The organism is Polaribacter sp. HA6-7 (assembly GCF_055693625.1).
The window spans coordinates 700,172-757,842 of record NZ_CM146338.1; the positions used below are offsets into that span (position 1 = coordinate 700,172).

General features: G+C 30.1%; 35 protein-coding genes, 2 tRNA genes and 24 pseudogenes (2 of these 61 running past the window's edge). 15 read left to right on the plus strand and 46 right to left on the minus strand.

The window, feature by feature from the left end; translation table 11 throughout:
* Positions 1–345, minus strand: a pseudogene (gldJ, locus tag ACZ1HD_RS03925) (gliding motility lipoprotein GldJ) (it extends 1,334 nt beyond the left edge of the window).
* A gap of 232 nt (positions 346–577) precedes the next feature.
* On the opposite strand from gldJ, the gene porU reads away from it, so the two are divergent.
* The 7 genes and pseudogenes from porU (at position 578) to ACZ1HD_RS03960 (ending at position 10,538) form a co-directional block, all read left to right on the plus strand.
* Positions 578–3,955: a type IX secretion system sortase PorU gene (gene porU / locus ACZ1HD_RS03930; protein WP_472688694.1), complete on the plus strand. Its 3,378-nt coding sequence runs from the start codon at positions 578–580 to the stop codon at positions 3,953–3,955.
* Positions 3,956–4,001: 46 nt separating this feature from the next.
* Positions 4,002–5,122: pseudogene (gene porV / locus ACZ1HD_RS03935) on the plus strand (type IX secretion system outer membrane channel protein PorV).
* A gap of 76 nt (positions 5,123–5,198) precedes the next feature.
* Positions 5,199–5,680 (plus strand): annotated as a pseudogene (gene cdd / locus ACZ1HD_RS03940) (cytidine deaminase).
* Between the two features lie 209 nt (positions 5,681–5,889).
* Positions 5,890–6,075, plus strand: coding sequence for a globin family protein (locus tag ACZ1HD_RS03945; protein WP_472688695.1), 186 nt, complete (start codon positions 5,890–5,892; stop codon positions 6,073–6,075).
* 122 nt (positions 6,076–6,197) lie between these two features.
* Positions 6,198–7,262, plus strand: coding sequence for a 3-oxoacyl-ACP synthase III family protein (locus ACZ1HD_RS03950; RefSeq protein ID WP_472688696.1), 1,065 nt, complete (start codon positions 6,198–6,200; stop codon positions 7,260–7,262).
* Positions 7,263–7,363: 101 nt separating this feature from the next.
* Positions 7,364–8,898: pseudogene (gene guaA, locus ACZ1HD_RS03955) on the plus strand (glutamine-hydrolyzing GMP synthase).
* Positions 8,899–8,903: 5 nt separating this feature from the next.
* Positions 8,904–10,538 (plus strand): LysM peptidoglycan-binding domain-containing protein, encoded by a 1,635-nt coding sequence (locus tag ACZ1HD_RS03960; protein ID WP_472688697.1) that lies wholly within the window; start codon positions 8,904–8,906, stop codon positions 10,536–10,538.
* Positions 10,539–10,618: 80 nt separating this feature from the next.
* On the opposite strand, the gene ACZ1HD_RS03965 is transcribed toward ACZ1HD_RS03960, so the two are convergent.
* Together ACZ1HD_RS03965 and ACZ1HD_RS03970 are read right to left on the minus strand one after the other, a co-directional pair.
* Positions 10,619–11,134, minus strand: coding sequence for a hypothetical protein (locus ACZ1HD_RS03965; protein ID WP_077811263.1), 516 nt, complete (start codon positions 11,132–11,134; stop codon positions 10,619–10,621).
* Positions 11,135–11,242: 108 nt separating this feature from the next.
* Positions 11,243–14,385: pseudogene (locus tag ACZ1HD_RS03970) on the minus strand (cytochrome c biogenesis protein).
* Positions 14,386–14,495: 110 nt separating this feature from the next.
* Here ACZ1HD_RS03970 and ACZ1HD_RS03975 point away from each other — a divergent pair.
* Entirely contained in the window at positions 14,496–15,056 is a 561-nt protein-coding gene (locus tag ACZ1HD_RS03975) for a hypothetical protein (protein ID WP_472688698.1), read from the plus strand.
* Here the strand turns inward: ACZ1HD_RS03975 and ACZ1HD_RS03980 are convergent, their stop codons facing one another.
* The 4 genes and pseudogenes from ACZ1HD_RS03980 to ACZ1HD_RS03995 form a co-directional block, all read right to left on the minus strand.
* Positions 15,057–15,827 (minus strand): TIGR03915 family putative DNA repair protein, encoded by a 771-nt coding sequence (locus ACZ1HD_RS03980; protein WP_472688699.1) that lies wholly within the window; start codon positions 15,825–15,827, stop codon positions 15,057–15,059. It lies immediately after the preceding gene.
* Positions 15,828–17,089 (minus strand): annotated as a pseudogene (locus tag ACZ1HD_RS03985) (putative DNA modification/repair radical SAM protein). It lies immediately after the preceding gene.
* Positions 17,090–17,269: 180 nt separating this feature from the next.
* Positions 17,270–18,636 (minus strand): annotated as a pseudogene (locus ACZ1HD_RS03990) (NAD-dependent succinate-semialdehyde dehydrogenase).
* A 6-nt stretch (positions 18,637–18,642) separates the two neighbouring features.
* Positions 18,643–20,174: pseudogene (locus tag ACZ1HD_RS03995) on the minus strand (GH3 family acyl-acid amido synthetase).
* A 176-nt stretch (positions 20,175–20,350) separates the two neighbouring features.
* Between ACZ1HD_RS03995 and ACZ1HD_RS04000 the strand changes: the two are divergent.
* Complete coding sequence (locus ACZ1HD_RS04000; RefSeq protein ID WP_077811270.1) at positions 20,351–20,689, plus strand: hypothetical protein; 339 nt, start codon at positions 20,351–20,353, stop codon at positions 20,687–20,689.
* A 43-nt stretch (positions 20,690–20,732) separates the two neighbouring features.
* Here ACZ1HD_RS04000 and scpA read toward each other — a convergent pair.
* The 27 genes and pseudogenes from scpA to ACZ1HD_RS04135 all read right to left on the minus strand — a co-directional run bounded on the left by scpA (position 20,733) and on the right by ACZ1HD_RS04135 (position 40,330).
* Positions 20,733–22,794 (minus strand): annotated as a pseudogene (gene scpA, locus ACZ1HD_RS04005) (methylmalonyl-CoA mutase).
* Positions 22,795–23,098: 304 nt separating this feature from the next.
* Positions 23,099–24,181 carry a methylmalonyl-CoA mutase family protein gene (locus ACZ1HD_RS04010; RefSeq protein WP_472689276.1) on the minus strand — a complete coding sequence of 361 codons (1,083 nt, stop codon included), beginning with the start codon at positions 24,179–24,181 and terminating at the stop codon, positions 23,099–23,101.
* The gene (locus ACZ1HD_RS04015; RefSeq protein WP_472688700.1) at positions 24,136–24,462 is read right to left on the minus strand and encodes a hypothetical protein; all 327 of its coding nucleotides are present in this window, start codon (positions 24,460–24,462) and stop codon (positions 24,136–24,138) included. The genes ACZ1HD_RS04010 and ACZ1HD_RS04015 overlap by 46 nt, the downstream gene beginning before the upstream one ends.
* 1 nt (position 24,463) lies before the next feature.
* On the minus strand, positions 24,464–24,778 hold the full coding sequence (locus ACZ1HD_RS04020; protein ID WP_375240884.1) for an FtsB family cell division protein: 315 nt from the start codon (positions 24,776–24,778) through the stop codon (positions 24,464–24,466).
* Positions 24,779–24,780: 2 nt separating this feature from the next.
* A complete protein-coding gene (udk, locus tag ACZ1HD_RS04025) occupies positions 24,781–25,386 on the minus strand; it encodes a uridine kinase (RefSeq protein WP_472688701.1) in 606 nt (201 codons plus the stop codon).
* 241 nt (positions 25,387–25,627) lie between these two features.
* A tRNA-Thr gene (locus tag ACZ1HD_RS04030) sits at positions 25,628–25,701 on the minus strand.
* Between the two features lie 117 nt (positions 25,702–25,818).
* Complete coding sequence (locus ACZ1HD_RS04035) at positions 25,819–26,028, minus strand: SnoaL-like domain-containing protein (RefSeq protein WP_472688702.1); 210 nt, start codon at positions 26,026–26,028, stop codon at positions 25,819–25,821.
* Positions 26,028–26,180, minus strand: coding sequence for a hypothetical protein (locus tag ACZ1HD_RS04040; protein ID WP_472688703.1), 153 nt, complete (start codon positions 26,178–26,180; stop codon positions 26,028–26,030). The genes ACZ1HD_RS04035 and ACZ1HD_RS04040 overlap by 1 nt, the downstream gene beginning before the upstream one ends.
* A gap of 63 nt (positions 26,181–26,243) precedes the next feature.
* A pseudogene (locus tag ACZ1HD_RS04045) lies at positions 26,244–27,546 on the minus strand (cryptochrome/photolyase family protein).
* Positions 27,546–28,014 (minus strand): annotated as a pseudogene (locus ACZ1HD_RS04050) (SRPBCC family protein). The pseudogenes ACZ1HD_RS04045 and ACZ1HD_RS04050 overlap by 1 nt, the downstream one beginning before the upstream one ends.
* Position 28,015: 1 nt before the next feature.
* Positions 28,016–28,475 (minus strand): annotated as a pseudogene (locus ACZ1HD_RS04055) (TspO/MBR family protein).
* Positions 28,475–28,651 carry a Lacal_2735 family protein gene (locus tag ACZ1HD_RS04060; RefSeq protein WP_472688704.1) on the minus strand — a complete coding sequence of 59 codons (177 nt, stop codon included), beginning with the start codon at positions 28,649–28,651 and terminating at the stop codon, positions 28,475–28,477. Before ACZ1HD_RS04060 ends, ACZ1HD_RS04055 begins: the two are co-directional and overlap by 1 nt.
* A gap of 4 nt (positions 28,652–28,655) precedes the next feature.
* Entirely contained in the window at positions 28,656–29,129 is a 474-nt protein-coding gene (locus ACZ1HD_RS04065) for a glutathione peroxidase (RefSeq protein ID WP_079739012.1), read from the minus strand.
* A 4-nt stretch (positions 29,130–29,133) separates the two neighbouring features.
* Positions 29,134–29,817, minus strand: coding sequence for an SDR family NAD(P)-dependent oxidoreductase (locus ACZ1HD_RS04070; protein ID WP_340934828.1), 684 nt, complete (start codon positions 29,815–29,817; stop codon positions 29,134–29,136).
* A 7-nt stretch (positions 29,818–29,824) separates the two neighbouring features.
* The gene (locus ACZ1HD_RS04075; RefSeq protein ID WP_077811281.1) at positions 29,825–30,040 is read right to left on the minus strand and encodes a hypothetical protein; all 216 of its coding nucleotides are present in this window, start codon (positions 30,038–30,040) and stop codon (positions 29,825–29,827) included.
* 79 nt (positions 30,041–30,119) lie between these two features.
* Complete coding sequence (locus tag ACZ1HD_RS04080) at positions 30,120–30,344, minus strand: hypothetical protein (RefSeq protein ID WP_077811282.1); 225 nt, start codon at positions 30,342–30,344, stop codon at positions 30,120–30,122.
* Between the two features lie 2 nt (positions 30,345–30,346).
* Positions 30,347–31,027 carry a GTP cyclohydrolase I FolE gene (folE, locus tag ACZ1HD_RS04085; RefSeq protein ID WP_472689277.1) on the minus strand — a complete coding sequence of 227 codons (681 nt, stop codon included), beginning with the start codon at positions 31,025–31,027 and terminating at the stop codon, positions 30,347–30,349.
* Positions 31,028–31,092: 65 nt separating this feature from the next.
* Positions 31,093–31,368 carry a TIGR03643 family protein gene (locus ACZ1HD_RS04090; RefSeq protein WP_077811284.1) on the minus strand — a complete coding sequence of 92 codons (276 nt, stop codon included), beginning with the start codon at positions 31,366–31,368 and terminating at the stop codon, positions 31,093–31,095.
* Positions 31,369–31,791, minus strand: a complete 423-nt coding sequence (locus tag ACZ1HD_RS04095; protein WP_340934823.1) for a hypothetical protein — start codon at positions 31,789–31,791, stop codon at positions 31,369–31,371.
* Positions 31,792–31,888: 97 nt separating this feature from the next.
* A pseudogene (locus ACZ1HD_RS04100) lies at positions 31,889–33,377 on the minus strand (cryptochrome/deoxyribodipyrimidine photo-lyase family protein).
* A pseudogene (locus ACZ1HD_RS04105) lies at positions 33,367–34,899 on the minus strand (cryptochrome/photolyase family protein). Before ACZ1HD_RS04105 ends, ACZ1HD_RS04100 begins: the two co-directional pseudogenes overlap by 11 nt.
* A gap of 1 nt (position 34,900) precedes the next feature.
* Entirely contained in the window at positions 34,901–36,211 is a 1,311-nt protein-coding gene (locus ACZ1HD_RS04110) for a DASH family cryptochrome (RefSeq protein ID WP_472688705.1), read from the minus strand.
* Positions 36,181–36,321, minus strand: a complete 141-nt coding sequence (locus tag ACZ1HD_RS04115; RefSeq protein ID WP_472688706.1) for a DUF2256 domain-containing protein — start codon at positions 36,319–36,321, stop codon at positions 36,181–36,183. The genes ACZ1HD_RS04110 and ACZ1HD_RS04115 overlap by 31 nt, the downstream gene beginning before the upstream one ends.
* 2 nt (positions 36,322–36,323) lie before the next feature.
* Positions 36,324–37,744, minus strand: a pseudogene (locus ACZ1HD_RS04120) (SDR family oxidoreductase).
* Between the two features lie 6 nt (positions 37,745–37,750).
* Positions 37,751–38,368 (minus strand): annotated as a pseudogene (locus tag ACZ1HD_RS04125) (flavin reductase family protein).
* Positions 38,368–39,672, minus strand: coding sequence for an ABC1 kinase family protein (locus ACZ1HD_RS04130; RefSeq protein WP_340934811.1), 1,305 nt, complete (start codon positions 39,670–39,672; stop codon positions 38,368–38,370). The pseudogene ACZ1HD_RS04125 and the gene ACZ1HD_RS04130 overlap by 1 nt, the downstream one beginning before the upstream one ends.
* Positions 39,673–39,751: 79 nt before the next feature.
* Entirely contained in the window at positions 39,752–40,330 is a 579-nt protein-coding gene (locus ACZ1HD_RS04135; protein WP_472688707.1) for a TetR family transcriptional regulator C-terminal domain-containing protein, read from the minus strand.
* Positions 40,331–40,701: 371 nt separating this feature from the next.
* Here ACZ1HD_RS04135 and ACZ1HD_RS04140 point away from each other — a divergent pair, with 371 nt between their 5' ends.
* The gene (locus ACZ1HD_RS04140) at positions 40,702–41,661 is read left to right on the plus strand and encodes a formylglycine-generating enzyme family protein (RefSeq protein ID WP_472688708.1); all 960 of its coding nucleotides are present in this window, start codon (positions 40,702–40,704) and stop codon (positions 41,659–41,661) included.
* A gap of 36 nt (positions 41,662–41,697) precedes the next feature.
* On the opposite strand, the gene ACZ1HD_RS04145 is transcribed toward ACZ1HD_RS04140, so the two are convergent.
* A tRNA-Pro gene (locus tag ACZ1HD_RS04145) sits at positions 41,698–41,772 on the minus strand.
* Positions 41,773–41,964: 192 nt separating this feature from the next.
* Here ACZ1HD_RS04145 and trxB point away from each other — a divergent pair.
* A complete protein-coding gene (gene trxB / locus ACZ1HD_RS04150) occupies positions 41,965–42,912 on the plus strand; it encodes a thioredoxin-disulfide reductase (protein WP_079738302.1) in 948 nt (315 codons plus the stop codon).
* A 78-nt stretch (positions 42,913–42,990) separates the two neighbouring features.
* Here the strand turns inward: trxB and ACZ1HD_RS04155 are convergent.
* From ACZ1HD_RS04155 to ACZ1HD_RS04195, 9 genes and pseudogenes are all read right to left on the minus strand, one after another.
* Positions 42,991–43,438: pseudogene (locus ACZ1HD_RS04155) on the minus strand (KTSC domain-containing protein).
* A 249-nt stretch (positions 43,439–43,687) separates the two neighbouring features.
* Positions 43,688–43,891: a hypothetical protein gene (locus tag ACZ1HD_RS04160; protein ID WP_472688709.1), complete on the minus strand. Its 204-nt coding sequence runs from the start codon at positions 43,889–43,891 to the stop codon at positions 43,688–43,690.
* Positions 43,884–44,851, minus strand: a pseudogene (locus ACZ1HD_RS04165) (M20/M25/M40 family metallo-hydrolase). The gene ACZ1HD_RS04160 and the pseudogene ACZ1HD_RS04165 overlap by 8 nt, the downstream one beginning before the upstream one ends.
* Positions 44,852–44,876: 25 nt before the next feature.
* Positions 44,877–45,428 carry a hypothetical protein gene (locus ACZ1HD_RS04170; protein WP_472688710.1) on the minus strand — a complete coding sequence of 184 codons (552 nt, stop codon included), beginning with the start codon at positions 45,426–45,428 and terminating at the stop codon, positions 44,877–44,879.
* A 76-nt stretch (positions 45,429–45,504) separates the two neighbouring features.
* Entirely contained in the window at positions 45,505–45,813 is a 309-nt protein-coding gene (locus ACZ1HD_RS04175) for a hypothetical protein (RefSeq protein WP_472688711.1), read from the minus strand.
* 77 nt (positions 45,814–45,890) lie between these two features.
* Positions 45,891–47,687: pseudogene (locus tag ACZ1HD_RS04180) on the minus strand (acyl-CoA dehydrogenase family protein).
* A 23-nt stretch (positions 47,688–47,710) separates the two neighbouring features.
* Positions 47,711–48,901: an acetyl-CoA C-acyltransferase gene (locus ACZ1HD_RS04185; RefSeq protein WP_472688712.1), complete on the minus strand. Its 1,191-nt coding sequence runs from the start codon at positions 48,899–48,901 to the stop codon at positions 47,711–47,713.
* 6 nt (positions 48,902–48,907) lie between these two features.
* Positions 48,908–51,308: pseudogene (locus tag ACZ1HD_RS04190) on the minus strand (3-hydroxyacyl-CoA dehydrogenase/enoyl-CoA hydratase family protein).
* A 12-nt stretch (positions 51,309–51,320) separates the two neighbouring features.
* A pseudogene (locus ACZ1HD_RS04195) lies at positions 51,321–51,778 on the minus strand (MarR family winged helix-turn-helix transcriptional regulator).
* A 178-nt stretch (positions 51,779–51,956) separates the two neighbouring features.
* Between ACZ1HD_RS04195 and ACZ1HD_RS04200 the strand changes: the two are divergent.
* The 4 genes and pseudogenes from ACZ1HD_RS04200 (at position 51,957) to ACZ1HD_RS04215 (ending at position 56,322) form a co-directional block, all read left to right on the plus strand.
* Positions 51,957–52,886 carry an ABC transporter ATP-binding protein gene (locus ACZ1HD_RS04200; protein WP_340934686.1) on the plus strand — a complete coding sequence of 310 codons (930 nt, stop codon included), beginning with the start codon at positions 51,957–51,959 and terminating at the stop codon, positions 52,884–52,886.
* A 4-nt stretch (positions 52,887–52,890) separates the two neighbouring features.
* The gene (locus ACZ1HD_RS04205) at positions 52,891–54,216 is read left to right on the plus strand and encodes an ABC transporter permease (RefSeq protein WP_472688713.1); all 1,326 of its coding nucleotides are present in this window, start codon (positions 52,891–52,893) and stop codon (positions 54,214–54,216) included.
* A pseudogene (locus tag ACZ1HD_RS04210) lies at positions 54,217–55,079 on the plus strand (mechanosensitive ion channel family protein).
* A gap of 82 nt (positions 55,080–55,161) precedes the next feature.
* Positions 55,162–56,322: pseudogene (locus ACZ1HD_RS04215) on the plus strand (sigma-54-dependent transcriptional regulator).
* On the opposite strand, the gene ACZ1HD_RS04220 reads toward ACZ1HD_RS04215, so the two are convergent.
* Positions 56,300–56,800 carry an ankyrin repeat domain-containing protein gene (locus tag ACZ1HD_RS04220; protein WP_472688714.1) on the minus strand — a complete coding sequence of 167 codons (501 nt, stop codon included), beginning with the start codon at positions 56,798–56,800 and terminating at the stop codon, positions 56,300–56,302. The pseudogene ACZ1HD_RS04215 and the gene ACZ1HD_RS04220 sit on opposite strands and share 23 nt — an antisense overlap.
* A gap of 62 nt (positions 56,801–56,862) precedes the next feature.
* Positions 56,863–57,671, minus strand: a pseudogene (gene katG, locus ACZ1HD_RS04225) (catalase/peroxidase HPI) (it continues 1,425 nt past the right edge of the window).

Below are 57,671 nucleotides of genomic sequence, written 5' to 3' on the forward strand. Positions count from 1 at the left end.
AGAGAAAACATCTTTCATATATTGCACATATAAAAAGTATTCAGAATTTGTTACTTCTGCCTCGTCCATAAAAAATGAACGAACATGAATTTTCTTCGGAGTTGTATTCCAATCGAACATTACGTCGTCTTGAACTTGCCCCATTGTAAAAGAACCGCCTTCAATATCTACCATTCCTAACGGAGTTTCTTGGCCTTCGAAAGAACTGTTTCTTATATAATTTCCGTTTTTAGGATCGTTAAAAGATAAACCAGTCAATCTAGATTTACCAGTTGTAGATCTATTACAATTTGCTAAAAGCAATGTTGTGAAAACAACTAAAGATATTTTAAAAATTTTTTCCATTTCCTAATCGAAAATTATTTAGGGTTTTTATTAAGGATGCAATTTACAATAAATAAAATTTAGTGCAAGAAAAATATAAATTTTAACGCATCAATTTTTTATACACATTCTATTAAACGTAAGCTTTATATATTTAGTATAACTTATATTTGTAGTTGTTAAAATATAAACACTTATTTTACGTTATTTGATTACTATTTTATGAAAAAAATCTTCTACTAATACTAACAGTATGTTGTGCGTTGCAATTAAACGCACAAGTAAATTCATCTGTTTTGGCTTCGGAGACTGGTTTAAATTTTCTGTAGACACAACGGGTATTTTTAAGATCGATAGAAATTTATTACAAAGAATTGGAGTTTCTACAAATAATATAAACCCACAAAATATAAGGATTTATGGTAACGGTGGTGCTTTATTGCCGTTTGTAAATAATGATTTTAGGTACCAAGATTTACAGGAAAATGCTATTTACGTAGAAGGTGAATCTGATGGTAGTTTCGATGCCAACGATTTTATTTTATTCTATGCGAAAGGCCCTCACGATTGGGTTTTAGATACTGCAAACAAAGGTGCTAAACATAGACAAAATATATATTCTGATAAGGCTTATTATTTTATAACAGTAGGAAATACTGCCGGAAAAAGAATTCAAAATAAAGCTTTAAACGCAAATAGTGCAGCTACACAAATTTCTAGTTTTGATGATTTTATTTTTTATGAAAAAGAAGAGGTAAACTTGTTAGGTGCAGGTACACAATGGTTTTTTGATGACAATTTTAATATCGAAAATACACAGAGTTTTACAATACCTTTTGATAAAGTATTGGTAAATGAAGATATATTTATTAGAACAAGAGCTGTAAGTAATTCCATTTCATCATCTACATTATCGGTAAAAGCAAACAATACAGATTTATATACGCTTAGTTTTAGTGGTTTAAATCCGAGTTCGTTAACAAAAGCAGTAACATCAGAAAGAACTGCAGCATTTAGCAACCCAACAAACGCAATTACTTTAGAATTAAATTACAACAATAACGGAAATCCGTCTGCAAATGCTTTTTTAGATTTTATTGAGATTTATGGTAAAAAAAATCTTTTAGCAAACGGTAAACAGTTTGGTTTTAGAAGTTTTAATCAATTTGATGCGAGTGGCACAGTTGAGTTTCAAATAAAAAATGCATCAGAAATTTACCAAGTTTGGGATGTAACGAATGCCATTAATCCTGAATTAATAACTAACGAAAGTTCTACTTCAGATTTTACATTTAAAGCCAACGGAGGAGTTTTAAATGAATATGTTGTACTAAATTCTTCGGATTTTTATATACCGGAAACTATTGAAAATTCGAGAGTAGAAAATCAAAATTTACATGCTTTAAAAGACATAAATTATCTTGTAATTACTAGCAAAGATTTGGTTTCACAAGCACAAAGATTGGCAGACTATCATCAAACAAATTCAGGATTATCGACAAAGGTTGTTGTTTTAGATGAAATTTATAATGAGTTTGCATCCGGCTCTAAAGATATTACAGGTATTCGAGATTTTATAAGACATTTATATACAACCAATTCATCTGAAGATAAAAAGTTAAAATTTGTATGTTTCTTTGGCGATTCTTCTTACGATTACAAAGATAGAATTGCAAATAACAATAATGTGGTTCCGGTTAAATTACCTTCTCAAACGGATGATATTTATCACTTTAACTTGGCTTTTTCTTATGTGACAGATGATTTTTTTGTGATGTTAGATACTAATGAGGGTAGCATGAGTTCTTCTCATACCATAGATGTTGTTTCTAGCAGAATACCGGTTACAGGAATATCGCAAGCAGAAGATGTTGTAACTAAAATTTTAAGTTATTATGATGAAAGCTCTAAAGGAGATTGGCGAAATACAGTAACCCTTTTAGCAGATGATATTGATGATGATTTTGATATACCAATTCAGAAAGGTGTAGAGTCGATTGCTGATGAAATTAAAAATAGAAAACCAATTTTTAATGTTAGTAAAATTTATGCTGATGCTTTTGTACAACAAAATTCTTCCGGTGGAGAACGTTATCCGGAAGTAAAAACAGCAATTACGAATGCAATAGAAAAAGGTACTTTAGTTTTTGATTATTTTGGACATGGTGGTGAAGATGGTTTTGCAGCAGAAAGGATATTAGAGAAACCTCAAATTCAAGAGTTTAATAATATTAATACGTTACCTCTTTTAATTACAGTTACTTGCGATTTCTCTAGATTCGATAATCCGAGTAGAATTACTGCTGGTGAGTTAACATTATGGAATAAAAACGGTGGCGCATCTAGTATGATTACTACTACAAGAGAGGTTTTTATAAATGTAGGGCAACAGTTTAATGAAAGTTTAATTAGAATTTTACTAGAATTTAATGATGAAAAATTTACAATTGCAGAATCTTTAACGCAAGCAAAAAATAATTTTTCGAGTATACAGAAGTTTTTTATCTATTCATTCGGAGATCCGGCAATGAAACTTGCAGTGCCGGAACCAAATATTAAAATCACAAAATTAAACGGTAAAGATATTTCGCAACCATTAGATACTTTAAAAGCTTTGTCTAAAGTAAGTTTCGAGGGGGTAATTGTTAATAATTCAGATGCTGTTTTAAATAATTTTAACGGTGTTTTATCTACAACAGTTTTCGATAAAATTATTGATAAAACAACTCTAGGAAATAATAGTTTTGGAGAAACTCTAGATTTCGATACACAAGATAGTAAATTGTTTAGAGGAAAATCTAGTATAGAAAATGGTGCGTTTAAGTTTGATTTTATTGTACCAAAAGATATTAAAATTGCACTAGGAAATGGTAAAGTAAGTTTTTATGCAGAAAACGGTGTATCAGAAAAAGCAGGTTATAATCTAGATTTAGTAATTGGTGGTATTAATGAAAATGCACCAGAAGATACTGTTGGGCCAGAAATTAAATTATTTATGAATGATGAATCGTTTATAGATGGTGGTAACACAAATGCTTCGCCGAATTTAATTGCTGTCTTATCAGACGTTAGTGGTATTAATACTTCTATTACGGCTGTAGATCATGATATTATTGGTATTTTAGACGGTGATACAACCAACCCTATTGTGTTAAATGATTTTTATCAAACAGAATTAAACGATTTTACAAAAGGGAAAGTAACTTATAGATTAAGAGATTTAGAAGTTGGCCCACATACTTTAAAAATAAAAGTTTGGGATACATACAATAACTCATCAGAATTAACGTTGAACTTCGTAGTTGTTAGTGATGCCATTTTAAATTTAGAAAATGTGTTAAACTATCCAAACCCATTTGTAAATTATACAGAGTTTTGGTTTAATCATAACAAACCAAATGAAAATTTAGAAGTACAAGTGCAAATTTTTACAATTTACGGTAAATTGGTAAAAACAATTAATAGAAATATTATTACGGTTGGTAATTTGTCTAGAAGTATAACTTGGAATGGTTTAGACGATTTTGGTAATAAAATTGGGAAAGGAGTTTATGTTTATAAATTAAAAGTTAAATCTACAACAAGTAATTTAGTGTCAGAGAAGTACGAAAAATTAGTAATACTTCAATAAAATATAGATATTTGTAATTAGAATAAAATTCAACAGAGAATATACAATGAAGAAATTAGGATTATGTTTATTATTAAGTGCTTTTGCAACATTTAAAATTGCGGCACAGACAGATACACAACAAACAGGAGGAATAACCACTGCTACACCTTTCTTATTAATTGTACCAGATGCAAGAGCAGGTGGTATGGGAGATATTGGTGTTGCTACAAGTGCAGATGCTTTTTCTTTGTATCATAATCCAGCAAAAATAGCATTTAGCAATAGACAAATTTACACTGGTATTACCTATTCGCCTTGGTTACGTAATTTAACAGATGATATTTTTATAGGAAGTGGCTCATATATAAATAGGTTTAGCGAAAATGCTGCTTGGGGTGCAGATTTTAAATATTTTTCTTTGGGTCAAATAGATTTAACTGATAGCAACGGTGCAGAAAACGGATCTATAAATCCAAACGAATTTGTTGCAACGGGTTCTTATTCATTAAAGTTAAGTGAAACTTTTGCAATGGGGGTTTCTTTAAAATACATAAGATCTAACTTAGCTTTTAACGGTACTTCGGTAATTCTTTACAACCAATCAATTCTTTTGCAGTAGATGTTTCTGGTTATTACCAATCGTTAGAAGAAAATTATGGTAATTTTAATGGTAAATATAGAATTGGTTTTAATATCGCAAACATTGGTCCGAAGGTTTCTTACACACCTAGTGAAGAAGATTTTATACCAACAAACTTAAAATTAGGAGGTGGTTTCGATTTTATTTTAGATGATTATAATACAATTACAACAACCGTAGAGTTTACAAAATTACTAGTGCCAACAGTTAATGATCCTAATGACGAAAAAGGTTGGATTGACGGAATTTTTAGTTCTTTTGGTGATGCTCCTGGAGGTTTTAGTGAAGAATTAAAAGAAGTTACTTATGCTTTTGGTGCAGAATATTTATACAACAATGCTTTTGCTTTAAGAACAGGATATTTTCATGAAAGTGAAGATAAAGGAAATAGACAATACTTTACATTAGGTGGAGGTTTTAAAACCAATGCTTTAAATATCGATTTATCATATTTAATTAATTCTTCAGATGTAAATAATCCTTTAGAAAATTCATTACGTTTTTCTTTATCTTTTGATTTAGGTGAAATATACGATGAGTATTAAAAAATCATAATTTTTTAGTAATTTTATCACAATATATAAAGCAGTCGTTTTTGGGCTGCTTTTTTGACTTCAAAATATGAAAGAAATTAAAATATCTTCTTCTGCCATTGTTTTTAACAACCTAGAAGAGTTATCTAAAGAGGATAAATTTTTAATGAATAAGGCAATCGATGCTCGTAAAAAAGCATACGCTCCTTACTCTAAGTTTAATGTTGGTGCAGCTTTATTATTAGAAAACGGAGAAATTGTTTTAGGAAATAATCAAGAAAATGCAGCATACCCTTCGGTATGTGTGCAGAAAGAGTCGCAATTTGGGCTGCAGGAGCAACGTATCCTGGAGTTAAAATCATAAAACTTGCAATTTCGGCAAGTTCTACAATTACAAAAGTAGATAAACCTGTAGGTCCTTGTGGTGCATGCAGACAATCTCTATCAGAATACGAAATAAAACAAAAGCAAGCTTTTCCGCTTTTATTTATGGGAGAAGTTGGAGAAATTGTAAAAACAGAATCACTTTTATCTCTGTTGCCATTTTCTTTTGATAGTTCTTACTTATAATCATTGCTAATGATTGAAAGAGACATTTCTTCTAGAAAAGATATAAAATTAATTATTACAAAATTTTACGATTTACTTTTAAATGATGTAATAATGATTCCTTTTTTGAAGATATTGTAATTAAGAATCATTTAAATGAACATTTAGAAATTATTTCAGATTTACGGAATGATATTTTGTTTCAAACAACTTCTTATAAAAACAATACAATGCAAAAACATATAGATAAAAATGCATTTATTAAGTTTAAAAAAGAACATTTTGTCATTTGGACATCGTATTTATTTACAACTATTGATGCAAATTTTTCCGGTGAAATAGCACAGCAAATGAAAAATAGAGCTACCTCTATTGCTACGGTTATGCAACTAAAAATGAATTTATACAAGCCTTAAACAGCCTTTGTATAGCTTTTAATTCTTAGTAAAATTCTCATTTGAACTTACCAATACTATGCATGCATAGTAAATTTAAATAAAATAGCTTTCTTAATTTTGAGAGATAAACCTCTTAAGATATGATTTCATCTAAAATTACTGGTACAGGAAGCTATATTCCTTCTTTAAAAGTAAAAAATAATACGTTTTTAAACTCAGAATTTTTAAATAATGATGGTTCAAATTTTTCTGCAGACAATAATGTTATTATAGAAAAGTTTAAAGATATAACAGGTATCGAAGAAAGACGTTATGCAAAGCCGGAAATAAATACTTCTGATATGGCTTTTTTTGCTGCAGAAAAAGCAATTACAGACGCCAATATAAATCCAGAAGAATTAGACTATATAATTTTAGCTCATAATTTTGGGGATTTAAAAAAAGACCAAATTCAGGGTGATGCACTACCAAGTTTAGCGAGTAGGGTAAAACATAAGTTAGATATTAAAAAACCTAATTGTGTTGCGTATGACATACTTTTTGGATGCCCAGGTTGGGTAGAAGGTGTTATACAAGCTCAAGCATTTATTAAAGCCGGAATAGCAAAAAAATGTTTGGTAGTTGGTGCAGAAACATTGTCTAGAATTGTAGATAAACATGATAGAGATTCAATGATCTACAGTGATGGCGCAGGTGCTTGTATTGTAGAGCAAACTTTAGAAGGTGATTCTGGTATTATTAGTCATGCAACACAAACTTTCGCAAATGACGAAGCATATTTTTTACATTTTGGTAAATCTTATAATTTAAATGTAACCGACAATACACAATACATAAAAATGTATGGAAGAAAAATTTATGAGTTTGCAATAACGAATGTGCCTGCAGCCATGAAAACTGCTTTAGATAAAAGTGGTTACGGAATTAATGATGTTAAAAAGATTTTTATTCATCAAGCTAACGAAAAAATGGACGAGGCAATTGTAAAACGTTTTTATAGATTGTTTAAAGAAAAAGTGCCGGAAGCAATTATGCCAATGAGTATACATAAGTTAGGTAATAGTTCTGTGGCTACAGTGCCAACATTATTAGATTTAGTTTTAAAAGGAAATGTAGAAAATCAATCTGTTACAAAAGGAGATGTTGTTATTTTAGCTTCTGTTGGGGCTGGTATGAATATCAATGCAATTGTGTATAAAATTTAAACTTTTAAATCGAATTCTACTTAAAATGAACGAATTCTAATTTCTCGTAAAAAATATCGATTTCAGTATTTGAAATTTAAACTGAAATAGTATTTTTGCGCATGCAACAACACAACGTACTTATTTTAGATTTCGGATCGCAATACACACAACTTATTGCAAGAAGAGTTAGAGAATTAAACATTTATTGTGAAATTCATCCTTACAATCATCCACCAAAAAATCAATCAGAATTTAAAGCAATTATCTTATCGGGTAGTCCAAATTCTGTTAGAGGAGAAAATGTTTTACATCCAGATTTAACAGATCTTAGAGGAAAAAAACCAATGTTAGCCGTATGTTATGGCGCTCAATATTTGGCTCATTTTTCCGGCGGAAAAGTAGCACCTTCAAACACAAGAGAATATGGTAGAGCAAATTTATCTTACATAAAAGGTAATGAAACTTTCTTTGAAAATATTTCTGAAGGTAGCCAAGTTTGGATGAGTCACTCAGACACAATTAAAGAATTACCTACAAATGGCGAGTTATTAGCTAGTACTAAAGATGTAGAAAATGCCGCTTATAAAATAAAAGGTGAAGATACTTATGCGATTCAATTTCACCTGAAGTATATCACTCTACAGACGGTAAACAATTATTAGAAAATTTTCTTGTAAAAATTGCTGGTGTAGCACAAACCTGGACACCAGATTCTTTTGTTGAAAGCACAGTAAACGCTATCAAAGAAAAAGTTGGTAAAGATAAAGTTGTTTTAGGACTTTCCGGTGGTGTAGATTCTACAGTAGCAGCCGTTCTTTTAAACAAAGCTATCGGAGAAAATCTATACTGTATTTTTGTAAACAACGGTCTTTTACGTAAAAACGAATTCGAAAGTGTATTGGCACAATACGAAGGAATGGGATTAAACGTAAAAGGTGTAGATGCATCGGCACGTTTTTTGAAAGCTCCGGAAGGTATTTCTGATCCGAGAGAAAAAAGAAAAGCCATTGGAAACGCATTTATAGAAGTTTTTGATGACGAGGCCAACCAAATAAAAGACGTAACTTGGTTAGCGCAAGGAACAATTTATCCTGATGTTATTGAGTCGGTTTCTGTAAACGGAGGACCATCAGCAACTATTAAAAGTCATCATAATGTTGGTGGATTGCCAGATTATATGAAATTAAAAATTGTAGAGCCTTTGCGTATGATTTTTAAAGATGAAGTAAGAAGAGTTGGAGCTTCTATGGGAATTGATTCAGAATTATTAGGTCGTCATCCTTTTCCAGGACCAGGTTTAGGAATTAGAATATTAGGAGACATTACAGCAGAAAAAGTAAGAATTTTACAAGAAGTTGATGCTGTTTTTATAAACGGATTAAAGGAAGACGGTTTGTACGATAAAGTTTGGCAAGCAGGTGCAATGTTGTTGCCTGTAAACTCTGTTGGTGTAATGGGCGATGAAAGAACATACGAAAAAGTTGTTGCTTTAAGAGCTGTAGAAAGTACAGACGGAATGACGGCAGATTGGGTAAATTTACCTTATGAATTTTTACAAAAAACTTCAAATAAAATAATAAATCAAGTAAAAGGCGTTAATAGAGTAGTGTATGACATTAGTTCTAAACCACCTGCAACTATAGAATGGGAATAAAATATATGAAACATCTTAAATTTTTTGTTTTTCTGTGTATTCTAACGTTTACCGTATCATGCGGTCAGCAAAAAAAATACATTCAATATAAAGTAAAAGAAGGAGAATCTATTGGTGAGATTGCTAAGAAATTAGATATGAAAACCAAAGATTTATTGCGTCTTAATCCTGATGTAGATAAAAATCCGGATGCAAATACTGTAATCATTATTCCTAATAAGAATATGAATTCGGTAAGTAATTCTATTTCAAAAGAAAAGAACGAAAATGCAACAGAAGACAATTCTAAAGTAAAGGAAACAGAAAACTTAGACGTTGATTTAATATCAGAAAAAGAAAAACAAAGAAGTTTGTTAATTTCTGAGTTAGAAAAAGAATTCAAAATTCACGAAGTTAAAAAAGGAGATACTTTTTTTAGCTTAACGAGGTTTTACAGTGTTTCTAGAGAAGAGTTAATCAAATTAAACCCAGAATTAAAAGACGGTTTAAAACTTGGGCAACTTATAAAAATTATGCCTGTAGAAGATGTTTTTGAAGAAGAACTGGTTTATGTAGATGAAATTAAAGATGGTGTTTCTATAAATGCTGCAATTCTATTACCTTTTAGAGCGCAAGAGTTAGAAGCAAAAACTAGCGATGAAATCTTTGGAAACAGTAGGTTGGCAAATATTGTTACAGATTTATATTTAGGTGCAGAAATAGCAATAGATTCGTTAAGAAAACAAGGTGTAGAATTAAACGTAGAAGTTTTTGATACTGGTAGAAATAGTACAAAAATTAAAACAATTGTAGCAGAAAATAATCTTAAGAAGAAAGATGTAATTATTGGTCCTTTATATTCTGAAGAGGTAGAATATGTAGCAGATAATGTAAATGCACCTATTGTTTTTCCGGTATATTCTAAAAAGCAATCAAAATTTTCTTCTAGTAGAATTATCAAAACGTCTCCAAACAAAAAATTATTTAGAGATAAGTTGTTAAGTTATATAGAAGAAAGCTTTCATGACGGAAACATAATTATTGTTGGAGATGGAAAATCAACTTCTAACTTTGATTCTAATAAAATTAGAGAAGTTTTAAAATCACACGATTCTATAAACAGTGTTAGCTTAATCACACCAAAAGATGGTTATATAAAAAAGCAAAAATTTACAGATGTTTTAAAACCAAACATGAAAAATATTGTTGTATTAACAACAAGCGATAAAATTATTATTGCAAGTGTTATCAATAGTTTAATTAGTTTGCCAGAAGAAACAACTGCATCATTATTTACTTTTGATAAGGTTAGCGCATTTGATAAAATAGACAATTCTAAATTAGCTAAATTAGGTTTTACGTATGTTAGCGATGAGTATGTTAGAGAAGATTCTTACAGCGCCATGGCTTTTAATAAAAGTTATTTAGCTAAAAACGGAGTTTTACCTTCTGCATATGCTACAAAAGGTTTTGATGTTACTTATGATATTCTTGTACGTTTGGCATCAGGAAAAAGTTTAAAATCTACTTTTGATGATGGTTATTCTTACAGAGTAGAAAGTAAGTTTGATTATACAGATAAGCTTTTTAAAATAGTAGAAAATAAAGGTTTGTTTATTGTAAAGTATAATGAAGATTTAACTCTAACAAGAATAAAATAATCTTAGAGTTTTAGTTATAAAAAAATCCGATGAAAATTATTTCATCGGATTTTTTTATGCAATATAAAGCAAATTAAACGTTAGATTTTTTTCATCTGTTGTTTCATCATTTGCATTTGTTCTTTTAACATACCATGTTTATCTAATTTTTTAGCTTCTGCCATTAAATTAGTAGCTTCTCTTTTACGTCTTTTAGTCATTGCAATTCCTGCTAATTGTAACTTAGCCATCGCCAAATCATGATCCATAGACAAGCCAAGTTTTACAGCTTTACGTAAATATTTTTCTGATTGTGTAATATTCTTTTGGCTTAACATAATACCATGTAAATAATTATAATAACCTTGTTGTTTTACAATTAAAGCAGCCTCTGGATTTTTGATATAATCTAACCATTTTTTTGTTCCTTCGAAATTCTGCTTACGTAATTGTAAAAAAGCAAGTAAAATAAACTCGTTTTTAAAATAAAACAAAACAAAAATTCCTGCTAATAGTAAGATTGAAATTCCGTTCATGATATTTCCTTGTGCAAAATGGTAAACAGCCCAAACAGAAATTAAACCGGCTAAAATTAATTTAATATTTTTATGAAACATATAAGTATTTCTTTTGTGATTTCTAGTAAACTAGAATATTTATGATTGATTTTTTCGTGAGCAAAAATACATTTTCTTCTTAAAATATAAAGTTACTTCCTTTTAAAATTATTTTTTATAATATTTTTTGTGTTTTATAAATGCGAAAACACCTATTATTAATACAAAACCAACAGAATAATAAACAGATGTTGGTGTAATTACTCTGTCTCCGCTAGCATAAGAATGTAAACCAGCCAAGTAAAAGTTAACTCCAAAATAAGTCATCATTATAGAAGCGTATGCAATAATAGACCACAAGTTAAACGTGTACTTGCTTCGTAAACCAGGTATCAATCGCATGTGTAATACAAACCCATAAATCATAATAGAAATTAAAGCCCAAGTTTCTTTAGGGTCCCAACCCCAATAACGACCCCAACTTTCGTTAGCCCACATTCCGCCTAAAAAGTTACCAATAGTTAACATTACCAAACCAACAGTTATAGACATCTCGTTAATTATGGTAATTTCTTTAATATTTAAGTCCATTCTCTTTTTATTCTTATCATTCGTAAAAATCATTAATAAGAGTGCAAAGATTCCTAAAATCATACCTAAAGATAACGGACCGTAACTAGCTACAATAATAGAAGTGTGTACCAATAACCACCAAGAATTTAAAACTGGTTGTAAATTAGCAATTTCTGGATCTAACCAATTTTGATGAGCAAAACCTAAGGTAATCGCTACTAAAAATGTAGTTGCAGTAATTGTAAGTGCAGATTTTCGTCCAAAGAAAAGCCCAAATAGCATTGTTGCCCAGGCAACAAAAATAATAGATTCGTATGCATTACTCCAAGGTGCATAACCACTTATGTACCATCTAGCAATTAAACTTAACGTATGAAATACAAATAAACCAACAGCACCAAAAGATAATATTTTAACTGTATTGTTTATCCATTTTTTAGAAATAAAGATTTGCCATAAAACAAAAATTAATAATAAAAAACTTAAGTAACCATAGTACTTTGATAGTAATTGAAATGGTTGAATTTTATTATATGAGATTTCTAATTCTATTTTTTTATCAGTAGGTATTACTTCTGATCCAAATTTTTGTTGAAATTTTTTAATTCCGTCTAAAATTTTATCAGCATCTGAATAATCACCGGTTTTCTTACCTTTTTGTAAAAAGTTAATATAAACAGGTAAAGATTGTCTTACAAAAACAGAATCTGTTCCCTTAAAATTAGCTTCAGAAGTTTCTGGTTGTGAAACCCATTTGTTGTTTTCATCACCAGGTATTGGATAAATTTTAAGAATTCCACCGCCAATAGCAGAATATAGTAAACCAATTCTTCTGTCAATTTTAATTAAATCTTTTTCAAATTTATTTTTAATTTTCTTCTTTTGTGCTTCTGCAACTTTCTTTTCTATTTTATAAATACCAACAGGAGTTATAAAATCTGTTAATGCAGCATATTCTGTAGTTTCTGCAACACCTATAAGTTCTCTAATTTGAGTATTTCCTTTTTCTAAATAAATTACCGGAACTTCAAACCAAAATCTAGGATTTTCTATAATAGATAATAAAACCTGACTAGGTTTCATACCTTTAAATTTCTCAGATTTACTCACTTTTCTTACCAATTCAGAAGCAAAAGTATGCGCTGGTTTCATTCTACCATTATCCTGAATAACCAATTTATTAAAGCTTTCTGCATGCGCTACATCTACCATGTTAGCTTTTAAAATAGAATCTATTTGCTGATTGGTAATTTTATTTGGTTGATGCTGATTTTGATGTTGTGCAAAAGTAAAACTAGATAAGAATATTGCAAATACAACAGACATTGTTAGCTTCTTCTTTTTAATTTTTGTTAATCTTTTTTTAAGATCATCAAAACGAGTATTTTTTGCAAAAAGAATACATATCATACCAATATATAAGAGCGAGTAACCTAAATAAGTTACAAAAGTTCCCAAGAAATCATGATTTACAGATAAATGTGTTTCTTCTTTTTCTCCTGATAAATCGTAACTAGCTTGAAAAAATTTATAACCTCTATGGTCTAATATATGATTCATAAAAATTCTATAATCGAAAGTTTCTTTAGGGTCTATCACAGTAACTTCACTAGCGTATGCAGCAGCACTTTCTGAACCCGGATATTTATCTAATTGAAAATCGTTTAGCTTAATACTAAATGGTGTTGTAAGAATTTTTGCACCATACAAAACTCTAAAATTTAAGCCACCAACAGAAACTTCTTTAGAACCATCAGAATTAAATTTACCGCCTTTTAGTTCTACTCTTTTGGTCTCATTATTTGCCGTTACATCTAAAGTAATAACATCTAAAACACTATCACTTTTTGGTCCGCTAACTGTTTTCATTATCCCTTTTTCTGCAGGTTTTGGTATTACAAATTGTAATTTACCAATGTTGTGTAAAGTTAGGTATTGAAAATTTTGAAGAGAATCTTTAACTACTTTTCCTTTCTTTTGATCTGCCATTCTAAACCAATCTCCATCGTCTTTAGAAATCATTTTTAATGCACCATCTTTATTTGTAAAGTTAATAGACGCGTTATTGTTATCGGCTTCAAAACCTACTAAAACACCGTGAATGTTTTGTAATGTTCCTTTTTTTATCCAATGTTCATGACGTGTACCTTCAGAAGATTCTACAAAGAATAAATGTTCTACACCATTTTCATCTTCAATTAATTTTTTTCTGCCCACGGAATGTAGTCTACCAATTCAAATTTAAAATCGATGTCATTTTTATCAGTTTTAAAATTATCTGCATAAGACCAAGAATTAGAACCCCAAGCAGAAAGCATAATAGGTGCATTTATTTCTGGTTTTTGCGAATTACCATCGTCTACAATTGCATTTAAATATGTTGTTTCCGATAAAAATTTATCTGTTGTTTCGCCTTCTTTAATTAGCATTATACCTTCGTAACCGTGGTAACGTGTAATACCAGCACCTACTAATATTAATAAAAAAGCTGCATGAAACATTAAAACGGGCCATTTTTCTTTTTTGTAAAGTTTATATCTAAAAATATTACCAAAGAAATTAATTACAAAGAAAAACATGATAGCTTCAAACCACCAAGCATTGTAAATTAAAGCTTTAGAAGTTTGTGTGCCGTAATCATTTTCTATAAAAGTGGCTATTGCCATTGCAGTTGCAAATAAGAAAAATAATATCGCCATTAAGCGAGTAGAATATAGGAAATTTAATAATTTTTTCATCCTTTTGAAATGCTTTTTAAAAGAGTTACAAATTTAAGCATAAAAGCACAAAAGAACTTCTAGATAGCGGTATATTTATGTATTAAAGTTTTAAAAAAATCACAATATTTATGTCTTCATATCATATCATACCAAATTCTATAAAAGCAGAAGTAGAAACCGCTTTAAAATATTATCCGCAGTTAAAAAATATTCATATTGAATTTAAGTTTAAAAAGAATATTAAAAAATCTACTATGCAAGCGAGACCAACTTTTGATAGTTTTTTTAAATCTAAAAAAGATCGTAAATTTTTAATTTTAATTAGCGAGAAATTTAAAATTTCTGATAAAGAATTTTCTACTGGAGATATACCTACGGATGTATTTATTGGTTGGATTGGTCATGAATTAGGTCATATTATGGATTACCAAGATAGAAGCAAGTTAAACCTAATTTGGTTTGGAGTTAAATACCTTTTTTCTGATAATCATATTGTTGAAGCAGAAAGAGCTGCTGATAGTTTTGCTGTAAAACACAAAATGGAATCGTATATTTTAAAAACAAAGGATTTTATTTTAAATAATGCTGATGTTTCTGAAGTTTATAAAAAAAGAATAAAGAGATATTATTTATCTCCGGAAGAAATAATGGTGTTAGTTGAAGAAAGAAATAACTTAACTGCAGTTTAGTTAAGGTTGTTTTTCGCTTAAATATTTCCAGTATCTTTTTGGAACATGCTGAATATGAAGTTTCATGTTTTTTCTCTCTGTTATATTTGTACTTTTAAAATAGTTTTGCCGGAGCGTTTGAAACTCAAACTCTTCTTCAGAAAAAAAGTTTTTATCAGTTTTAGAAAAATTGAAATCTTTAGGAAACTCCATTTGCATTATTGTAACTACTTCTAAATCATAATATAATCCGTAATTTCTTTTAATATCATAAATAACCCACTTTTGGTCTGCATACCTGCTTTTAAAGTGCTTAGAAATTAAAGGTAAAACGTTAAAATCTGGGGCTATGTTTGCAAAATAAATTGCGTCTTTTGTAAGTTTAAATCTAACAAAAGCTTCCATTCTATGTTTTTCTCTACTAACGTTTTTAGCAATCTTTGATGTTTTTAAAACACTATCGTAAGTAAAATCTGTGTCTACTTTTTTATTACTCTTAAAAATATAAGATATATAGTCTAATAAAATATTTTCTACACCAGGCTGCTCGCTTAAAAATGCGTAATAAATTTTTGTAGTGCTAATTGTAGATGCTTTGGTTTTTAAACCTTTCCAAACTCTGTCTGCTTTGTCTTTATTTGTACTTATTTTTTCATTTTCAGAAAATAAGGCATTTTGTAAAACAAATTCATTCTGAATTTTAGCATTTTTAAGTTTATATTCAAAAACGTAAAAAACACAACATAGAAATCCGTCAAAAGAGCCATCGTAAATTAGTGTTTTCTCTTGCATTTAAGAGAATAAATTTAATTGCGGACTTAGCATTTTATCATATTTGCTCTTAGATTTCTTCAAGATTTTTGCTTTTAATTTTTCTGCTGTTAAATCTCGTCTTTCAAAAATATTGCTATCGCAAACTAAAAAGTATTGGGCTCTGTTAAAAGCGATTCCTATTTTTTTAAGATGATCCCAATTTAATCGTCTGTATTTTCTTGCCATTAAAATTTTAGAAACAGATTTCATACCAACTCCCGGAATTCTAGCCAGCATTCTTTTGTCTGCTGTATTTACATCAACCGGAAATTCATGTAAATTTCTTAAAGCCCAACTTAATTTAGGATCGATATCTAAATCTAAGTTTTGATGATTTAGATTTACTATTTCATTGGTTTGAAAGCCATAAAAACGAGTTAACCAATCTGATTGATACAATCGATTTTCTCTTAACATGGGTACTTCTGTACCAATTTTTGGCAATCGGTTATCTAAACTTATTGGCACATAACCGGAATAATAAACTCTTTTTAAATTGTAGTTTTTATAATAATGCTCTGCAGTTTTTAAAATTTGAAAATCGTTTTCGCCACTCGCACCAACAATCATTTGAGTGCTTTGGCCAGCAGGCGCATATTTTGGTGTGCTTTTTATAATTTTCTTTTCGGTTTTGTATTGAATGATTTCATTCTTAACCTTATTCATTGGTTTTATAAAATCATCAAAATTTTTATCAGGTGCTAATAGTTTTAATCCGATTTTGTGGGTATTTCTATATTAACACTTAATCGGTCTGCGTATAATCCAGCTTCTCTCATCAATTCATCAGAAGCACCCGGAATCGATTTTAAATGTATGTAGCCATTAAAATTTTCTTCTAAGCGTAATTTTTTTGCAACGGCAACCAAACGTTCCATTGTGTAATCTGCACTTTTAAAAATTCCTGAACTTAAAAATAGCCCTTCAATATAGTTTCTTCGGTAAAAATTGATAGTTAAATCGACTACTTCTTGCACTTTAAAAGCAGCACGTTTAATATCGTTACTTTTACGAGTTACGCAATAAGCGCAATCAAAAATACAATGATTTGTAAGAAGTATTTTTAATAAAGAAACGCATCTACCATCTTCTGTGTACGAATGGCAAATTCCCATACCAGTTGCATCGCCCAAGCCTTTATTTGTATTTGTTCTTTTACTTCCACTAGAAGAACATGAAACGTCGTATTTGGCGGCGTCAGCAAGAATTTTAAGTTTCTCTAAGGTTCTAGTAAATGACATAAATTACTGATAAATAAGTTTTTGCGTGTTCGGTTTTTTTAATGAAAATAGCTTTGCAATTTACAAAATAATTTAAGTTTTTGTAGTGGTAATTATTAGATTTAACATAAAAAAATCCAATTTTTAAAATTGGATTTTTTGTTGATTATTTTAGTAAGTGAGTTATGTTTTTAATCTTTCTTAGTCAATCCAAATAGATTTTGTGTTTACAAACTCTTTAATTCCGTAACTAGAAAGTTCTCTTCCGTAACCACTATTTTTAATTCCGCCAAACGGCATTCTAGGGTCAGAAGCTACCAATTTATTCACAAAACTATTTCCGGCTTCTAATTGTAGTGCAATTTTTTCACCTCTTTCAGAATTTCCTGTTAAGACACCAGAGCCTAAACCAAAAGTAGAGTTGTTTGCCAATTCTATAGCTTCGTCTTCATCTTTAGCTTTAATAACAGAAGCAACAGGTCCAAAAAGTTCTTCATCAAAGGCAGTCATTCCTGGTTTTAATTCAGATAAAATTGTAGCAGGATAAAAAGCACCAACACCATCAGGAATTTTTCCTCCTAAAACTAATTTACCACCTTGTTTTATCGTTTTTTCTACTTTTTCATGAATTTCATTTCTTAAATCAATTCTTGCCATTGGTCCGAAATACGCATCTTCGTCTGTAGGATTGCCTAATTTTGCATCTTCCATTTTCTTAGTAAATAATTTTAGAAAATCATCATAAATACTTTCTAAAACTATAAAACGTTTAGCAGCAATACAAGTTTGCCCGTTGTTTTGTAACCTACCAAAAGTAGCTAAATCTGTAGTTTTTTCTAAATCGGCATCATCTAAAATAATGTAAGCATCGCTACCGCCCAATTCTAATACGGTTTTCTTTAAATTTTCTCCCGCAATTTTTGCAACAGATCTTCCAGCAGGTTCACTACCAGTTAGCGTTACTGCAACGATATTTTTATCTTCTATAATTGGTTTAATTAATTTTGATGTGACGTTTAAATTGGTAAAAGTTCCGCTAGGAAAACCAGCTTCTTTAAAAGCATTTTCTAATGCATATGCGCAACCTTGTACATTAGATGCGTGTTTTAAAACAGCTGTATTACCAGTCATTAAAGCAGGCGCTGCAAATCTAATTACTTGGTAAAACGGAAAATTCCATGGCATTACAGCCAAAGTTACACCTAAGGGTTGATATGTAACATAGCTTTTTTTAGCTTCTGTTTCTATAATTTTATCTGCTAATAATTCTTCAATGTTATCTGCATAATATCTACAAACTAAAGCACATTTTTCAATTTCTTTTTTAGATTGAGAAATTATTTTTCCCATTTCTTCTGTTGCTAAATTTGCATATTCGTTCTTTTTTTATCAAAAATATCTGCAAGTTTATGCATTAATTTAGAGCGTTCTTCGAACGAAGTGTTTTTCCAATTTAAATAGGCTTTATTTGCTATTTCAACTTTATTTAATGCTTCTTCTTTAGAGTCTCTTTTGTATGTTTTTATTTCTTTTTCCGTTGCCGGATTAATAGTTGTAATTGTTTCCATAATTAATTATTTAAGATCGTTGTTATTTACAAAACGTTCCCATTCTGCAAATTTAGATTCTTTCATAACGCGTTCCATCTTTACTTGTCCGCCTTTTTTCTTGTTATTATCATTCCAATCATAAAATTTTTCTACCGGAATAATGTTTACTTTAACTCCTTTTAAAGCTTTGCTTCTAGCTACTTTGTAATTTTTATTAGCTTCTTTTAAATAGTTATCTAATTCATTAACAATTTTAGAATTATCTTCTTTCAATTCTGTTCCTAAATACCAAGAATGATAAAACTCGCCATCTTCAAATCTTTTTGCACAAATAGTATATTCGGTTATTTGAGTAGCAAATTTTTCTTCTAAATATTGAATAGCATCATCCATTTTATTAACAGATAATTGAGAACCTACTGTATTTAAAAAGAATTTTGTTCTACCCGTAATTTTAATTTCTGCTTTTTCTACATCTTTAAATTCGATTGTATCACCAATTAAATATCGCCAAGCGCCACTAACGGTGCTAATTATTAAGATATAATCTTGATTTAAAACTACATTATCTAAACTAACCGAAGGTGCATTTTGCTTTAAAGAACCATCTTCGTTTATATAATCAGGATTCATAGGCACAAATTCAAAATAAATACCATTTTCTGTATTTAATTGCATTGCATCTGTTTCTGGTCTTGTTTGTGTTGCAATATAACCTTCGGATGCTAAATATGTATCAATTACAGTTACCGGTTTCCCTAATAATGCTTTAAAACTTTTCTCATAAGGACCAAAAGCAACACCACCTGATGTGTAAACCTTTAAGTTTGGCCATATTTCATGAATATTTTCTAAATTATGATGTTCGATAACTTTTTGTAACATTAATTCAATCCATGCCGGAATACCACTTAAAGCGCCAATATCCCAAGATTTTGCATTTTCTGCTATATGATTTACACGCTCGTCCCAGTCTTCTATTTTAGCAATTTCTTCTCCGGGTTTATAATATCCTTTAAACCAAAACGGAATATTACTTGCACTAATTCCGCTAATTTCTCCTTCTAAATGATCGTCCTTTTCAGCTAAATCTGTAGAACTACCTAACATCATAATGTCTTTTTCGAAAAAATCTGCTGGTAATTCGAAGTTGTTAAGAGAAGTAACTTGTTTTATTCCGGAGCTTCTAATGGCAGAAATCATATCATCGGTTACAGGAATTCTTTTACTTGTTTTACCTGTTGTACCGAGCTTAAAGCAAAATAAGAAGGTGAACCTGTCCAAGTTACATCTTCTTCGCCTTCATGAATTTTATACCACCAATTTTTATGTAAAGAATTGTAATCAAAATAAGGTACTTCTTTACGAAATGCTTCTTGAGTATTATCAGAATTTAAAATTTCTTCAAAATTATAATGCTTTCCAAATTGTGTTTCTTTAGCAGTTTCTAATAATTTATTTAATATTTTTTTCTGATTTTCTATATGATTTATTTCGGTAGAAAGTGTATCAGTTAAACTGATAATTCCTTTAATAATATTTCCTAAAATAGCCATGGTTGAATTGTTTTACACAAATTTAATCGAATATAGGCTGTAAAGTTGTCGTTAATCGATTTAAAATTAACTCTATCAAAAAAAATAGAAGTTTTGTTTGCGTTAATTTTTATATGGATTGCGATATTCAAAATTTAAGAATGTTTCTAATTTAGTAAAAATTAAAAATCTACATTATGAATAACGAAGGAACAAACGAATTAGATTTCATTAAAAAATATGAAAACGAAGGCTATACAAATAGTTACAGAGTAGACGGAAATATGTTGATTGAAAACGGATCTGACATGAGGTTTACACCAAACGGAATTAAGGTTGTGGCTAAACACAGATACGAAGGTTATAGTAATCCGTCTGATATGTCTATACTATATGTAATTGAAACGAAAGACGATACTAAAGGAACAATTTTGGTTCCGTATGGTAATACAAACGAAACAGAGACATTAGAGTTTTTTAATAAAATTCCTGATGAGAATTTTTCTGAATCAGAAAACATTATGTTTAAGAAATAGATGAAGAATAAAAAAAGCAACTTTTTAAAGTTGCTTTTTTTAATTATTCAGAAATACTATCTATTAATATGGTTAACATATCTATTGCTGCTTGTGCAATTTTAGTTCCTGGGCCAAAAACCCCAACAGCGCCTGCATCAAATAAATATTGATAATCTTGTGCAGGAATAACACCACCAACAATTACCATTATATCTTCTCTTTCATATGCTTTTAATTCTGCAATTACTTGCGGCACCAAAGTTTTGTGTCCTGCTGCCAAAGAAGATATTCCTAAAATATGTACATCATTTTCTACAGCTTGTTTAGTTGCCTCTTTTGGTGTTTGAAATAAAGGACCAATATCTACATCAAAACCTAAATCGGCATAACCAGTAGCAACAACTTTTGCACCTCTATCGTGGCCGTCTTGCCCCAATTTAGCAATCATTATTCTTGGTCTTCTGCCTTCTAGTTCTGCAAATTTATCTGCTAACTCTTTGGCTTCTTTAAATACTTTATCTTCTTTAATTTCTTTACTATACACACCAGAAATTGTTTTATGAACTGCTTTATGTCTTCCGAATTCTACTTCTAAAGCATCAGATATTTCACCTAAAGTAGCTCTGTTTTTAGCAGCCTTTACCGCTAAATCTAATAAGTTTTCGTTTCCGATTTTGCAGCGCTTGTTAAATCTGAAAGCGAAGATTTAACGGCATCATTATTTCTATCTGCTTTTAGTTTATTTAATCTTTCTATTTGAGAGTTACGAACAGCTTCATTATCTACTTCTAAAATATGCAGAGGATCTTCTTGCGCTAACTTGTACTTGTTTACCCCAACAATTACATCTTGTCCGCTATCTATCTTAGCTTGCTTTTTTGCCGCTGCTTCTTCAATCCTCATTTTCGGAATTCCTTTTTCAATAGCTTTCGTCATTCCGCCCAATTCTTCTACTTCTTGTATAAGTGCCCAAGCTTTGTTTGCTATTTCTTCGGTTAATTCTTCTACGTAATAACTACCTGCCCAAGGATCTACTGTTTTTGTTATGTGAGTTTCTTGTTGAAGGTATATTTGAGTATTTCTAGCAATTCTAGCAGAAAAATCTGTTGGTAAAGCAATGGCTTCATCCAAAGCATTTGTATGTAAACTTTGTGTACCTCCAAATGCTGCAGCCATAGCTTCTATAGTAGTTCTTGCTACATTGTTAAAAGGATCTTGTTCTGTTAAAGACCAACCACTTGTTTGGCAATGAGTTCTTAATGCTAAAGATTTTGGATTTTTAGGATTGAATTGTTTTACAATTTTTGCCCACAACATTCTAGCTGCTCTTAATTTAGCTATTTCTGTAAAATGATCCATGCCAATAGCCCAAAAGAAAGATAATCTTGGTGCAAATAAATCAATATTCATACCAGCATCAATTCCTTTTCTAATATATTCTAAACCATCTGCTAATGTATAAGCCAATTCAATTTCTGCAGTGGCACCAGCTTCTTGCATATGATAACCAGAAATAGAAATAGAATTAAATTTTGGCATATTATTACTGGTATATTTAAAAATATCAGCAATAATTTTCATGGATGGAGAAGGAGGGTAGATGTAGGTATTTCTTACCATAAACTCCTTTAAAATATCATTCTGGATTGTTCCGAGAGTTTGTCTAACGAAACTCCTTGTTCTTCTGCAGCGACAATATAAAATGCTAAAATTGGTAATACAGCACCATTCATAGTCATAGAAACAGACATCTTATCTAATGGAATCTGATCGAATAAAACTTTCATGTCTTCTACAGAGTCAATTGCAACACCAGCTTTACCCACGTCTCCTTGAACTCGTTCGTGATCTGAATCATAGCCTCTGTGAGTTGCCAAATCAAATGCAACAGACAATCCTTTTTGACCTGCTTTTAGATTTCTTCTATAAAATGCATTGCTTTCTTCTGCAGTAGAAAACCCTGCGTATTGTCTAATTGTCCAGGGTCTTCTAACGTACATTGTAGAATAAGGACCTCTTAAATTTGGTGCAATACCAGCTACAAAGTTTTCGTGTTTAAAACTTTTCTCTTTAAGATTATTATCTTTTAATAATGATATATTTTCTACAGATTTTCTACTCATCTTCTAATTTCATTAAATTATATATTTTCGAACCTATATTTTTTGATAATTTTTCTTTTCGCTTTACTTTTTTAATACTTAAATAAACGTAAGAAACACAAATGCTTATAGTTAAAATAATACAGAAAATTATAAAATTTTTAATACCACCAAAAAAGCTGTACACTTTAGATTCTAATAAAAAAATATTAAAAACATTACAAATATTACTGATACCAAATAAAAAGGAACTGTCTTTTTTATTTGTTCAACCTCTTTTTTTAGAAGTTTTTGCTCTTTTTGATATTCTAAAATTTCGCTATTCTTATTCACCTTCTTTTTCTTCTTTAAGTCTTTGTTGTTCTAGTTTTTCTGAAAGCCTTTTTCTATTAATTGGCGGAAATAAAGTTTTGATATTTCGCTGTTTTAAAAAAGGATCTAAAACTAGTTTATCATGCATTAAGTTGTCTTTATTTGGTTGCAAATTAGTTCCTAATAAAATCAATTCATTATTTAAAAATTGAGTTTCTTCTTTAGAAGCACTTTCTTTTAACTTTCTTTGGATAACCCCTTCTTTTAATTGTTTTAAAAATCCACCACCTTTTTCTATTTGTTTAAAAATAGCCAAGGCTTTTTCTGCCATTTGTTCTGTTAAAGAATCGATATAGTAACTTCCGTTAGCAAAATCATTAGCGTTTTCAAAACCACTTTCTTCTTTAAGAATTAACAATTGATTTCTAGAAATTCGTTCTCCGAATTCATTTTTAACAGCAAAAATTTCATCATAAGAAATATTAGAAATTGTAGTTGCACCACCTAAAATAGCACTCATACATTCAGAAGTTGTTCTAAGCATATTTACATTGTAATCGTAAATTGTTTTGTTTCGTAAAGTTGGTTTTGCAAAAATATGAGCTTCTTTTTCCTCTAATTTAAATTGAGTTAATAACGATTTCCATAGAAGTTTAAAAGCTCTAAGTTTAGCAATTTCATGAAAATAGTTTGTGCCAACGGAAATTTCGAAATGTAATTTACTTGCAACTTTATCGCCAAAAATATGAATGTATTCTGTAGCATGTGCTAGCATATATGCAAGTTGTTGTACAATGTTTGCACCTGCGTTTTCGTATAAATCACCGTAAATTGAAATAGAATTATCTACAGTTGCTATAATGTCTTCTATTTTTTGAGCATCCTCTTTTAAACTGATATACCAATTACCAGATTCAGCTAGATTTCCTAAAATATCAATTTGAAAAAAACAATTTTTATGTTTGATGAATTTATCAATTTCTATAATAAAATCTGCATCTAAAAAATTAATTTTAAAGTAAACAATGCTCTCATTAAAATTAATTTGATTTAATACTGTTTTGTAATCAAATTTTTTGTGAGCAATAAATTGAATTGAATTAGCTCCTCTTTTAAAGCATCAATAGCTAAATTGTTTGCTTCTTTATCGTCTACAATTAGTATTGTTTGGCATATGTTGTAAGAAGCTTTTTGTGTTGCAGCAACTTTAAGGTTTGTTCTATCTTCTTTTGTGTAAAAAGGTTTTACAGTTATGCCTTCTTTTGTAGTGTAAAGTAAGGTGTCATTATAATCTGCACCTTTTAAATCTACTTGAATTTTTTGTTTCCAAGCAGAAGGAGATGTTTCTTCGAATTCACTAAACAAAAATTTACTCATGCTATTTTATGGTATCAAATTCAATTATATAAATATCTTCATTTTCTTTTTTCATAAGATATTTTTCTCTTGCAAAACGTTCTAATTGTAACGAATCTCCGAGTTTTTTAATGGTCGCCTTGTCTTCAGCAATTTTTATTTTGTAAAAAGAAATAGTGCTTTCTAAATCTCTAATTTCTTGATTAAATTTTCTGTGAACCAAATACGAGTTTTCATCAAAAAATAGCATCCATATTAAAAACGGAATAAAAATTAAGACAAAACTATTTGTCAAAAATTTAAAAGCTTTATTTTCTTTAATCTTTTTTAGAGACATTTTTACAAACGTTCGTTTATTACGGTTCTAACAATATCGATTGCTACATTATTAAACCTATCATTAGGTATAATTAAATCTGCAAAGTTTTTTGTAGGTTCTATAAATTGTTGATGCATTGGCTTAAGTGTTGTTTGATATCCGGTTAACACTTCATCCATATCTCTTCCTCTTTCTGTAATATCTCTTTTTAAACGTCTAATTAGGCGTTCATCTGTTTCTGCATGCACAAAAATTTTAATATCAAATAAATCTCTTAATTCTTTGTTATTAAAAATTAGAATTCCTTCTACAATAACTACTTTTCTTGGGTGTGTTTTAATTGTGTCTTTTGTTCTATTATGCGTAACAAAAGAATAAACTGGCTGGTTTATTGTTTTACCAGATTTTAAAGCTTTTAAATGTTTTTTTATCAATTCAAAATCGATAGCTCTTGGGTGATCGAAATTTATCTTAGTTCTTTCTTCGTAAGGTAAATTGTCTGTTGCATTGTAATATGAATCTTGAGAGATTACACAAACTTCATCTGTTGGTAATTGTTTTATAATTTGATTTACAACTGTAGTTTTTCCACTTCCAGTTCCACCTGCAATTCCTATAATTAGCATAAAAAATTATGATTTTGATAAAATATTTACTTAAAGCTGTAAAGATATTATAAATATATAAATTTATAAGTTATGTGGCTTGTTTTTCAGAATCAAAAAATAGTTTAACGCTAGTTTTTACTATGGATAAGTAATTCAATTAAAAACTAAAACTATTAATTGTTAAACAATTAGTTGTTTAACATGGTTTTAAGCAAAAAAAAGTCTCAAAAAATGAATTTTGAGACTTTATAAAATATTGAGCCAATGGAGGGACTCGAACCCACGACCTGCTGATTACAAATCAGCTGCTCTAGCCAGCTGAGCTACATCGGCTTTTATTTTGAGATGGCAAATTAAATACAAAAAACAATAACTGCCAAAATAAATTTCACTTTTTTTAAAAAAAGCTTCAATTAAAATTGAAGCTTTCTAAGTCAAGAAATAATAATATTACATAGAGTAAAAAAATTGTTCGTTTACAATTTTTCCCTCCTGTACTTCAAAAACGCAAACTTCTTCCATTTGTTGTCTTCCTCTGCTTTTAAATGTTACATCAAAGTTCATTTTGCTTGTAAAATGCTTGTCAGCAACTACAGGTTCAGAGATTTCATTAGAATGAAATTCTACTACGTCTTCTAACCATTGTTTGCTTTTTTCCATTACATTTTGTTTTCCGAAACGATTTCTCCGTGTGGCACACCTGGCATTTCTTTACTAACAACATTATCTGCATATAATTCTGTTATGCATTCTAAGTTTTTACCTTGCTCGCACATTTGTTTCCATTTTTGTGCAACTTCATTTGTATTCATATTTTAATTTTTTTTGATTGCCTTTAAAAGTATGAAAATTAAGCGATTAAAAATAAAAGTATTTTAATTTAATGCTTGTTTGTAGGTTTTTAAACAACGTTCTCTTGCTTCTTTATGATCTACAATTTCTTTGCTGTAAGTTAGTTCTTGAAATTCGGCACCCACTTTTTAATATATTCTAAATCTTTATCAAATTTTTTAATTTGAGTAGTAGGATTAAAAATTCTAAAATATGGTGCGGCATCTACACCGAACCTGCTACCCATTGCCAATTACCAATATTACTCGCCATTTCATAATCGTGCAATTTTTCTGCAAAGTATGCTTCTCCCCATCGCCAATCTATTAAAAGGTGTTTGCATAAAAAGCTACCAACAAGCATTCTAATTCTGTTGTGCATAAAACCAGTTTCGTTTAACTGTCTCATACCAGCATCAACAAGCGGATAACCAGTTTCTCCTTTACACCATTTTAGAAATTCCGCTTCATTATTTCTCCATTCAATTCTGTCGTATTTTTGTTTAAATGAAGCAGTTGCTGTTTTTGGAAAATGCCATAGTATTTGCATGAAAAATTCTCTCCAAATTAGTTCTTGCCAAAAAATTCATTTTTTTCTGAAGTTGCTTTTTTTATCATTTTACGAACAGAAACGGTACCAAAACGTAAATGTGGACCTAGTTTAGAGGTATTGTCTAATGCAGGAAAGTTTCTTGTGTCTTCGTATTCTTGAATTAAAGTTGGTGTTACCGTATATTCTTGAATTTTTTGTTTAGACTTTGTAAAACCTAATTCTGATAAGCTTAAGTTTGGTAACCTTTTGTTTTCAACTAAATTATTTAGATAAGAATTTGTATAATAAATGTCTAGATTGTACTCCTTAAATTTTTCTTTCCGAGACTTTCATAAAAGGTGTGTAAACTACATAAGGATTACCGTCTTTCTTTACAACTTCATCTTTTTCGAAAATTACTTGATCTTTAAAAGTTTTAAACTCTATATTATTTTCATTTAATAATTGTTCAATTTCTTGATCTCTTTTGTTGGCATAAGGTTCGTAATCTCTATTAGTAAAAACAGAATTTATGGTATAAGTGTCTATTAATTCTTTATAAATATCTATAGGTTTACCATGAAATATTGCAAGACTGCTGTTATTGTTTTCTTGCAATTCTTTTCGCATTTTTTGTAGCGTCTCAAATATAAAACTTACTCTAGCATCATCTTTAGGTAATTTAGATAAAATATTTTCATCAAAAATAAATATAGGTAACACTTTGCAATCACTTTTAAGTGCATTGTAGAAACCAATATTGTCGTCTAGCCTTAAGTCTCTTCTAAACCAAAAAATATTTATATTCTCTTTCATTATTTTTGATATTCTCCAAAAAGTTCAATTAATTTCTTTTGTCTGTAATTAAAAATTTCTTCTAATTTTGGTTTTACTAAAATAGGATGTGCTAATTGTCCTAAAACTCCCATTGGTAGCTTGTAATCGATAATGTCTTCCATTTCTACACCACCTTCAATTTCATGAATAAAATGTTTATGATGCCATAGTGCATAAGGACCAAACCTTTGTTCGTCTACAAAATACTCTTTATCTACAACATGTGTAATTTCTGTAACCCATTTCGTTTTTATTCCTAAAACAGGTGTAACAATATATTGTATAATTTGGCCGTGAAAACATATCTCTGTCTGCACCGAGAAGAATATTAAACCCCATATAATCTGGTGTAATTGTTTTTAGATTTTTTGGGTCTGATAAAAATTTCCAAGCCTCTTCCTTAGAAATTGGTAAGTTTTGTTTTTTATGAAGTGTGTAAATTTTCATCTTAATTATGTATTAGAATGTATAAGTTTAGCGATGTTGCTATGCACAACCAAATAATATATGGTAGTAGCAAGTATTTGTAATATAAAGTTTTAGAACTAAGTTTTAAAAAATAAACAAAAAGTAAAGTGGTAAGCAATAATATTGTAATTAAGGCTGTTAATACTAAATGTTTATTAAAAAATATAATTCCAACTTACGTTTAATATAAATTGAATTAAAAAAGCAATTTTATTTTCGATAGTATTTTCAACTGTAAACAACTTACCAAGATAAATCGAGAAACAAACCATAATAAATGTCCATGCAATACCAAATACAATTCCTGGTGGTGTCCAAGGAGCTTGATTTAAATTTGTGTACCAATCAGAAAGCGGCCCACTGTCCATTAACCAACTTCCAAATGCCAATCCACCGAAATTAATAATTAGAAAAAGCAGTGTTATTTTAAGTTGCTTCATTAATTAAGAATTAGCTTGTAATTCAGTAATTTTTTTAATAAATCGTCTGCTTCTTTATATTTAGTATCACTATCTGTTCTATTTATAGATTGAAGCTTATAAGCTTCTTCCATCAGTTTTTTATACTTTTCTTGTAGCTTTTCTAAAGGCGATTTCTTTTTGAATAAACCAAACATAATTTTATTTTAGATGTTTTGTAATTTTAGTGCTAAGAGGTTTTGTAATAGAAAAATAGTAATCTATTAGTTTGCCTTCCGGAGATACCAAATATTTTTGAAAATTCCATTTTACAGAAGAGCTTTTAGTTCCGTTTAAAGACTTGTCTGTAAGCCAAGTGTAAAGCGGGTGTTGTTTAGTGCCTTTTACATCTATTTTTTCTGTCATTAAAAAAGTAACACCAAAATTAACTTTACAAAAAGCTTCTATATCTTCTGATGTTCCGGGTTCTTGTGCTCCAAATTGATTGCATGGAGAACCAATAATTATAAGATTTTCTTTATAAGTGTTGTATAATTCTTCTAATTCTTTGTATTGTGATGTAAAACCACATTTTGAAGCTACGTTAACAAATAATATAAATTTATTTTTGTACTCAGATAAGTCAATAGCTTTATTTTGTAAGCTATTGATATTAATTTTGTAAATATCAGTCATGTTATTATATTTTGAAGTTAACAATACCGCAATCTAATTCGAAAATTTGACCGGATATTGATTGAGCTTTATCTGAGATAAGAAAAGTTGCTAAATCTGATACTTCTTCCGGTTTTAGAAACTTTTTTAAAGGATGACGTTCTGTGATATTTTCTATCATTCTTTCGTTTCTAAGTAGCTTTGATGCTAAATCTGTATCTGTAACTGTTGGTGCGATTGCATTAACTCTTATTGTTGGTGCAAGTTCTGCTCCTAAAGATTTTGTAATTCCTTCAACTGCAGATTTTGCTGCAGCAACACTAGCATGAAAAGGCATTCCTAATTTTGTAGCTACTGTACTAAATAATAAAATAGAAGGATTTTTACCATTTTTTAATTTAGGAAGATATTGTTGAATAGCTTTCACAGCTCCTACAACGTTTATTTCGAAATCTTCTCTAAAATCTTCTAATTTTAACCTAGATATAGGTTTTAGATTGATGCTACCAGGGCAGTATATTAGTGTATCTGCGTTTTCAATTTCCGGTAGTTCATCATTAAGAACATCACAGTCGTAATGTTTTAAGTTAGCGTGAGAAAGCGAAGGCGCTGTTCTACTAATGTTTATAATACTATTATTATCTACTAGTGCATTAACAATTGCTTCTCCAATTCCTTTGCTTCCTCCTACTACTATTATTTTTTTCATGTGCTTTTTAAGGTCTTCCTTTCAAGCGCTTTTCAATTTTTTGCTTCACAGCAGTTAAACGCTTCATTTGATCCATAATTTCTGGATCTTTATCTACTTTATATACTTGGTTTAGCTCTAAAATAAGTGCTTTAACTTCTCTAGACGCCAAAATTCTATCACTTGTTGTTTTAAAAGAGAACTTTCTGTTCTCAAACTCTACAGCTCTTTCTAATAAATCCATTCTACTTATCTTGTCGTTTTTATAATTTTTCCAATATAATTATAAAACTTAGATAAGCAATAAAAATGTGCATTTATTATTAAGCAGTAAGCGGTTTTCCTTTCAAACGTCTTTCAATTCGTTGTTTTATAAGAGTTAAACGCTTCATAATATCCATAATATTTGCGTCTTTATTTTTCTTATAAACTTCATTTAGACTTAAAATTAATTGTTTTGCTTCTCTTGCAGCCAATATTCTATCGCTGGTTGTTGGAAATCTTTTTTTGCGAGTTTCAAACTCTAGTGCTTGTTCGATTAACTTCATAATTAATAATTTAAGGTATTCTGTAATTCTACTATTTTTTCTTGGTTGTTAAATTTTCCTCCAAAATAAGAGGTAACTGTAGCAGAAGTATCGTCTTTGACTCCTCTAGAGGAAACGCATAAATGTTTTGCATCTATGATTACTGCTACATCTTCGGTATTTAAAATTGCTTTTAATTCTTCTGCTATTTGATTTGTAAGTCTTTCTTGAACTTGTGGCCTTTTTGCATAATATTGTACAATTCTATTTAATTTAGATAAACCTATAACTTTACCGGAAGAAATATATGCCACATGTGCTTTACCAATAATTGGTACAAAATGATGCTCGCAATTAGAGTAAAATGTAATATTTTTTTCGACTAACATTTGATTGTACTGATACTTGTTATCGAATAATGCTATTTTGGGTTTGTTTGCAGGATTCAAACCAGAAAAGATTTCATCAATGTACATCTTTGCAACCCTTTTTGGTGTTCCTTTTAAAGAATCATCAGTTAAATCTAAACCCATTACATCCATTATTTCTGAAAATAAAGACGCAATTTTATCTTTCTTTTCCGTGTCAGAAAGCTCGAATGCATCCTTTTTCATTGGAGTTTCTAAGCCGGTAAATAAATGATCGTCACCAATATCATCGATGGTAAAACCATTTAAAAGACCTTTTTTTCTTCTTGTAATAATTCTGTTATCATAATTTTCTTTTTTATGTGCTGTCTTAAACGTTTTTGTTAAAGCAAAGCACGGGTTTATCTTTTGGCTATATTATTGTTCGAGATAGATTTTTGTCTAGAACATTTAAAACGTCCTTTTTCGAAGTTTCTAAGTTTTTCGTGTTTGGTTTTTCTTCCTTGAACTCTTTTACGCCACATTTTAAAACTAGATAGTTTCATTTCTGAACGCATTAAATTGATTACTTCTTGTTCTTTTAAACCAAATTGAAATTCTATCGCTTCGAAAGTTGTTCTGTCTTCCCAAGCCATCTCTATTATTCTATCAATAGATGTGCCATTTAATTTTTTCATCTAGTATAGTTGATATTGTTTGTCGTTTTCTATTTTAAAGTTTACTAATTTTTCGATAAACTTTTTGTTTTCATTAAACAGTTTGTTGTATTTAAACCTAACAAAGTTGCCTTGTGCATGTATGCTAAATCCACTAGTTCTGTATGTGTGAAGTTGGTAATAAGGTATTGCCCAACTAAAAGTTTCTAATCCTTTATTAATATGAACTATAATTCCTTTTTCTCTAAGTTCTATATTACCGTAATTTATATCAGAAACTTTGTTCATGTATTTAGCAAAACCATGACCTACTTTTTCAATTATCATTCTTTTAGAGCCTGTTCCACCCATTTTTAATGATTGAAAAAAACTATAAGGCGCACCTAATAAGTCATCTATGGTTGCTTTAGCGTCATTGTTTTTATGTGTGGTATTAAATATCATTACTCAAATATACGAAAAATATATTTATGTTTAATGATATTTAAAAATGATTAAACAAAATTTAACAAAATATTAAAATTTGTTTTTATCAATAAGTTTAACCTTTAGTAAACAGGCTTTTTTTATTTGAAACGGTGTGTCTTTTTAATATTCTATAACTTTCTTCTTGAACAGTTTTGTCTTTTTTAAGTTTCCATAAAATATCACTTGCATTTTTTCTAGCTGTTTTTATGTCGACAATTGGTTTAGGGTAATGAATACCTAGCTCAAAATTATTAAACTGTTGATCTAAAGGTGTCATTAAATACGGTTCGTGAATAAAAGGTGCAGGAAGTTCTTTTAATTCGGAACCCATTTTTTTATAAAAGTAGCATCTTCATCATGCTTTAAACTATTTTTAATAGGATTGTAAATTCGTAATAAATTAATACCCGTTTCGCCAGCACTCATTTGTAATTGGGGAAAGTGAATACCTGGTTCAAAATCTAAAAAAGTTGAGATAAATGTTGCGATGCATGTTGCCAAGGTTGCCATAAAATATGTGTAAAAAAGGAAACTAACATCGCTCTCATTCTAAAATTTATGTAACCAGTTTCTTTTAAACATCGCATACAGGCATCTATAATAGGGAAACCTGTAGTTCCATTTTTCCAGGCTTCTTGGTATTTTTTTGAAATACTTTTTTTAGTTTTAGATATCCTTTATTTATACTTTCGTTTTCCATGCTGTGTTCCATTTCAAACTTTTGAATAAAATGTGCTTGCCATCTTAATCTAGAAATAAATGCGCTAATGTGTTTTTTATTGCTATCTGTGGTGTTGTTTACAGCTTCCTGAAATATTTGTCTTATAGATACGTTTCCCCATGCAATATAAGGAGATAGCCTGCTGCAGCTTTCTCACGGCCAATAAGGGTTTAGAAATATTAGACATGTATTTCTCATGTCTTGTTTTAAAAAACGAATCGGCATATCTCCAAGCAAGTTTGGAACCTCCTTTTTGAAACGGAGTTTTTTTATTTGTTTCTAGATTTACCGTTCTAAATAATTTTTCTATCGCTTCAATTTCATCAATAGTGATTAATTTATCAGCAGAAATATTAATTTTTATTTGAGAAGCGTACATATAGTTGTCCCATTTTTCAAACCAATCTTCTCTGTTTAGTAAACCTCTTAAAACGCCGTTGTTATTGTTTTCTATCCATTCAATCGTGTTGTTTCTGCAGTATCTTTTAAATTCTTTATCTCTATTAAAGGTTAGTAGCAAACCTGTTTCTTGATGCGAAAAAACCTTATTAATTTTATAGGTTGTTGCAAGTTGATTAAAAGCGGTTACAACTTCGGTTTCTACAGTTAAAATTTTAGAATTATATTTTTTTAAACGTTCGTTTAAATCTTCGATAGATTGTTTTATAAAATTCCAGTGACGATTATCGTAATGCTCGTCGCTTATTAAAGATGGTTCTAAAACATATAAAAACAGCGTACGTTTATTAGAGTTGAAAGCATTGTAAATAGCTTCGTTATCTTCTAAGCGTAAATCTCTTTTAAACCAAACAACATTAATTTCTTCTCTATTAATATGCATCTATGTTTTCTATTATATGATTTGCTTTTTCTTTAATTTTTAACCTTTCTTCTGTAGACATTTTGTTTAGTAAACTATACATCATTTTCATTCGAAAATTAGAAGAAAGTTCGGTTTGTTTTTCGTCTAAGAAATTCCAGTATAAAGAGTTAAAAGGGCAAGCATCGTCTTCTAGCTTTTTTGTTTTTTTGTATGTACAAGACTCGCAATAATTACTCATTTTACCAATATAACTTCCGCTAGAAACATAAGGTTTGGTTGCAATTTTACCGCCATCTGCAAACTGACTCATGCCTCGAGTGTTTGGTAGCTGAACCCATTCGACAGCATCAACATAAATGCCTAAATACCAAGCATCAATTTCATCTCGGATTAATTTGCGTTAATAAAGCAAAATTTCCTGTAATCATTAAACGCTGTATGTGATGCGCGTAGCCGTTATTTAAAGAATTTTGAATTGCGTTTTTTAAACAATTCATTTTTGTCTTTCCTGTCCAAAAAACTCCGGTAGCTTATTATTATTGTTTAAAAAGTTTTCATTTTTATAGTTTGGCATCAACATCCAATACATGCCTCTCATATATTCTCGCCAACCTAAAATTTGTCTAATAAAACCTTCTACTTGAGAAATGTCTATTTGATCGACATTCTTTCTATAGGTTTCTAAAACCGAATTAATTATTTCTTTTGGCGATATCATTTTTGTATTCATGGCAAAAGAAATTCGGCTATGAAATAAATAAATTTTATCTGTGTGCATTGCATCTTGATAATCGCCAAAGTGCACCAATAAATTTTCACAGAAATACTCTAATTGTTCTAATGCTTGTTTTCTAGAAATTGGATACTCAAAATATTTTGCATTTATTTTACCAATGGTTTCAATTCCTGCTTTTTTAATTTCTGATAAAACATTTTCTAAGTTGTTATCGAAATTTATTTCTGTAGGAATTAAAACATCACCTTTCCATTTTTTACGATTGCTTGCGTCAAAATTCCATTTTCCGCCCTCTGGTTGTTCATTAACAATTAATATTTGATGTTTTTTTCGCATGTTACGATAAAAAATTTCCATTAAAAACTGTTTTTTACCTTTAAAAAATGTTTTTAAATCATCTCTTTCAGTATAAAAGTGTTCTGTAGAAAAAACCTGATTTGGTATATTTAAAGAAGATGAGAACTCAGACAATTGTCTGTCTAATCTGAATTCATCTGGCGCTAAATATTCGAATTTCTCAATAGCATATTCTTTGATTAACGTTTTTAAATTCTCAGTTAAATTTTGAGCGTTTTTTTCATCATTTATTTTGTAATAAATTACTCGGTGATCTGCAGTTTCTAATTCTTCTGCAAAATTTCTCATTGCAGCGAAAAAGCCTACAACTTTCTGAATATGATGAGTAACATAATCTGTTTCTTGTCTCATCTCGAACATGCAATAGATGGTGTCTTTACAAGATTTATCAAACCAAGAATGTTTACTATTTAGTTGATCTCCAAGAATTAGTCTTAATTTCTTCATTTTAAAATAATGTTTTTTCTAACCAAATTTTTCTAAACTTGTAATTTGCATCATAGCGTTTTGCTTGAAGTTGCGTATTAAACTTTCTGTCTCGAGGGTCGTTACCAACGCCAGCAACATACATCCAATTTCCATAATTGCTATGAACGTCATAATCAATTAATAAAGATTCAAAATAAGCAGCGCCAATTCGCCAATCTATTAGAAGTTCTTTAGTTAAATAAGAAGCAACATTTTGTCTACCTCGGTTACTCATCCAACCAGTTTCTTTGAGTTCAATCATATTAGCATTTACAAAATCGTCTTTTGTAGTACCGTTTATCCAATTTTCAATTAGATTTTCATCTGAATTCCAAGTGTAGTTTTTTTCTAAAATTCCACCTATTTTAAAAATTCTATTATCGTATTTTAAAGAGATATATTTAAAATAATCGCGCCAAATTAATTCGAAAACAACCCAATATGTAGATTGATTTGCCCCAAATTCAGCTTCGAATTCTTTAATTTTCCAATAAATTGTTTTTGCTGATAAGCTACCGTTTGCGAGCCATGGAGAAAATTTGGTGCTATAATCTGTGCCAACTAATCCGTTTCTAGTTTTTTTATAAAAATTCACTTTTTTGGTTTCAAAAAAGTAATTATTCAATCTATTTAAGGCAGCATCTTCACCGCCGGAAAACTTAAATGCTGATTTCGGGTGGATTTCAAAATTATGAAAACCTAAATCTTTTAAGTGAGGAATGCTAGTTTGATTTTCTATTAAATTTTCTTTTGGTAATGGAGTAGGAGTAGTTTCTGATTTAACTTTAACCGATTTTTCTAACTTTTTTCTAAAAGAAGTAAAAACATTCGGAATATTATTAAAATCATTAGAAACTGTTTCTGGATTGTAAAGAAATTGATCGTAATCTTCTATAAAGTAGATCTTGTTAGAGAAACTTTGTTGTATTAATTTGTTAGTTTCAACTTCTTCTTTTGTCCATTCTTTTTGAGAATATATGGTATCAATATTAAACTCTTTGCATATTTTGTTTAGATGATTTTGTGGTGCATCGTAAAAAGTTAGTAGAGTAATATTTAATTTTTGAAGGTTTTTTTGAAGATTTTTTACTGTTTCTATCAAAAATTGGGCTCTAAATTTTTCTGTTTTTTTAAAACCAAAAATCTCTTTTTTAAAATGCTTCGGATTAAAGTAAAATACTGCAATAACTCTTTTATGGTTTTCTATTGCTTTTTTTAAAGAGACATTGTCGTTAACTCGTAAATTATTACGAAACCATACTAAACCAGTATTTTCTTGTTTTTGCTGCATTTTTTACTACAATATTTTACATTTTCCCAGTTTTTTTTCCATTTTTTACGCCAGCTGAATGGTCTGTTGCAAACGATGCAAATCTTTTCCGGAAGGTGTTGTTTTTTCAAAATTATTTATTAATATTTTGTATCATTCCATTAAAAACAAACCAGTGAAAAGGCATTACAGAATACCAATATAATCTACCTGCTAAACCATGTGGTCTAAATGTTGCGGTTTGGTAGATGTGCCCATCTTCAATTTTAAATTCTAACCAAGCTTCACCGGGTAAAATCATTTCTGCATACAACAGAAGTTTTCCTTTTTCTTTATCCGCATAAATAACACGCCAAAAGTCTAATGCATCACCAGCATTTAATTCTGTAGGATGTCTTCTGCCTCTTCTTAATCCCGCGCCTCCAAAAAGTTGATCTATAAAACCTCTAATTTTCCATAGAAATGTGCCATAATACCAACCAGTTTCTCCACCTATAGCCCGGATTCTGTCAAGCGCTCTTTTCTTATTTTTAACTTTTCTCTTTTTAAAATCTTTAAAACATCCATATTCGGAACGTTTATAAATTCATGTACAAAATTTTTTAATTTACCGCTACTTACGTAAGAATCTTTCCAACTAGAAACAATACTATTTTGTTCTATCTTTTTAAAAGCCAACTTAACGGCTTCTTTATAAGACATCGGTTTAACATTTAACAGATTGTTGATGTCACTTTTTTTGCCAATAACTTCTACACCCATCGAGTTTACAAGAGAACTAGCTAATTTATAAGACGTTGAGGTAACAAAATACAACCAATAAGAAGACAGTTTTGGCGTCATAACAGGTACAGTTAAGATGTACCTTTTTAACTTTCTTACTTCTGCAAATTGCAATAGCATTTCTTTATAAGTTAAAACTTCGGGCCAAAAATATCGTGCGATGTGTTAAATAATTCTTTTTTATTTAAAGCTTTGTGTAAAAAAGATAAAACATCTCTAATAGCTAAAGGTTGTGTCTTTGTATTTAGCCATTTAGGTGCAATCATAGCAGGTAATTTTTCTACAATATCTCTAATGATTTCAAAAGAAGAACTACCGTGAACCTACAATAATACCTGCTTTAAAAGTTGTTAATGCATACGTATCTGAAGCCAATGCGTTTTCTACATTTTTTCTAGATAATAAGTGCTTCGAAAGGTTTGTGTCGTTTGTAATTCCGCTTAAATAAATTACTTGCTGTAAATTAGATTTCTCTGCAAAGCGTTTAAAGTTGAATGCGCATTTTTCTTCTAAAGTATGAAATTCTTTAGCTGAATTAGACATAGAATGAATTAAATAGTAGGCAATATCTATATCTTTAGGAATTGCCTCTAAAGTATGTCCGTTTAAAAAATCGGCTTCAATTAATTCAATGTTTTTTTGATTTTTGTAATAATTTTGAGCTCTTTTTTTATCTCGTACAGGGCAAACTATGGTGTGACCGTCGTTAATTAATAACGGTATTAATCTTTTACCAATATAACCCGTTGCACCTGTAACAAGAATTTTCATACGCCTTTATTTTTTTGGTCTTTGGTAACTTAATTGTTTTTTAAATTTTGGTATGGCATAACTGTCTAAACCATTAATAGTAGCAACGTTACCTAGAGATAAATTTACCAAACCGTCTTCTTGTAAAAGAGTGTCTTTTATATAAAGCTCTTCAATTTGCGCTACAATAAGCATAACGTCGTTAGAAGAAACATATACTTCTTCAACAAATTTCATACACATTTGTACAGGACAATTTTTTACAAAAGGAGCATTATGATTTCCTTTGAATTCTTCTTCCAAATCAGTTTTATCAAATTCTGATACATTTTCTCGGATATTTGGCAGAAGTGTGATGCGCATCTTCTATAATGTCTTCATAAATATGATTTATTGTGAAATATCCGTTATCTTTTATGTTTTTGTACGTATTTCTAGGCACTGTTGTAGGTCTTAAAATAAAACCTAATGTTGGCGGATTAGAACCTAAATGTGTTACAGAACTAAAAACAGCTACATTGCTAACACCTTCTTTAGAAATTGAACCTAATAAGTTGGCAGACTTAAAGCCGAACAACTATTTATTAAATTAATTTTATAAATTTTTTCTAAGGATTGTATGTCTTCAAAATTGAAAAATGCCATTATAAATTTTTAAAATTATTTATTTTGATATTGGTCGCTTTTAAATCATGCATTAAATTATACAAACCAAAAAATGTTCTGTTGATGTATATAAAGTGTTTAGAGCCTCTGTTGCCATTCATGTTTTTTAACTCAGTGCTTTTAGCATATTTTTGTCCTAAATCAGATATTTTTCCAAAGAAATTTTCATCAGAGAAGTCAAAGTTTTCTTCATGAAAAGGTTGTGTAAATAAACTTAACATTTCATGAAACATCGCTCTAAAGAAATCTAGTTCTTCTTTAGAATCGTCTTTTCTTAATATTTCTAATTCGAATAACTTTTCTTCAAAATAAACAGGATTCGAAATATTTTCTTTTTTTGCCAATTCAAAATAAGGAACATAAAAATCATTTGGTATTGTTTTCATACAACCAAAATCAATTACAATTAATTCATTTTCAGGAGAGATTAAAAAGTTTCCTGGATGTGGATCTGCATGTACTTTTTTTAATTTATGAATTTGAAACATATAAAAGTCCCAAAGTGCTTGCCCAATTTTTGTTGCTGTTTCTGTATTGTTTGTAGAAAATTCTGATAAATGCACACCATTCATCCAATCCATTGTAATAATTCTATCCGAAGATAAATCTGCATAATATTCTGGAAAGTTAAGATTTGGTATGTGTTTACAAGCGGCAACAATTTCTTTACTTTGTGCTACTTCTAAAACGTAATTGGTTTCTTCTACCAATTTGTTTTCTACTTCTTTAAAATATTTATCAGAATCTTTACCTCTAATATTAAACATTTTGATAGCAATTGGTTTTACCAAAGATAAATCTGATGCAATACTATCTGCAACACCCGGATATTGAATCTTTACAGCTAATTTTTTACCATTTTTTTCTGCTTTGTGCACTTGCCCAATACTAGCTGCGTTTATAGATACAGCATCAAATTTGTCATAAATTTCATTCGGATTTTTACCAAAATAACGTTTAAAAGTCTTTGTAACTAGTGCAGGTGAAAGTGGCGGAACAGAAAATTGTGATAAGGAAAATTTTTCTACATAAGCTTGTGGCAAAATACTTTTTTCCATGCTTAACATTTGCGCTACTTTTAGTGCACTTCCTTTTAATTGTTTTAAGCCATCATAAATATCTTCTGCATTGTTTTCGTTTAACTTTGCTTTTGCTTCTCCTTCTGATTTTGTGATTTTATCACCATAATACTTTAAATAATTAACTCCGATTTTAGCACCTGTAGTAACTAATTTAGAAGCTCTTTGAATTTTTGAAGTTGGTATAGAGTCTATTGTTTTCATAGGTGTTAATTAAAGTTAATTTTTTCTTTAAGTATAAATTTCCCAAAATCGATAATGCTTTTTAAAGGTTTTACATCAATTAAATCAAATCGGCATTAATAGATTTTTCGATAAATATATCCGTCTTTTCAAAAGAAGGAGAGGTGTCATCTAACCAAAATTTCATAGTAACAATTAACTGCAACCAAGAAGATTCTTGTATAGTTTTACTTTGTATTTTTTCTAGCTTTTCTTGCTTAAGGTCAATTTTTTCGACACCAATATTGCTAACAAAGACTTTATAGTCTTCACGTAACTGCTTTAGGTATTTTAAGCTTTTTAAGTCGTTGTTTTCTTTTAAAGCATAAACAACATAGCTTCTATTTGCGGTTAAGATTTCAAAAAAGGTAAAATAAAAACTTAACAATTTATTTCTAGCGTCGTAAGTAGGGTAATCTTCACTTTTTGCTAAAATTTTTATGGTGTGGTTAAAAAATTCGCTAAAAATAGATTCTTTAATAGCTTCAAAAGAACCGTAGAATTTATAAAAATCTGCTTCTTCGAAGTTGTTTTCTTTAGCAAAACTAAAAACAGTTTTAGGGTCATGGTTATTTTCTAGTACAAACTCCATGTACCAAGAAATTAAATTGTCTTTTGTGATGTTTTTCTTACGAGCCATAATTGATTAAATTTTATGTAAAGATACAAATGTTTAACGATATTTCAATTTAGTTAAACAATAATATTTTGTTAATACTATTTTTTTATAGTTTTGAAAATAGAGTAATACCTAGGTTTATAATTTTTAAGAATTAGTTTGTAGTGTTTTTCCTTTAAAAACATATATTTACAATAGATATTTCTAAATTAAAAGATACGAAATTATTTAACCATAAACTATAAAATTATATTATTAAATGATTATCAATAAATACTTAACTGTTTCTTTAGCAGTGTTTAGTTTTCTTTTTTTACTGGTTGTAACCAAAAGAAAGAGCAAAATAAAACCTCTATCGATAATTCATTATCCGTAAAAAAAGGAAGCCTGTTATGCCAAAGGGAATGGTTTGGGTCGACTCAAAAACATTTTTAATGGGCGCTAAACAAGGTGATCAATTTGCAATGATGAGAGAGAAACCTGCCCATGAGGTATATGTAGACGGATTTTATATTGATAAAAATGAAGTTACAAACCTTCAGTTTAGAAAATTTGTAGAAGCTACGAACTATATTACCACTGCAGAAAAGCCTATTGATTGGGATGAAATTAAAAAGGATTTACCACCAAATACTCCAAAGCCTGCCGATTCTATTTTACAACCAGGAAGTTTAATTTTTAATAAAAACGCAGGTAAAATTGTTTCTATGAATAACTATCAGCAATGGTGGAGTTGGAAAATTGGTGCAAATTGGAAGCATCCGGAAGGACCAGGAAGTTCTATAGAAGGTAAAGACAATTATCCTGTTGTGCACGTGAGTTATAGTGATGCATTGGCATATTGCAAATGGGCAAGCAGAAGGTTGCCAACAGAAGCAGAATGGGAAGCTGCTGCGCAAGGTTTAAATAATGACAATATTTTTGTTTGGGGTAATAATAAAGAGGCTTTAAATAACAACGCTAATACTTGGCAAGGAACTTTTCCTACAGAAAATAACTCGGTAGACGGTTTTGAATACATTTCTCCTGTAAGTTCTTATCCTGCTAATGATATTGGTTTGTATGATATGGCAGGTAATGTTTGGGAAATGACTTCAGACTTGTTTAATGTAAATTACTATAAATCTTTAAACAAAGATGAAGTTTTAAACAATCCAAAAGGAGCTGAAAAATCATATTCACCGTCAAATCCTTATCAATTAGAATATGTTATGAAAGGTGGATCATTTTTATGTCACGAATCATACTGCGCAAGTTTCAGGATATCAGCAAGAATGGGAATGGAACCAAGTTCTAGCTCAGACCACATTGGTTTTAGAACAGTAGTTACCAAAGAAATGTTAGAAAAATAAAAAAGCTTAAAAATCTAATGATTTTTAAGCTTTTTGTCGGGGTGGCAGGATTCGAACCTGCGACCTCCTCGTCCCAAACGAGGCGCGATGACCGGGCTACGCTACACCCCGAAAATGATTTCTCATTTAAGGATTGCAAATATAGAATAATATTTAGAAATTAAAACCTTTTTTATTAAAATATTGATGATTTTTAAAGAATTAAAATTAATTATATTTTCATTATTAAAATTTATAAACATTCGTTCTTATAACTTGTAAAAAGGTATATTTTTACATAACAAAATTCGATACAAATTTATTATGTCAGATACAGTAGAAAAAATAAAATGTTTAATTATAGGTTCCGGTCCTGCGGGTTATACTGCAGCAATTTATGCAGCAAGAGCAGATATGAAACCTGTAATGTATACAGGAATGCAAATGGGTGGACAGTTAACAACAACAACAGAGGTTGATAATTTTCCGGGCTATGCAGATGGTACAGATGGTACTGCAATGATGGAGGATTTGAAAAAACAATCTGAACGATTTGGTACAGAGGTTCGTTTCGGTCTTGTAACTAAAGTAGATTTGAGTGACAAAGTTGGTGGTATTCACAAAGTTATTGTTGATGAAACCAAAGAAATTGAAGCAGAGACAATAATTATCTCTACAGGAGCAACAGCAAAATATTTAGGTTTAGAAAGTGAACAACGTTTGATTGGTGGAGGTGTTTCTGCATGTGCTACTTGTGACGGATTCTTTTATAAAGGACAAGATGTTGTTGTTGTTGGGGCAGGAGATACGGCAGCAGAAGAAGCTACTTATTTAGCCAATATATGTAATAAAGTAACTTTGTTAGTGCGTAAAGATTACATGAGAGCATCTAAAGCAATGCAACATAGAGTAAATAAAACTGCAAATATCGAGGTTTTATTTAATACTGAAATCGATGAGGTTTTAGGAGATAATGTTGTTGAAGGTGTTAGAGCAATAAATAATCAAACTAAAGAAACTCATGATATTTCTGTAACTGGAGTTTTTATTGCAATTGGACACAAGCCAAATTCAGATTTATTTAAAGGTGTTTTAGATATGGATGAAACAGGTTATTTAATTACTAAAGGAAAATCTTCAAAAACAAATTTACCAGGAGTTTTTGCAGCCGGAGATATTCAAGATAAAGAATATAGACAAGCTGTTACTGCAGCAGGTTCCGGTTGTATGGCAGCCTTAGATGCAGAGCGTTATTTAAGTGCTTTAGAATAATAAATTTATTTTTAATGCAATAAAAAAGAGATTACTGTTAAAGCAATCTCTTTTTTTATATGTGAAATACAATCTTATTTAAACTGTCGCAGAAGCTTTCATAGATTTTCTGTAAGTAAATTTGTTAAAGATATTTCTTCTACCAAAATTATTCATAGATTTTGCATTTATAAATTTTCCAAATAGAACTTTACTAACACCAAAATATTCGTACTTATTACCATCTGTAAAAGTAACTTCTAGTAACATACTTTTATGATGCCAATCTGCTACTTGAAATTCTGTAATTGTTTTTTTATAAGCATCTAAGTTAGCAGCTTTAGTTTCTGGAGCAATACTTACCAAGAAGTGATATCCATCGATAATTTGGGTACTCTTAATTTCTGCTTCTTCTTTATCTGTTTCATCTTGAAATTTATCTCGGATGCCACTCTTTAACCAATCCTCTATAAGATTTTTTTAATTCTTTTAAATCTATAGGACCTTCAACTTTAAAAAGTTTTTTATATTCTTTAATACGTTTCATTACTTTGTTTTCAAATTGCGTGCAAAAGTATTGATAAAAAAGAGATTAGCTATTTTAAAATTACTTTATTTTAATAATTTTGCAAATACGTAAGAAAAAAGACGAAAAATAAGATATCGTTTATACCATAAATAGCATAAAAAATGCCTGCCATTTTATCTTCTTCAAAGATGGGAGTTACATTATTAGATAATCTCCATTGAATCCAGATGATGCTGTAAATTAGTTTTTCAATTGCAAAAACGGCAATTAACCATTTTGCTTTGTAATAGCTTTTAGAAACTGATAGATAAGCAAACCCCAAACTATAATCATTAATAAACCAAAATTAGACATTACTGTAGTGTCGTATTTGTTTATTGTTTCATTTGTAAAAAGTCTAGATAAAATTAAAACTGCGACAATATTTGTACATCCAGCAAGTATAAATCCCTTTTTTATGAAATTATTCATAGGTTAAATTGGTGTCAAAATTTTCGATAGATTTTACAATTAGTTTAACTGCTTCTACGTAAAATTCTGTATTAATGTTTTCGAATGTATCTGTAGCTTTATGGTAATCTTTATGGTCTTCTACACCAAAATAAATAAAAGGAATTTTTTCTCTATGAAAAACTCTGTGATCCGAAGAATATGTCCAATTATCTAATTGTTTATCATCAGGATTGTCATGACCAAAAAGTAAATTAATTGGAGATTTTACATTTTCTAAACTGATTCTAAGTTTAGGATAATGGTGTAAACCGGCAGCATAAAGTTGTAAAGAATCATTATGAGCAATCATATCCATATTAATATTTAGTACAATTTTATTCTTCTGTTTGTAATTATTAAGCCAATAATCTGCACCTAAAGAACCAATTTCTTCAGCATCTACTGCTGCAAAAACTAATGTATGCTTTGGTTTGTTTTTTTAAAATAATCTGCAATTGCAAATAAAGCTGCAGTACCGTAAGCATCATCATCTGCACCATTATAAATTTTACCATTTTTAATGCCTAAATGATCTAAATGACCGGTCATAACAATGGTTTTATCGATGCTTCCAGTAATTTTACCTATTACATTCCCGCCAAATACAGTTGTATCTTTTATTTTAGATGCATCTGAATCTGAATTTTCAACTGGAAACATTCTTTGTCTTCTTTTGCTGTAAAAAGTGTAAGGAAATTTATGAATGTAATTAGACGATTCCTCAGTTTCTAAACCAATTTCTTTAAATTTAGTTGCGATGTATTCTTGCGCTTTATAATTTCCGGGTTTAGAAAAACCTCTACCTTCTAAATCATCACTAGATAAATACTTTATTCCATCAATCAATAGTTTCTTGTTTATTGATTTTTCTTTTTCAGATTGATTACAACTTAGAGTTATTACTGATAAGGCAATTAGAAGAAGGTTGTTTATTTTCATTATTTTATAAGTTTAATTGATAGAATTACAAACCTAAAGCTTTTCTTTCTTCTATGTTTCCTTTTTTGTTTTTACGCCAATAAGGTGAAAGAATTGTTTTAATCTTTGTTGCTGTTGTTGTGTGTTTTGTGTTATTTATTGTTGAAACTTCTTCCCAAGATTCTATAGTATAAGGGAAATCTTTTGTCAATTTAATAGTGAGTTTTCTTTTTAATGTTGGATAAAAAATAGAAAAATATAGAAATCCTTTAATTTCTTTTAAAGCAGTTTCTGCATCATAGGCCATAATTCGTTTATGATTTAAAGCCATATATTCGAAAGACGGAATAATCTTCATACGACCAATTGCAATGTTTTTAGGGTTTAACCTTAATCGATTCCATAATTCATTTTCTAAAATATCTTTTTTTAATCCTAATTGTCTATCAGAATTATTTTCAAAATATGAATGAAAATCAATTTCAAATTTTTCTCGATTATTTAATTGCACAAATGTGTTTCCGCACCATTCTTGTGATGAAAAAGAAATTTTTATTGTCTCTTTATTGCTGTTGATAGGAGAGAAGGTACTTGTCATTAAAGAATAAGGATATATGCCAGTGACAAATTTTTTTGTGCTATTTAACTTTAATACAGGTATTGTAGATTTACTCTTAGTATCTGCTTTTACTTGTTTTTCTCGGTAAAAAATCTTCTGTTACGTATATGTTTACCGCAGTACCTTCGTATATCTCGCCGTAACGAGATTGCTTTAATGTATATGATGTTATTTCTGCTTTGCCTTGATACCAATAATCGTTAAAATTTAATTTTTGATTTTGGGCTTGAACTTTATTCTTATCCGAAGTACAAAAAATAAAAAGTATGCTAGTTATTAAAGAGACAGAGATTTTCATGACAAGTTTCATCGGTAATAATTTATCAACTAAGTTACAATTATTACTTGTATAAAAAAAGACCATCCTTTAACAGATGGTCTCTCAAACAAACAACTAAATTCAAAAACCTTGGATAAGTTTAAGAAAATTTTATAAATATTTTAGAAGCAGTATTTATTTTCTGCTTTCACTTTTTCTGCGATTTCGTTACGTAAATCTACAATATCTGGGTAGTTTGTATATTTAGTAAAACGCTTTAATCCCATTAACATCATACGCTGCTCATCACCTTCAGCAAAAGAAATAATACTTTCTTTACCTTTTTCTTCGATAATGTCTACTGCGTGATATAAATATAATTTAGACATCGCAATTTGTACAGATTGAGAATCTTCGCCAAAACGTTTCGCGTTTTTCTCTGTTCTTAAAATTGCAGATTCTGCCATATAAATTTCAATTAATATGTCTGAAGCAGCAATTAATAACTGTTGATGAGACTCGATTTCTTGCCCATATTTTTGAAGTGCTGCACCAGCAACCATTAAAAATGTTTTCTTTAATTTGGCAATCATGTGTTTTTCTTCTGAAAATAACTCAGAATAATCTGGAGTTTCAAAAGAAGGAATTCCCATTAAACTATTAGCTACTTCTGTTGCAGGTCCTAATAAATCTACATGACCTTTCATTGCTTTTTTGATAAGCATTCCAACAGAAAGCATTCTGTTAATTTCGTTTGTACCTTCGTAAATTCTAGCAATTCTAGCATCTCTCCAAGCAGATTCCATAGGAGTTTCTTCAGAGAATCCCATTCCACCAAAAATTTGAATACCTTCATCTGCACAACTTTGTACATCTTCTGATACGGCAACTTTTAAGATTGAACATTCTATTGCATATTCTTCTACACCTTTAAGTTCTGCTTCTTGGTGAGTATTACCCGCAGCAACTCTTAATGCGATTCTATCTTCGATGTCTTTAGCTGCTCTATAAGAAGCAGATTCACCAACATAAGCATTTGTAGACATTTCTGCCAATTTTACCTTAATTGCACCAAAATCTGCAATAGGAGTTTTAAACTGCTTACGTTCTGTAGCGTATTGTGTTGCATACGTAATAACTCTTCTTTGAGAATCTAAACACGCTGCAGCCAGTTTAATACGACCAACATTTAAAGCATTCATGGCAATTTTAAAACCTTCACCACGACCAGCTAACATATTTTCTGCTGGTACTACTGTATCATTAAAAAATACTTGACGAGTTGAACTTGCACGAATACCTAATTTGTGTTCTTCTTCACCTAAAGTAATTCCGTTTGCATTTTCTCGGATCATATTCTACTATAAAACCAGTAATATTTTTATCATTTTCTATACGAGCAAAAACAATCATTAAACTACAAAAACCTGCGTTCGAAATCCACATTTTTTGTCCGTTAATTTTGTAAGATTTTCCATCTTCCGAAAGTTCTGCTGTAGTTTTTCCTGAGTTTGCATCAGAACCAGCACCCGGTTCTGTTAAACAATAAGCACCAAACCATTCTCCGGTAGCTAATTTAGGTACATATTTTTCTTTCTGTTCTTGTGTACCATATAAAGTAATTGGCATTGTACCAATACCTGTGTGTGCACCAAAAGCTGTACTAAAAGATCCTGTTCCGGATGAAATATAATCACAAGTTAACATTGTAGATACAAATCCCATACCTAAACCACCAAATTCTTCCGGCACTGCAACACCTAAAAATCCTAATTCACCAGCTTTACGCATAACTTCTTCTGTTAATGCATAATCTTTAGCTTCGAAACGAGCTTTATGAGGAATGATTTCTCTATCATTAAATTCCATCACAGCTTCCTTCATCATTTGTTGCTCCTCTGTAAAGTCTTCGGAGTAAATACGTTTTCGCAGTTAGTTTCTTTTACTAAAAACTGTCCGCCTCTTAATAATTCTGACATTTTCTTGTTTGTTTAATTTGTTATTAACTAAGGAATTCGAATACACCAGCAGCACCTTGCCCTGTTCCAACACACATGGTAACCATTCCGTATTTGTTTTTCATATCTCTTTTACGCATTTCATCGAATAATTGTACCGATAATTTTGCGCCTGTACAACCTAAAGGATGCCCTAAAGCGATTGCACCACCATTTACATTAACAATATCTGGGTTTAAGTTTAGCTCTCGCATTACTGCTAAAGATTGTGAAGCAAAAGCTTCATTTAACTCGATTAACTCGATATCATTTTGCTGTAAACCTGCTTGTTTTAATACCTTTGGTATTGCAGCCACAGGGCCAATTCCCATAATTCTAGGTTCTACACCAGCAGCAGCATAATTTACCACTCTTGCAATTGGCTCTAAGTTTAATTCTTTAACCATTTCTTCGCTCATTACCATAGCAAATGCAGCACCATCACTCATTTGAGATGAATTACCAGCAGTAACACTTCCGCCAGCGGCAAAAACAGGTCTTAATTTATTTAATACCGCAGTAGAGGTTCCTTTTCTTGGTCCTTCATCTTTATTTACAGTATATTTTCTAGTTGCTTTTTTACCATTTGAATCCAAATAAGTTTCTTCAACTTCTATTGGAACAATTTGGTCTTGAAAACGATTTTCTGCTTGTGCTCTTAACGCTTTCATGTGAGAATTGTATGCAAATTCATCTTGATCTTCTCTCGAAACTTTAAATTGATTTGCAACTGCTTCTGCAGTGTTTCCCATTCCCCAATAATAATCTGCATGACCATCTTTAATGGTGTCGTAATTTAATTCTGGTTTAAAACCAGTCATTGGTACAGAACTCATACTTTCTGCTCCACCAGCTATAATACAATCTGCCATACCAGCTTGTATTTTTGCAGCTGCCATTGCAATTGTTTCTAATCCGGAAGAACAAAAACGGTTTACTGTAACTCCTGGTACATCAACAGAATTTAATCCTATTAAAGAGATAAAACGAGCCATATTTAATCCTTGCGAACCTTCTGGCATTGCGTTACCAACAATTACGTCATCTATACGTTTTACGTCTAAATTTGGTAATTCTTTCATCATGTGTTGGATTGTTTCTGCACCCAACTCGTCTGCACGTTTAAAGCGAAAAACACCTTTTGGAGCCTTTGCAACTGCAGTTCTATATGCTTTTACTATATATGCTGTTTTCATAAAATTTTAGTTTCTTAAAGGTTTACCAGTTTTTAACATTGCCTGAATTCTTTCTAACGTTTTACGTTCTGTACATAACGATAAAAATGCTTCACGCTCTAAGTCTAATAAATACTGTTCTGTAACCAATGTTGGTTCAGATAAATCTCCACCCGCCATAACATAAGCTAACTTATTGGCTATTTTCATATCGTGTTGTGAAATGTAATTAGAATGTTCCATAGAATCTGTTCCTACTAAAAACATCCCTAATGCTTGTTTACCTAACACTTTAACATCTTTTCTTGTTGCAGGTTGCGTGTAACCACTTTCTGCCATTAATTTAGCATGTGCTTTAGCGGTAGCAATTTGTCTGTCTTTGTTTACAACAACTACATCTTTACCTTTTTGAAGTAAGCCTAAATCGAAAGCCTCGTGCGCAGAAGTAGATACTTTAGCCATACCAATTGTTAAAAAGTTTTCTTGTAAAACATTTAACTCTACATCTCCTTTGCTAAATGAATCTGATGCTCTTAAAGCCATTTCTTTAGAACCACCACCACCAGGAATAACACCAACACCAAACTCTACTAATCCCATATAAGTTTCTGCTGCAGCAACAACTTTATCTGCATGTAAAGAGATTTCACAACCACCACCTAATGCCATTCCATGAGGAGCAGAAATTGTTGGAATTGATGAATAACGCATACGCATCATTGTGTCTTGAAAATATTTAATGGCATAATTTAATTCATCATATTCTTGCTCTACAGCCATCATAAAAATCATACCAATATTTGCTCCAACAGAGAAATTCGACGCTTGGTTACCAACAACTAAACCTTGAAAATCTTTTTCAGCTAAGTCGATACCTTTATTAATTCCTGCTAAAACATCTCCACCAATTGTGTTCATTTTAGACTGGAATTCTATATTTAAAATACCGTCTCCTATATCTTCGATAACTACTCCGAATTTTTAAATACTTGATTTGATTTTCTGATGTTATCTAGAATAATAAATGATTCTTGACCAGGTTTTTTACTTTGAGCTTTAGAAGCAACATCATAAAAATAAGTTGCGCCTTCTTTAACAGAGTAAAAAGATTTAGAACCAGCAGCTAACATTTCTGTAACCCATGCAGCAGGTTCATGTCCTTCAGCTTTCATTAATTCGATACCTTTTTCTACACCAACTGCATCCCAAATTTCGAAAGGTCCGTTTTCCCAACCGAAACCAGCTTTCATTGCATCGTCAATTTTATACAATTCATCAGAAATTTCTGGAATTCTATTTTGAACGTATGCAAACATTGCTGCAAAGTTTTTTCTGTAAAACTCACCAGCTTTATCTTTACCACCAACTAAGATTTTAAATCTGTCGATTGGTTTATCTATTGTTTTTGTTAATTCTAACGTTGCAAATTTTGCTCTTTTTTTAGAACGATACTCCATCGTATCTAAATCTAGCGTTAAGATTTCTTTTTTACCATCAACAACAGCTTTTTTGTAGAAACCTTGTCCGGTTTTACTACCCAACCACTTGTTTTCCATCATCGTATTGATGAAATCAGGAAGTTTGAAAAGCTCATGAGCTTCGTCATTAGGGCAGTTTTCGTAAATTCCATTAGCAACATGAACTAAAGTATCTAAACCAACAACATCTACAGTTCTAAAAGTAGCCGATTTAGGCCTACCAATTACTGGTCCTGTTAACTTGTCTACTTCTTCTACTGTTAGGCCTAATTCTTTAACTTGATGAAATAAAGATTGAATTCCGAAAATACCGATTCTGTTACCAATAAATGCCGGTGTATCTTTAGCTAAAACCGATGTTTTACCTAAAAATTTCTCACCATACATCATTAAGAAATCTGTAACTTCTTGTTTACAATCAGGTCCAGGAACAACTTCAAAAAGTTTTAAATATCTTGGCGGATTAAAAAAGTGTGTTACAGCAAAATGCTTTTGAAAATCTTCACTTCTTCCTTCGTTCATAAACTTGATAGGAATACCGAAGTATTAGAAGAAATTATTGTACCCGGAGTTCTGTATTTTTCTAATTTTTCGAAAACTATCTTTTTTATATCTAGTCTTTCTACAACAACTTCCATAATCCAATCTACATCTGCAACCTTTGCAATATCATCTTCTAAATTACCTGTAGTAATTCTGTTTGCAAATTTCTGATTGTATATCGGAGACGGTTTTGATTTTAAAGATGCTGTTAATGCATCATTAACCAATCGGTTTCTAACAACTTTGTCTTCTAATGTTAATCCTTTTGCTTTTTCTTTATCGGTTAATTCTCTTGGAACAATGTCCAATAAAAGAACTTCTACACCAATATTAGCAAAATGACAAGCAATACCGCTTCCCATAATTCCGGAACCAATAATTGCTACTTTTTTAATTCTTCTAGTCATTTGTTTGATTTTTTATACTGCTTTATTGTTGATTTCTTTATAAATTTCTTTATCTGCTATTAATTTATTTATGGTAGAGGTCACATTAAAAAAACCTTCTAAGTCTTTTTCTGTAACATTATTTATTACTGTTTCATTAAATTGAATAACGTGTCCTTTAGAAATTTTACGCATTTCTTTACCGTATTCTGTTAATTTAATAATTACGCTTCTACCATCGTCTGGGTTTTTTCTCTGCAAATAGCACCTTTGTCTTCCATGTTTTTTAAAATTCTAGAAAGGCTAGTTGGTTCCATTCCCATTAACGGCCCTAAAGCTGTAGACGGCGTTCCGTTTTGCTTATCAATATTTAACAAAACGAAAGCTGTAGCCATTGTGCTATTATGTGTTAACGCTTGTTCGTTATACAATTTTGCAACGGCTTGCCATGTTGCTCTTAATTGATGATCTATTGATTTATTTTTATTCATTGGTTCAAATATAATAAAATTTATTATGCGTGCATAGTAAATTTCAAAAAAGTTATGCATGCATAGTAAATTTAACATAAAATTAAACTGTAACGTTTTTAGTTGATGTTACACTAATAGTTATAAAATATGTAATTTTGTTAGGCTTTTTACCTAAAATGAAAATCTACTTTAATCAATGAAGAATTTATTAGAAATAAATAACGTAGTTAAAAGATACGGAGATTATACTGCGTTAAATAATGTTTCACTTGCAATTCCTAAAGGAAGTGTTTACGGTTTGTTAGGACCAAACGGTGCGGGTAAAACGTCTTTAATTAGAATTATAAACCAAATAACAATGGCAGATAGTGGTTCTGTCATTTTAGATGGAGAAAAACTAGCACCGCATCATACAGCTCAAATTGGTTATTTGCCGGAAGAACGTGGTTTATATAAGTCTATGAAGGTTGGCGAGCAAGCTTTGTATTTGGCACAATTAAAAGGTTTAAGTAAATCTGAAGCGAAAAAAAGATTAAAGTATTGGTTCGAAAAATTTGATATTTCTGCTTGGTGGAATAAAAAAATAGAAGAACTTTCTAAAGGAATGGCGCAAAAAGTGCAGTTTATTGTTACTGTAATGCACAATCCTAAATTATTAATTTTTGATGAACCTTTTTCTGGTTTCGATCCTATTAATGCGCAATTAATTGCTAAAGAGATTTTACAATTAAGAGATGAAGGTGCTACAATAATTTTTTCGACTCATAGAATGGAGTCGGTAGAAGAAATGTGTGATGAAATTGCTTTGATAGATAAATCAAACAAAATTTTAGACGGTAAGTTAGACGATATCAAACGTAAGTTTAGAACAAATACGTTTCAAGTTGGTTTAAATACTCAAAATCCTACAGAAGTAGAAAGTATTTTAAAAGAACACTTTAAAGTGTATCCATCAGATTTTAAATTATTAAACGACAGTTTAACTTTAAACGTAAAAATACCAACAGGTAAAACGGCAAATGAATTGTTATCATTTTTAACAAGTAGAGGAGAAGTACAACATTTTGTAGAGCTTATTCCGAGCGCAAATGATATTTTTATACAAGCAATAAACAAAAATAATTAAGAAGATGAGCAAGTTAAAGTTAATTATACAAAGAGAGTTTATTGCTAAAGTTCGTAATAAATCATTTATAATTATGACTTTTTTGAGTCCGCTAATTATGGTAGGTATGGGTGCATTAGTCTTTTTTCTGATGCAAAAAAATGATGAAAAAATTAAAAAAATAGTTTATGTAGATAATTCTGAGTTTTTTTCGAAAGCAGATTTTAAAAATACAAAAACGATTCATTATTTAGATTACACAGATTTAGGAGTTGAGGAAACAAAAAAGAAGGTAGAAGAAGGTGATTTTTATGGCGCATTGTTAATTCCTAAACAAGATAGTTTAGAGGTTTTAGCAAAATCAATAGAATTCTACTCTAAAGAATCACCAGGAATGTCTGTTATGAATTCTTTAGAAAATAAGATTGAACAAAAAATCAGAAATATAAAACTAACCGATTTTGGTATCGATTTAGATAAAATAGAAGCATCTAAAATCAATACAGATATTAAAATGTTCAATTTTTCCGGAGAGCAATCATCAAAATTAATTAATGGTTTAAAAATTGGTGTTGGGGCAATTGCAGGTTATTTATTAATGATGTTTGTAATGATTTATGGTACTTCTGTGATGAGAAGTGTTATCGAAGAAAAAACAAGTAGAATTATAGAAATAATTGTGTCATCAGTAAAGCCATTTCAATTAATGTTGGGTAAAATTTTAGGTAATGCATCCGCAGGATTATTACAGTTCTTTATTTGGGGAGTTTTATTATTTGTAATTCTTACGGTTGTTTCTTCAATATTTGGTGTAGATATTGTAGAAATGCAATCAGCAAGAGTACCAGCAGAGCAAATGGATGCAGTTAAGCAAGCAACTGAAGGTGATAAAGGGCAAATTGTTGTTCAAGAAATACTAAAATTACCAATTTTAAAGCTATTTGTGTTGTTTATATTTTACTTTTTAGGAGGATTTATGTTGTATAGTTCGTTGTTTGCAGCTGTTGGTGCAGCAGTAGATAACGAAACAGACACGCAACAATTTATGTTGCCAATAATGTTACCATTAATTTTAGGAGTTTATGTTGGTTTTGCGACAGTAATGAATGATCCGCATGGTTCTATTGCAGTCTTGTTTTCTCATATTCCTTTTACAGCGCCAATTGTAATGTTAATGAGAGTTCCTTTTGGGGTTTCTTGGTACGAATTATTAATTTCAATGGCTTTATTATTAGTTACATTTGTATTTATGGTTTGGTTAGCAGCAAAAATTTATAGAGTTGGTATTTTAATGTATGGTAAAAAAGCAACTTATAAAGATTTGTATAAGTGGTTAAAATATAAAGGATAAATGCAAGACAGTTTAGAAAAAGTAAAAGAAGCTATAAAAGAAGAAACAACATCTATTTTAGATTATACTTTTAAATTTAGTGATGAAATTAGTATTACTGTAAAAGGACTAATATTTGTTGCAGTAGCACTTTTGTTAACCGCTTTCGCCTTGAAACTAGTACGCAGATTTGTAACTAGAAAAATGCCAGAAAATGATAAAGTTAAATTTATTAGCGTTTTTAGTTATATAAGATGGCTAGTTTTTTTGGTTATTTTCTTAGTGGCTATGGATGCTTCGGGGTTAATGTTACGGCTGTTTTTGCGGCTTCTGCTGTATTGTTAATTGGTGTTGGTTTGGCTTTGCAAACTTTGTTTCAAGACATTATTTCCGGTATTTTTATTTTGGTTGATAAATCTGTTCATGTAGGCGATATTATAGAGTTAGATGGTAAAGTTGGTAGAGTTTTAGATATTAGATTAAGAACCACAAGAGCTGTAACTATTGATAATAAAGTATTGGTAATACCTAATCATTTATATTTAACAAAAATATTATTTAATTGGACAGAAAACGGAACAGAGACTAGAGAGTCCGTTTCTGTTGGTGTTGCCTACGGTAGTGATGTAGAGCTAGTTAAAAAAATATTGATAGATGTTACAAAAGACCACGATAAAATTTTAAAAATACCAGAACCCAAAGTGCTTTTTGCTGATTTTGGAGATAGTTCTTTAAATTTTAAATTGGTTTTTTCTTTAAATAACAGTTTCGAAACAAGGTTTGTACAAAGCGATTTAAGGTTTGCGATAGAAAAAGCATTTAGAGAACATAATATTTCGATTCCTTTTCCACAAAGAGATGTTCACTTATATCAAAATCAATAGATAATTAAACAAGAAAAAGAATTAAAGGTTTAGATATAATTTTGAATTAAATTTATTTAAATTACGTTTCAAATAAAAATTTATGAGCAAGATATTAATTATCGAAGACGAAGCAGCAATTAGAAGAGTTTTGAAAAAAATTATTTCTGAAGAAAATGATGCATATAATGTTGAAGAAGTAGAAGATGGTTTGTTGGGTATAGAGATGATAAAAAATAACGATTACGATTTGGTTTTATGCGATATTAAAATGCCTAAAATGGATGGTGTTGAGGTGTTAGAAAAAGCAAAAAATAAAACCAGAAATACCAATTGTGATGATTTCCGGTCACGGAGATCTTGATACCGCAGTAAATACAATGCGTTTAGGTGCTTTCGATTATATTTCTAAGCCGCCGATTTAAACAGGTTGTTAAATACAGTTAGAAATGCTTTGGATAAAAAGGTTTTAATTGTCGAAAACAAAAGACTGAAGAAAAAAGTCAGCAAAAACTATGAAATGATAGGAGAAAGTGATGCGATTTCTCATATTAAAGAAATTATAGAAAAAGTTGCGGCAACAGATGCAAGAGTTTTAATAACTGGGCCAAACGGAACAGGAAAAGAATTGGTAGCACATTGGTTACACGAAAAATCAGATAGAGTTAAAGCGCCAATGATTGAAGTAAATTGTGCAGCAATACCTTCTGAGTTAATAGAAAGTGAATTATTTGGGCATGTAAAAGGATCTTTTACTGGAGCAAATAAAGATAGGGCAGGTAAGTTTGAAGCAGCAAATGGCGGAACTATATTTTTAGATGAAATAGGGGATATGAGCTTGTCTGCGCAAGCAAAAGTGTTAAGAGCTTTACAAGAAAATAAAATTCAAAGAGTTGGTTCTGATAAAGACATCAAAGTAAATGTAAGAATTGTTGCAGCTACTAATAAAAATTTAAAAGAAGAAATTGCACAAGGAAGATTTAGGGAAGATTTGTATCATAGATTGGCTGTAATTTTAATTAAAGTACCTGCTTTAAATGATAGAAGAGAAGATATACCTTTATTAGTAGAGTTTTTTGCTAATAAAATTTCTAAAGAACAAGGTTCAACTAAAAAAGAATTTTCTAAAGATGCTATTGCACTTTTACAAAAATATGATTGGACAGGAAATATAAGGGAACTTAGAAATGTTGTAGAAAGATTGTTGATTTTAGGAGAGAAAGAAGTGTCTGCAAACGATATTAAATTGTTTGCAAACAAGTAGATTTTTTATTTTCTAGCAACGTAATAATCGCATCAAAGCTTTTAATTTTTGCATGATCTAAAGCAGTTTTACCTTCAACATCTTTTAAGTTGAAATCTGCATTTTTGTTAAGTAAAAATTCAACCATTTTTTCTTGATTGTAAAGTGTTGCAAAAATTAAAGCTGAATAACCTTGGTTGTTCTGCATGTTAATATTTGCATTGTTTTTAAGTAGCAATTCTGCAATTTCTACATTGCCTTTAAATGCTACACCTAACAAAGCAGTATTTCCTTTCGCATCTTGATGGTTTACATTTGCGTTATGCTTAAGTAAGGTTTCTGCAATTTCTTTTTTATCAAAATAAGTTGCAAAAACTAAAGGACTAAAACCCCTTTTGTCTTTTGAGTTCGCTAGGTTAGGAAATTTTCTTAACAAAGTTTCAATCATATTGATATTCATAGATTGAATAGCGTTAAAAAAAGTATTTAAAATATTCATAATTTAAAAGTTTAAAAAAAGGATAGGTTTTGCAAAACCTATCCTTTTTAGATTTATATAGATTATTTTACATCAAATCTGTCTAAGTTCATCACTTTAGTCCAAGCGGCAATAAAGTCTTTTACAAAACGATCTTGACCGTCGTTTGCACCATAGACTTCAGCAATTGCTCTAAGTTCAGTATTAGATCCAAAAATTAAATCAGCTCTCGTACCTTTAAATTTCACTTCTCCGGTATTTCGGTTGCTTCCTTCAAAATATTTATCGTCTTCAGAAGTTGCTTTCCACGTGTAAGTAAAATCTAAAATATTTTTAAAGAAATCGTTCGTTAAAGTCCCAACATTGTCTGTAAAAACTCCGTAATCAGAACCATCATAATTAGCTCCTAAAACTCTTAATCCACCAACTAAAACAGTTAATTCTGGTACAGAAAGTGTTAATAAATTAGCTTTGTCGATTAATAAATCTTCTGCAGCAATTGCTAAATCTTTTTTAATGTAATTTCTAAAACCATCAGCTAATGGCTCTAAATATCCAAATTGCTCAACATCAGTTTGTTCTTGGGTAGCATCGCCTCGACCTTGAATAAAAGCAACAGTTTCATTATAACCGGCATTTTTTAATGCTTTTTCTAGACCAACATTTCCTCCTAAAACAATTAAATCAGCTAAAGAAACTTCGCCTTCAAACTTGTTTTTCACACCTTCTAAAGTTTCTAGAACTTTCGCCAATTCTTTTGGGTTGTTAACTTCCCAACTACGTTGCGGTTCTAAAGCAATACGCGCTCCATTTGCTCCACCACGATTATCTGAACCTCTAAATGTTGAAGCAGAAGCCCAAGCCGTAGTTACTAATTGAGATATTGTTAAAC

Excerpts from the sequence above, each read along its gene's own strand:
- ACZ1HD_RS04075 (WP_077811281.1), bottom strand. The coding sequence starts at position 30,040 with ATGGATTTATTAGAAAGAGCTGTAGAGTTTGAGAACAGAAAGTTCTCT.
- ACZ1HD_RS04070 (WP_340934828.1), bottom strand. The coding sequence starts at position 29,817 with ATGAAAAAAATAATAGTAGTAGGAGGAAGCAAAGGAATTGGAGAAGCA.
- ACZ1HD_RS04040 (WP_472688703.1), bottom strand. The coding sequence starts at position 26,180 with ATGAATACAAATGAAGTTGCACAAAAATGGAAACAAATGTGCGAGCAA.
- porU (WP_472688694.1), top strand. The coding sequence starts at position 578 with ATGTTGTGCGTTGCAATTAAACGCACAAGTAAATTCATCTGTTTTGGC.
- ACZ1HD_RS04095 (WP_340934823.1), bottom strand. The coding sequence starts at position 31,791 with ATGATATTTAATACCACACATAAAAACAATGACGCTAAAGCAACCATA.
- ACZ1HD_RS04080 (WP_077811282.1), bottom strand. The coding sequence starts at position 30,344 with ATGAAGTTAATCGAACAAGCACTAGAGTTTGAAACTCGCAAAAAAAGA.
- ACZ1HD_RS04035 (WP_472688702.1), bottom strand. The coding sequence starts at position 26,028 with ATGGAAAAAAGCAAACAATGGTTAGAAGACGTAGTAGAATTTCATTCT.
- ACZ1HD_RS04090 (WP_077811284.1), bottom strand. The coding sequence starts at position 31,368 with ATGAAAAAATTAAATGGCACATCTATTGATAGAATAATAGAGATGGCT.
- ACZ1HD_RS04135 (WP_472688707.1), bottom strand. The coding sequence starts at position 40,330 with ATGGCTCGTAAGAAAAACATCACAAAAGACAATTTAATTTCTTGGTAC.
- ACZ1HD_RS04110 (WP_472688705.1), bottom strand. The coding sequence starts at position 36,211 with ATGCAGCAAAAACAAGAAAATACTGGTTTAGTATGGTTTCGTAATAAT.
- ACZ1HD_RS04000 (WP_077811270.1), top strand. The coding sequence starts at position 20,351 with ATGAATAACGAAGGAACAAACGAATTAGATTTCATTAAAAAATATGAA.
- ACZ1HD_RS03945 (WP_472688695.1), top strand. The coding sequence starts at position 5,890 with ATGCAAAAACATATAGATAAAAATGCATTTATTAAGTTTAAAAAAGAA.
- ACZ1HD_RS03965 (WP_077811263.1), bottom strand. The coding sequence starts at position 11,134 with ATGTTTCATAAAAATATTAAATTAATTTTAGCCGGTTTAATTTCTGTT.
- ACZ1HD_RS04220 (WP_472688714.1), bottom strand. The coding sequence starts at position 56,800 with ATGAATATTTTAAATACTTTTTTTAACGCTATTCAATCTATGAATATC.
- ACZ1HD_RS04175 (WP_472688711.1), bottom strand. The coding sequence starts at position 45,813 with ATGGTCTTTTTTTATACAAGTAATAATTGTAACTTAGTTGATAAATTA.
- ACZ1HD_RS04160 (WP_472688709.1), bottom strand. The coding sequence starts at position 43,891 with ATGAATAATTTCATAAAAAAGGGATTTATACTTGCTGGATGTACAAAT.
- udk (WP_472688701.1), bottom strand. The coding sequence starts at position 25,386 with ATGCTAATTATAGGAATTGCAGGTGGAACTGGAAGTGGAAAAACTACA.
- ACZ1HD_RS04205 (WP_472688713.1), top strand. The coding sequence starts at position 52,891 with ATGAGCAAGTTAAAGTTAATTATACAAAGAGAGTTTATTGCTAAAGTT.
- ACZ1HD_RS04020 (WP_375240884.1), bottom strand. The coding sequence starts at position 24,778 with ATGTCTCTAAAAAAGATTAAAGAAAATAAAGCTTTTAAATTTTTGACA.
- ACZ1HD_RS04140 (WP_472688708.1), top strand. The coding sequence starts at position 40,702 with ATGCCAAAGGGAATGGTTTGGGTCGACTCAAAAACATTTTTAATGGGC.
- ACZ1HD_RS03960 (WP_472688697.1), top strand. The coding sequence starts at position 8,904 with ATGAAACATCTTAAATTTTTTGTTTTTCTGTGTATTCTAACGTTTACC.
- ACZ1HD_RS04200 (WP_340934686.1), top strand. The coding sequence starts at position 51,957 with ATGAAGAATTTATTAGAAATAAATAACGTAGTTAAAAGATACGGAGAT.
- ACZ1HD_RS04060 (WP_472688704.1), bottom strand. The coding sequence starts at position 28,651 with ATGTTTGGTTTATTCAAAAAGAAATCGCCTTTAGAAAAGCTACAAGAA.
- ACZ1HD_RS03975 (WP_472688698.1), top strand. The coding sequence starts at position 14,496 with ATGTCTTCATATCATATCATACCAAATTCTATAAAAGCAGAAGTAGAA.
- trxB (WP_079738302.1), top strand. The coding sequence starts at position 41,965 with ATGTCAGATACAGTAGAAAAAATAAAATGTTTAATTATAGGTTCCGGT.
- ACZ1HD_RS04185 (WP_472688712.1), bottom strand. The coding sequence starts at position 48,901 with ATGAAAACAGCATATATAGTAAAAGCATATAGAACTGCAGTTGCAAAG.
- ACZ1HD_RS04170 (WP_472688710.1), bottom strand. The coding sequence starts at position 45,428 with ATGACAAGTACCTTCTCTCCTATCAACAGCAATAAAGAGACAATAAAA.
- ACZ1HD_RS04065 (WP_079739012.1), bottom strand. The coding sequence starts at position 29,129 with ATGACTGATATTTACAAAATTAATATCAATAGCTTACAAAATAAAGCT.
- ACZ1HD_RS04130 (WP_340934811.1), bottom strand. The coding sequence starts at position 39,672 with ATGAAAACAATAGACTCTATACCAACTTCAAAAATTCAAAGAGCTTCT.
- ACZ1HD_RS04015 (WP_472688700.1), bottom strand. The coding sequence starts at position 24,462 with ATGAGTAAATTTTTGTTTAGTGAATTCGAAGAAACATCTCCTTCTGCT.
- ACZ1HD_RS03980 (WP_472688699.1), bottom strand. The coding sequence starts at position 15,827 with ATGCAAGAGAAAACACTAATTTACGATGGCTCTTTTGACGGATTTCTA.
- ACZ1HD_RS03950 (WP_472688696.1), top strand. The coding sequence starts at position 6,198 with ATGATTTCATCTAAAATTACTGGTACAGGAAGCTATATTCCTTCTTTA.